The organism is Sinomicrobium oceani, from assembly GCF_900119185.1.
GTDB lineage: Bacteria > Bacteroidota > Bacteroidia > Flavobacteriales > Flavobacteriaceae > Sinomicrobium > Sinomicrobium oceani.
Genome location: NZ_FPJE01000033.1, coordinates 1 through 45,812, shown reverse-complemented (window position 1 = coordinate 45,812; position 45,812 = coordinate 1). Strand labels below are relative to the sequence as shown.

Below are 45,812 nucleotides of genomic sequence, written 5' to 3'. Positions count from 1 at the left end.
CAGGATGTACTGATCCTTGACGATTTTGGATTAAAAGGCTTAGATCATATCAATAGGCAAACGTTGATGGAAATTATCGAAGACAGGCACGGAAAACGCTCCACCATTATGGCTTCCCAGCTTCCTATAGAGGCCTGGCATCAAACCATCGGGGAACAGACTATTGCGGACGCTATTTTAGATCGCCTGGTACATACCGCACACCGGATTAATATTAAGGGAGAATCTATGCGGAAAAAACTAAGAAATAAAAGCTAACTTTACACCAAGAATGAATCGATTTTAAACACTTCATTTACACTGCTCACTTTTATCCGTTTTAGGTGGCTCACTTTGTCCGTTCTTTCCATTTTAAGACGTTTATGCATATAAAACTCATACATAGGAACTTTAAAAAAACGCTTGAAGATCCTGCGGAGTTTTTCCCTGTTAATCCCGAATTTCTTCGCGATCCTATCGGTAGAAGGGAGATCTTCATCCAGGTGTCCTTCGATATAATCTATGATTTCCCGGATTTTTTCCTTTTCACTATCCGGAGAATAATTGGCGGGAGATATTATCTCGTCGCGCTTTTCATAAATTTTTCCGGGCGGTGTCCGCTGTACGATAAATTCTTCTATAAAATAAGGTTTGAAATTCCTGGCCGTATATTCGGTCGGATATTCCTGTTCGGAGCGTATCCGGAAATGACAATATGCCGGATACCCGGTATGATTTTTGATATAAAATGTAAGTCCTGCAGCGAAAGGAAATATGTTGTTTTGTATCATATATTTCCGGGTGATCTCCCAGGTGTGTACAGAGGAGGAAGTGAGTAGCTTTTCGAAAGAGAGTCCGGGAAGATCGGCCTGCTCGATCTGAAGGAGACGGAGGGCCATATCATTGGCAGTGGTAATTCCGTAATCCTGATCCAACACGAATTCCAATCTTGTTAAAAAGCAGGGAGCTTCGTTAAGTCCGTGTTCCGTAAGGAAACTTTCCGCCTGGCCGGCAGCAGAATGAAAATACATCGCAATGTCGTTATAAGCTACGGAGCGGTTAGGGTACCCCATGCCATAAGAGAGGTCACAGGAGACCCTTTCGTCGATAAGGTAAGAAATACATTCTATGTGTTTGTCAGTTGGATGCATAGGGTAGATGTTAAGGGGTGGTTGTTCAGAGCATACATTTGTTCCCGGGTTAAACCAAATATCAAACCTGTAAGTTCAAAGGAAAGTGTAGGGCTAACCGGTAGGTTTTTGTCATAGATAAAAGATTAAATGAAATTCTGTATCATCCTGTTTAATGAAAAAGAAGTCCTGTTAAGGAATTCTTTTACTGCACATTTCCCGATCTTCATATTGTTAATACGGTATCTAAACGTTTTTCTAATCCTTGTAAATGTAAAAGTTATTCTTAGCGGGAGCTTATCTGAGAGGGATTTAAACTTATCCGGGAGGGATTTTTTCTGCGTTAATGCAGCTGGTATCTCATATTTAAAAATTTTCCAGGTGCGATAATTCCGGTTTTCGGAACAAAGTAAAATAATAGAGGGAGGTCCCGGCCGTGTATGGTTCACCTTATATTGTTAATGATACGTTTCGGATCGAATTTGTTCGAATCGAACTATTGTACTTAAAATTATAAATGTTTTTTGTACATTTAAAAAATATATGTTTCGTTATATCCGAAGGAACAGAAGTGCAAACTTTTTTCCGGAATACAAAAAAACAGATTATGAGATTCAAAAATTACCTGCCGGTTTTGATATGGGTTCTGCTGTCTTCGTGGAGCGGGGCACAATCACTCGAAAGTTTTGCCTTGTCGGAAGTAGAGCTTCTTCCCGGGCCTTTTTACCGTGCACAGCAAACAGATATGAAGTACATCCTTGAAATGGATACAGACCGGTTGTTGGCTCCTTTCCTGATCGATGCCGGACTGGAACCTCGTGCCGAACGGTATGGCAATTGGGAACATACGGGACTGGACGGTCATATCGGGGGACATTACCTGTCCGCCCTGGCCATGATGTACGCGGCTACCGGTCGTGCAGAACTCCGGGACCGGCTGGAGTATATGCTCGGTGAACTGAAACGTTGCCAGGAGGCAAACGGTGACGGGTATATCGGAGGCATTCCGGGGGGACACGACATGTGGAAAGAAATCGCTGCAGGGCATATCGAAGCTGCAGGTTTTTCCCTCAACGGAAAATGGGTTCCGCTCTACAACATTCACAAGTTGTTCGCGGGCTTGCGTGACGCCTTTCAGATCGCAGGAATTCCTGAAGCAAAGGAGCTGCTGGAAGAGCTTTCTTCCTGGCTTGCCGATACGGTTTCCGGGCTTTCCGATGCTCAGATACAACAAATGCTCATCAGTGAGCACGGGGGAATGAATGAAGTTCTTGCCGATGTCTATGCGATGACAGGCGATAAAAAATACCTGCTCCTCGCCGAAAAGTTTTCCCATCAGCAAATACTGCAGCTATTGCTTGAACAGCGGGATGAACTCACCGGACTTCATGCCAATACACAAATTCCGAAAGTTATAGGTTTTGAACGTATTGCAGGACTCAAAGAAGATAAGGAATGGGAAGAGGCCTCCCGGTTTTTCTGGAAGAACGTCGTAGAAGAGCGCAGTGTATCCATAGGAGGAAACAGCGTGCGCGAACATTTTCATCCCGTACAGGATTTTTCTGCCATGCTGGAATCTACCCAGGGACCGGAAACCTGCAATACCTACAATATGTTACGGCTTACGAAAATGCTGTTTCTCTCCCGTCCGGACAGTAAGTACATCGATTACTTCGAAAGGGCTCTGTTCAACCATATCCTTTCCTCCCAGCATCCCGATGGCGGATTTGTTTATTTTACCCCGATGCGTCCCCGCCACTACCGGGTGTATTCGCAACCTCAGGAGGGTTTCTGGTGTTGTGTAGGCTCGGGACTGGAGAATCACGGAAAATACGGCTCGCTGATCTATGCACATGATCAAACCGATGTGTATGTCAACCTCTTTATAGCTTCCGGACTCCACTGGAAAGAAAAAGGGCTGCGACTCGTGCAGGAGACCACTTTTCCGGAAGAAGAACAGACGCGGATTACCATACATCCGGAGAATCCCTCCCGTTTTAAAATCCATATCCGTAAACCGGGTTGGGCCGATCGGGGCGTATTCCGTGTAGCGGTAAACGGAAAACCCCAACGTACATCGGTTTCCGAATCCGGATATATAACGGTAGAACGCAAATGGAAGAAAGGAGATCAGCTCACCGTGAGTCTCCCGATGCACACCTCGGCTTCATATCTTTCGGCAGCGGGTACGGGAACTTCCCGATGGATTTCTTTTGTTCATGGCCCTATAGTACTTGCAGCTGTTACGGATACGACAGAACTCAGCGGATTGTTGGCAGACGACAGTAGAATGGGACACGTAGCCAACGGTAGACTTTATCCTATGGACGAAGCGCCTATGATCGTATCAGAAGCCGGGGAAGATCCTTCCGAGAACATAAAGCCGGTCGCCGGAAACCCGATGACCTTCACGGCTCCGGAGCTTATCTACCCCGAAAAATATAAAAAACTGCAACTGGTACCTTTTTATACCATACACGATGCCAGGTATATGATATACTGGCCTGTAACCCCTGAAAACGAACTCAAAGACAAACTCACCGCGATCCGGGAGAAAGAAGAAAAGTTCCTTGCACTGGAAGCGAGGACTACCGACCAGGTCGCCACAGGAGAGCAGCAACCCGAAACGGAACACCATTTTAAGGGAGAAAAGACAGATACCGGTCTTCATGACGGGCATTTCTGGAGAGATGCCGCAGGTTGGTTCAGTTATGAACTGAATCACGGAGAGAAAACAGGGAAGACGTTACGCATTACCTACGCGGGTAAAGACAAGGACCGTAACTTCAGTATTTTTGTCAATAACCGTTTGCTGGCACAGGTGCGACAAGACGGAACGCACGGAGACGACTTTTATGAAAAAGACTACGATATTCCCGAGGATATACTCAGGGATACGGAAACTCCTGAAATAGAAGTAAAGTTTTCCGCGCTCAATGGTACACGTACCGGAAGGATCTACCACGTCCGGTTAATGACAGAATAATATCCCGCAATCGCCAAAGGTACCTTTCCGAAAGTAAAGTGCAATTTCGGGAAGTGAACATTGTTCAATATTGTCATTTTTACTATATTGTTCCCGTGTAATTGTGGATTATGCAATTTCAGTATATGATTATTACGCTTTATATATGGTTTTCCTTCTGTAACAAAAAATAGAAAGGGGGTTCTAAGGAAAACGCCCCCGATACATTAAACCAATCTGTATGAAAAACACCAGGAGAGATTTTATCAGAGCATCTGCTGCATTTACTGCCGCGGTAGGCATAGGAAGTACGATGCCATCTGCATTTTCTATGATAACGGATAAACCTAAGAAAAAAATCAGAGTCGGAGCTATAGGAATTAACGGTATGGGCTGGGCCGATCTCAATGCCTTACTCAACCACCCGGATGTGGAATGTACGGCATTGTGTGATGTGGACAAGAATGTGTTGGACAGACGTACCCAAGAACTTGCCAAAAGAGGCATACAAGTTAAAGGTTACGGAGATTATAAAGACCTTCTTGCCGCCAAAGATGTGGATGCGGTGGTTATAGGCACACCAGACCACTGGCATTGCCTGCAAATGATCGATGCCTGTAAGGCGGGAAAAGATGTCTATGTAGAAAAGCCGCTGGGAAATTCTATTGCCGAATGCGAGGCTATGGTCCGGGCTGCAAAGAAATACGATCGTGTGGTACAGGTAGGGCAATGGCAGCGTAGCCAGAAACACTTCAGGGATGCGGTCGACTTTGTGCATTCCGGGAAGCTCGGGGAAATACGTCTTGTTAAAGCCTGGGCATATCAGGGCTGGATGAAGAGTATTCCGGTAAAACCCGATGGTCCCGTACCACAGGGAGTAGATTACAAAGGTTGGCTTGGACCCGCGGAGACACGTCCTTTTAACCCCAATCGTTTTCACTTCGAATTCCGTTGGTTCTGGGACTACGCGGGCGGACTGATGACCGATTGGGGTGTACATATGCTCGATTATGCGTTGCTCGGAATGAAAGCCACCAGGCCAAAATCTGTCATGGCATCCGGAGGAAAATTCGCATACCCTAACGATGCTGCGGAAACCCCGGATACCCTGACCACCGTATTTGAATTTGACGATTTTAATGTGCAGTGGGAACACGCCAACGGTATTGACGGAGGACCTTATGGCAGAAACCATGGTGTAGCCTATATCGGAAATAAAGGAACACTGGTCGTCAACCGGGAAGGCTGGGAAGTGATCCCGGAAAAAGGACGAATGGAAGCCGTTCCTTTTCAGAGCAAGGTCGATGACGGACTGGCTCTTCATGCAGTGAACTTTGTGGAAGCAATCCAGAAAAAAGATAAATCATTGCTCCATTGTCCCATTGAAGCCGGTGCCCATATTACCGTTTTTTCCCAGATGGGGAATATCGCATATCGTACTGGTAAAAAGATCTATTGGGACGATGCGAAAAAGCGTTTTAATGACCGCGAAGCCGATCAGCTGATTACCGCCGCATATCACAACGGATACGCCATTCCGGAAGTATAAATAAAAAAACAGGAATAGTAGTATTAAAAAAAAATAGTCATGAAGTACATCGCCCTGTTTGTATGCCTCTTTTCCGGGCTGTTGTTTTCCCAGGATGCCCGTCGGTTTGAGACCGATATAGAAGCCTTTCGGAGACAGGCCGATACCCTGGACAGCAATAGCTATGACGCCCTGATCGTGGGAAGTTCTTCCGTGAGAATGTGGACGGATATAAACCGTTATTTTCCCGGTAATGATTTTCTCAATCGCGGGTTCGGAGGATCACAGATGAGCGATGTACTTTATTATGCCGACGATCTTATTTTTGATATTCCTGCAAAAAAACTGTTTCTGTACGAAGGAGATAATGATATTGCCTCGGGGAAAAGTGTAGGGAAGGTACGGCGCGACTTCAAAAAATTACTGCGTGAAATACACCGGCGAATTCCCGGTACCGAGGTATATCTTATTTCGGTGAAGCCTTCACTCGATCAGGAACGTATGGACCGGAAGAAGAAATACCTTGCCTTTAATCGCTGGCTGGAGCGCTATTGCAGGAAAAAAGAACAATTTCATTTTATAAATGTCTGGCCCCATATGCTCTCGGAAAACGATGAGCCCCGTCCCGAACTCTTCATCGCAGACGGAATACACATGACTGACGCAGGCTATGATATCTGGGCCGAACAAATTGCTCCCTTTCTGGAATAAGAACAGAAAACCCGATTTTCCCATAACGATACTCACATATTTTTAACCGGCAATGTGCATTCCGATATATGACGGAATAATACATGAACTGATGTATGGTGGTCAACACCGGAATCAGATGGCGATTGCTCCGGGAGAACTCCTCTTTTATGATAAAAATTCCCATGGTATAGGAATAACAACCGGTCGGAAATAAACGAAAATCCGCTTAAAACATTATCTTTGGCATAATTGTCCCCGACAGATTGCGTGGTTCGAAACAGGAAGGTATATTTTTTGAGAAAACAATACATATAGCTTGCTAAATCGTTTTACCCGGGTATATTCGGCCCTCCGGTAGTATAGAAGCCGGATTGTGGTATGCAGAGGTTAATGAGGTCAGGACAAGGAATACTGTGGTAACGGGGGGAAAAGTTTTTCGGGAAAAAAGAAAAGTAATTCCAATTCATCAATAAACACTATAAACTAAAAATGCAAAGAAGAAATTTTATCCGGAATACGGCGCTTGTGGGAGGCCTGGCATTGGTAGACCCCTTTCATCTGGCTGCCGGAACGTTAAACAAGGGACAATTTCCCGAAGTAAGGACGCCGAAGGGTAAGCGGCACTTTGAGAGCAAAGCCATTGAGAAAGCTATAAAAGAGTTCGGAAAAAATGTAAAGGACGAAGAGCTGACATGGCTGTTCAATAACTGTTTTCCCAATACGCTCGATACCACGGTGACCTATACCGAAAAAGACGGGAAACCCGATACGTATGTCATTACGGGAGATATCGACGCGATGTGGCTTCGGGACAGTTCGGCCCAGGTATGGCCTTATATGGCATTTGTGGATAAAGATGATAAACTGAAAAAACTGATAGCCGGGGTTATCAACCGGCAGACACAATACATCCTCAAGGACCCTTATGCGAATGCTTTTTATGATGATCCGCAGAAAAAGGGAGAATGGACAAGCGATTTTACCGATATGAAGCCGGGGGTTCACGAACGGAAATATGAAATAGATTCGCTCTGTTATCCCATCAGACTCGGGTATAATTATTGGAAAACCACCGGAGATACCGCTCCGTTTGACGACCAGTGGAAAAAAGCGGTCGGAGAGATCCTCAAAGTCTTCCGGGACCAGCAGCAAAAAGATGGCCCCGGTCCGTACTCGTTCCAGAGAGAAACGGCCAATGCCACCGACACCAGATCACTCAAAGGTTTCGGATATCCCGTAAAACCCGTAGGTCTGATATGTTCCGCTTTCCGTCCGAGTGATGATGCTACCGTATTCTCTTTCCTGATACCGTCCAACTTTTTTGCCGTAGTAAGTCTGAAACAGGCTGCGGAAATGGTGGAAGCACTTGCCGGAGACCTGGCTCTTGCGACAGAATTGAAAGCACTTGCCGGGGAAGTGGAAAAGGCACTGAAACAATACGCTGTGGTCAATCATCCGCAACATGGAGATATTTATGCTTTTGAAGTGGATGGTTACGGAAATCACCTGCTTATGGATGATGCCAATGTTCCCAGCCTTCTGGCATTGCCTTATCTGGATGCCGTAGATATCGATGATCCTATATACCAGAATACAAGAAAGTTTGTGTGGTCACCGGATAACCCTTTCTTCTTTAAAGGAAAAGCGGCCGAAGGTATCGGAGGGCCCCATATCGGAATGGATATGGTCTGGCCGATGTCTATTATTATGCGTGCCCTTACCAGTACTGACGGAAAGGAAATCAGGGAGTGTATTGCCATGCTTAAGGCTACGCACGGAGATACCGGGTTTATGCATGAGTCGTTCCATAAGGATGATCCCAAAAACTTTACGAGATCGTGGTTTGCCTGGACGAATACCCTGTTCGGAGAACTCCTCTGGGATACGTACAAGAAACAACCCGGGTTACTCGGTTAAACCGAAATACACCAATCAAAAGCCACCACAATGAAAATCTTACTGAAAAGCTGGATAATCCTGTCATGTGTAGCACTTTTGTGCTGGAATTGTAAAGACAAGGAAGACACACAGGAAAATATCCCGGATCTTAAGAGCGATGCCGCGCTTACTTCTTACGTAAACCCGTTTATCGGCACGGCACCGCTTACCGATCCGGAACAGATCGGCTATACACCACCGGAGAACTGGAGGGTATGGGCAGGACTTGTTTACCCGGGCTCCTCCCTTCCTAATGCCATGGTACAGTTGAGCCCCGTGACCCGGTACGGTAGCGGTGCGGGATATGAGTACGAAGACGACGAAATTATAGGATTTGCTCATACCAATAAAGGACACTGGAATCTTTGCAATATACCCGTACTACCTGTTTCCGGAAAAGCAACCCATCCGTTCCGGTCTTCTTTCGATCACCAGGAAGAAAAAGCGTCCCCGGCCTATTATGAGGTGCTTCTCAAGGATTACGGAGTGCATGTGCGACTGAGTTCAACCCTGCGGTGCGGAATTCACGAATATACCTTTAAAGATACTACAGGCCGTAAGGTGCTCTTCGATCTTGGCAGTGCCAATAACCGCGTTTCCGACTGGAAGTTAACACGTATCGGCGACAACAGGATCGAAGGATTTCAGCAAATAGGTCAGGAGAACATTTATTTTTCGGCCCGGTTCGATACGCCGGTCGAAAATATCGAAAAGAAGGATGAAGGAAAAAGTGGCGGGTATGCCCTGGTCAAACTGAAAGACGGCACAGAACCTGTAATATTGAGAATAGGACTCTCTTTTGTGAGTACGATAAACGCCGATGAAAACCTGGAAAAGGAAATCGGGGGCCGCGATCTGGATGAGGTCCATGAGAAGGGAGCCGGTATCTGGGAAAAACTTCTAACAGCCATTCGCGTTTCCGGTGGGACGGAAAGGGAGAAGGAACTGTTTTATACCTCGTTGTACCGCGCTTTTTTATGGCCCGCCCTTCGCAGTGACAACAACGGGGAATTCACCGATGAAGCAGGGACCCGCCGAAAAGAGGAGTTTAACTATTATACCATCCCATCCCTATGGGATACCTATCGCAACAAACTGGTGTTACTGACAATGTTGTCCCCTGAAGTTACCGGCGATGTTATAGCATCCCTTATCGACCGGGGTCAGGTAAGCGGCTTTATGCCTACTTTTTTTCACGGCGATCACGCAGCTCCTTTTGTGACCGGCGCTTATCTTCGGGGTATCAGAAACTTCGATATCGCCAATGCGTATAAGTTATTGCTGAATAATGCCTATAAAGAAGGAGGTACAAGACCTTTTATCTCCGAATATATCCGGAAAGGATATATTTCCGATCCGGCTGTGGCAGATCCGCATGTAGAGAGTAAGGGAAAGGCCGGGGTTTCGAAAACCCTGGAATACGCTTATGATGATTATGCACTCGCTCAGCTGGCGAAAGAAATGGAAGACACCGATCGTTACAAGGACCTTTTCAAGAGATCCGGGAACTATGCGAATGTTTTTGATCCTACGGTGAATTTTATGCGGGGAAGACTCGAAAACGGACAGTGGATTACACCATTTAATCCGCAATATCCCTATTATGAGTATATGTTCAGGGAAGCCAATGCGTGGCAGGTTTCATTCTATGTGCCGCACGATATGCCGGGACTGGTTGAACGCTACGGAGGGGAGGAAAATTTCGAACACAAGCTGGACAGCCTCTTTACGACGCCATGGAACCCGCAATATATCGCGAGAAACGTCTCCGGGTTTATCGGACAGTACTGCCACGGCAACCAGCCCGATCACGAAGCACCGTTTGCCTATTATTTTGCAGACAAACCCTACAAGTCTCAAAAAGTGATCGATAATATCCTGGAAAATTATTACGGAGTCGGAGAAGATGGCCTCGCCCTGGTAGGAATGGACGATGCCGGAGAAATGTCTTCCTGGTACGTCTTTGCCGCGATGGGAATATATCCCTTATCTCCAGCCGATCCGGAATACCTGGTCACGGTACCTGTTTTTGATCGTGTGGAGCTACAAGTCAAAGGAGGGCAGAAGGTATCCCTGACAAAGACCTCGGAAGGTAGAAAATTGCGGGGAATACGAGTTAACGGAAAAATAATAAACTCTTTTTTCGTTCCCCATGAGCTGTTCATACAAGGAGGGCGCATAGAAATACAAACGGCCGAATAGAATGGTGGTTGTGTATTTTGTGAATTTTTGAAGTGTTAAAAGACGAAATTGCGAAAAAAACAAATAAAATTTTGTTAAAACAGTAATTGTTGCTAAGTTTATACCCATAGATAAACGTATAGCACTGCCCCGGTGAACAGTACCAAAGAGCATATTATAAGCGAATCACTGCTAAAAGGTTTTAGCAAAGGAGACCGTAAAGCCTTCAAAACCATATTCGATATTATGGAGCGAAGGCTCTACGGTTTTGTTTTTTCTTATACGAAATCCGAATATATAGCAGAAGAGATTGTTCAGGAAGTATTTATCAGAATCTGGGAGCGAAGAGCAGACATCGGGCTGAAGGGGTCGTTCAGCGCCCTGTTGTACACCATGGCAAAGAACCTTACGCTGAACTATCTCAGAAATGCTTCACAAAGAGCAGTGATCCGGGATGAACTCTGGAATAATATGTCCGAACTTCGGGAAGAAACCGAATCGGAGGTGATTTTTGCGGAATACAGGGACATTCTCGATAATATTATAGATCATCTGCCCCAGAAAAAACGTTCCATTTATATCATGTCCAGAGAAGAAGGGCGAAGCAATGCCGAAATAGCCGATATTATGGGAATATCCCAGAAAACGGTGAAGAACCATCTCTGGAAGATCATAGAAACCATCAGGGTACAGCTACAACCCCATCTTGAAAATACGATCAAGTTGCTCTTGCTTTTTTCCGCTTTTTGTTTTCTTTAAGTTTTGTCTTTGCGTGTTTAATGCTGCTCGGATAATCCGGCGACAACCCTTTCAGACTGCAAAAACAAAACCTTTTGGGACTTTTAGGGCTTTGAAGTGTGTTGTTAGGAGGAAAACATATACTTCATGAAAAAATTAATGACCTGCCTCGGGATCCTATCCCTGTTGTACTGTTCTTGTAAGGACAACCCGGAACCACAACAAGATAATGAGGAAGCGCATATAAGCGAGGCAAATTATCTTCAGAACAGAGCCCCCTTACGCGAAAATCCTTACCTCGAACTTCCCCTCGGAAGCATACGTGCAGAAGGATGGCTGAAAGAGCAGTTGCGGCGTATGGCCGATGGTCTGACGGGGAAAATGGATTCGGTTTACCCCGAAGTCGCTGGACAGAGAAACGGTTGGCTCGGGGGAGATGGCGATGGCTGGGAAAGAGGTCCTTACTGGATAGACGGTTTGCTGCCACTGGCTTATATACTCGATGATGACAGCCTGAAGAAAAAAGTAGAACCCTGGATAACATGGACCTTGGAACATCAGTCCGAAGATGGTTATCTCGGTCCTGTGCCCTTTGATAAAGAACCCGAACCGGAACCCGGTCTGCAAAAGGGAGCACGACGGGACTGGTGGCCGAAAATGATCATGCTCAAAATACTCAAGCAGCATTATGAAGCTACCGGAGACAAAAGGGTTATCACCGCACTGACCCGTTATTTCAGATATCAGCAAAAAGAATTGCCGGAAACTCCTCTCGATTTTTTATCGTTCTGGGGGAACCGGAGGGGGGGAGATAATCTGCAGGTCGTATACTGGTTATACAATATTACCGGGGACAAGTTCCTGCTGGAACTGGCAGATCTTATTCACGAACAGACATTTCCGTGGACTACTGTATTCCTCAACCAGGTCAAAGATGATGACCCCGGATATCCCTGGTCTTACGGGAGTACCAAAAGATATCCTTTTGACACCCTGGAAATTGCAAAGATCACACTGTCCCGCCACGGAGGGATACACACGGTAAACCTTGCACAGGGAATAAAAGAACCCGTTATACGGTACCAGCAACAGCCGGACGATAAATATCTCTATGCCGTAAAGAAAGCACTTCGCGATGTCAGGCGCTTTCACGGTCAACCACAGGGAATGTATGGAGGGGATGAACCCCTGCACGGAAATAACCCTGTCAGAGGCATAGAGTTCTGTTCGGTATCCGAGATGATGTTTTCCCTGGAGAGTATGATACGGATTACCGGTGATATGGAGTTTGCCGATCTCCTTGAAAAGATCACATACAATGCCCTCCCTGTACAGGCTTCGGACGATTATATGACAAAACAATATTTTCAGGCGGCCAATCAGGTAGAAATCAGCGACCGGCTTGATGCCGCATTCGAAACCCATAATCATCACTTTACGGATTTTGTATATGGTACGCTTACCGGGTACACCTGCTGTTTAACCAATATGCATCAGTCCTGGCCCAAGTTTGTACAAAACCTGTTTTACGGAACACGGGACGGAGGTGTTGCAGCACTGCAATATGCCCCCGGCCGGGTAAAGCTGAAGGTCGCGGACGGCGCAGAACTCCGCCTCGAAGAACGTACCGCTTACCCCTTCCGGGATATGGTGAACTTTAAAATGACCTTGTCCGAAACGGTTGCCTTTCCCTTTCATCTGCGTGTCCCGGGATGGACGGAGCATCCGGAAATACGGGTAAACGGTAAAAGAGTTGACGTCCGGATCGAAGATAACATCGCCGTGATCCGGAGAACCTGGAATTCCGGAGATGAGGTTACCCTCCGGTTGCCCATGAAAATAAAAACATCCCGGTGGTTCGAATTTGCTACGGCTGTAGAACGCGGCCCCCTCGTTTATGCCCTGAAAATACCACATACCGAAAAGCGAAAAGACCGCGGGGATTTTTATGGCGAATTCCGGGAATTCTATCCGGCTTCGGAATGGAAGTACGGTTTGCCCGAACAGACTGTGCGCAACCCGGAAGAAAAAATCCGGGTGGTGGAAAACGATTGGAACCAGGAGTATCCCTGGAACCTCGATAATGTTCCCGTAGAACTCCGCTTAGAGGGTGTAAAAGCAGAAGAATGGAAAGAAATCAGGGGAGTACCTGTTATGCCGGGCTACTGGAACAAGTTGAAAAGTAAGGAAGAACTGGAGGATATCATTCTTGTTCCTTATGGTTGTACGACGTTGAGAATAACGGAATTCCCTACGTATAATATTGCTGAATAAAAGTATTCCGGTACCCGGGAAATAAAAAATACAAAACAGGTTGGGACTTTCGGGTAAGTTAGGTGTGATGTATATATTGATGGTGTCAGGAGAAGAGGGCATCGGGACCTAAAACCCCCATGAAATTATCAGAATAGATGAATAGGGAGCAGGAAATAGAACAATTATTTAAGGCATTCAGGGAAAATACCATTGGTGAAGAGGATTATCACCGGCTGATGAACTGGATGAAAGAGCACGGTTCTGAAGAAAAAGTCAGGTCCTGGATGGACGAGCATTGGGAAGTGTTAAAAAAAAACGAGGACCCCGCGAAAAATGACCGCGAACTTCGCTTTAACCGGATGATAGAAAAAGCAGATAAAAAACACCGGATTCGCAGACCTGAAAAAAGTAAAATCAAACCGTGGTATTATCAGGCAGCTGCGGTACTCGCAGTATTGCTGTCGGTCTCATGGATATGGTATGGCACGGACCGTGAAGAGGTACCCCGTCCCTTTATCTTGATCAGCAAGCACATCGCTCCCGGTGAAAAAGCGACGATAACCCTTCCGGATGGCACGGTAGTCCGGTTGAATTCCGATTCCGAACTGGTTTTCCCCGATCGCTTTTCAGGTAATACAAGAACGGTAGTCCTCAAAGGAGAAGCTTTTTTTGAAGTGACCAAAGATAAAGAACATCCTTTCCTGGTAAAAACCGGGGAGCTCACCACACAGGTATTGGGAACCTCCTTTAACGTAAAGGCTTACCGGGAAGAGGTGGAGGTTTCTGTAGCCACCGGGTTGGTGGAAGTACGTAAGGGAGCCGGCGATCATCAACGGGAGGAAAAGAACCATGTCTTGCTGCACCCCAGCCAGCAAGCCATATATCGTAAAGGAGGTCCGGGTTTTACTACAAGAAAAGTAGATCTGGACAGCATAGGGGTGTGGAAGGAAGGTATTCTTTCTTTCAGGCAGACCCCTCTGGATGAAGCTGCCGGAATGCTCGAACGCTGGTATGGTGTCAAAGTTGTACTCAAGAATCCCGAGCTCAAAGCATGTGTCATTACGGGTGATCATAAGAACCAGGGATTGGCAAGCGTATTACACAGCTTTAAATACACCCTTGGTATCTCTTATGAGATTAAAGACGGGATAGTAACTATAAACGGAAAAAAATGTTCCTGATAAAAAATCTTGTGTATGGATAAAACCGAGAAATAATCACAGTTAAAAACCAAAAAAATCGGCCCTCTTACCACTGTTAGCGCAATTGATAGAAGGCCGGAAACCAAACAAAACCGAAGTTTCATTTAATCTTCACAAAATTATGAAAAATAATCTTGCTAAGGCTTGTATTACCATGACTTTACGCACCATTCTACTGAGCATCTGGACATTTTCCGGACTGGCTTTTGCCTCAAAAGCTACTTCGCAAAGCATCCGCGACGTCTATATTGATGTTGTGGCAAAGGACTTATCGGTTGGAGAGCTTCTGAAGACTATAGAACAGAAGACCGATTTTGTCTTTTTTTATGAAGAAGGATTGGTGAATAATATAAAGGAGAGGATTACGCTCGATGCCCGGAATCGAAGTGTGGCAGAAATCCTGAAGCGCATTTCCAAAGGAGCCCATATTTCCTTTCTGCAAAAAAATAATACCATAGCGGTCAAAAAGACCAGGATGCCCGTTCCGGTAAAAAAGCCGGAAGAAAAACCACAGGAAAAGACGGTAACGGGGGCGGTTATAGATAATCAGGGAGCCCCCTTGCCGGGCGTCAATATCCTGATAAAAGGGAAACCGAAAGGAACAACCACCGATTTCGACGGAAATTACGAATTGAAAGTCACCGAAGAGGATGTGCTGACCTTTTCGTATGTCGGATTTATCTCCCAGGAGGTTTCGGTAGCCGGGAAATCCCGTATCGATGTAACGATGCAGGAAGATTCGCAGCAACTTGATGAAGTCGTCATCACCGGGTATTCCTCTCAGGAGAAAAAATCGCTCACGGGTGCCATTTCTACCATAACCAGTGAGGAGATGGAAAATGTGCACGGAGGGGCTACGGTGAGTTCCGGTCTGGCCGGAAAAATTCCGGGAGTGACGTTTCGTATGGCTGACGGACGTCCCGGAGCCAGTGCAGCAGTACAGATCCGTAATATGGGAACGCCGCTATTTATTATAGATGGCGTACCGCAGGATGAAGGACAATTTAATAATCTCGCCCCGAATGATATCGAAAGCCTTACGGTTTTGAAAGATGCATCTGCGGCTATTTACGGGGTACGGGCCGCAAACGGAGTGGTTGTGGTAACGACCAAAAAAGGTAAAAAAGGTTCCCGGAATACCGTGAGTATCAACGCTTACACCGGATGGCAGAGCTGGTCTCGTTTTCCCGAACCTGTAAATGATTCCTACCAATGGATGCGGCTCAAGGCCGAAGCCGATGTCAATCAGTTCGGACAGACCAACATCACTCCCGAGGAACTTGAAAAATACAGGTTAGGCACGGAATACGGATATCAATCTTTTAATTGGAAGGATTTTATCATTAAGAAAAATGCACCGCTGACCAATCTTAATGTCAATGCTTCCGGAGGCTCCGAAAAGATCAATTACTACCTTTCGGCTACCAGGTTAAAGCAGGAGGCCGTTCTGGGAGATGAGTTTACCTTTGAGCGGACCAACATTCAGAGTAACGTAGACGCCAGTATTTCCGATCGTCTAAGGGTCGGGGTACAGATCAACGGGCGTATCGAGGTACGTGATAACCCCGGCATTCCTTACGAAGATGATTATTGGTTACCCCGTTTTGCTATTCTTCGCAACAGGCCTTTCGAACGGCCATACGCCAATGATAACCCGGATTATCTCAATGATATAGGGCATAATGAGACAAATTGGGCATTGCACAACAAAAAAACAGGAGGATATGCCCTGGATACCTGGAGGGTTATCCAGAGTAATTTTACCGGGGAATATGATATTCCGTTTGTAGACGGACTGACGCTAAAAGGGATGTACTCCTATTACTTTGCAGACCGTGTGCTGGACGGCCACGAATATACGTACGATGCTTATACCTATTATCCCGAGACCGACACTTACGAAGTCACCGGGGGAAGTACCAACCCGTGGCGTGAGCGCGCCAATGAAAAGGTAATTCGCCAGCTTTATCAGGGGCAGTTGCACTATAAAAATTCGTTCGGAGATCACAATATAGAATCCTTTTTTGTTATCGAACGTAAGGAAGATCGGTATATCCGGCAGTGGGTACATGCCGTACCGGATAACAACGACCTTCCCCTGATCTATTTTAAAGATATGGACACCTTTGATGACAGTGATAACGAAGAAGCCCGTATAGGCTATGTCGGAAGGATAAGTTATAATTACAAAAACAGGTACTACCTGGAGCTCTCGGGTAGACGCGATGCTTCCTGGATGTTTGCTCCCGGAAAACGGACGGGCTTTTTCCCTTCTATTTCCGGAGGATGGCGCATTACGGACGAAGCCTTTATGCAGAAGTTTCTCGGTGAAAACACAGTGCTTAACGATTTGAAATTCAGGGCTTCTTATGGAGTTCTCGGAGATGATAACAGGGATGTTACAGGCCTCGGTGCCTATGATTACCTCAGCGGATACAATTATAATGTTTCCCAGGTCATCCTCGACGGCAATGTCGTGGTAGGATCCCGTAACCGCGGTGTCCCGATCACAAATTTCAGCTGGTTTAAAAGCAAGATCACCAACATTGGGGCAGATTTTTACCTGTTCGACAGTAAACTCAGCGGATCTCTGGAATATTTCTATCGTAAACGTACCGGACTCCGGGGAAGAAAATACGATATCCTTATTCCGAGTGAAGTCGGGTACGGACTTCCCGATGAAAACGTAAACAGTGATGCCCGTTACGGTATTGAAGGTGCCCTGGCCTATTCCGGAAATTTCGGAGAACTTACCTTTACCGTCAGCGGTAATGCTTCGGTATCCAGGAGTAAATTTCTGGACAGTTACAAACCCCGTTACGCGAATTCCTGGCAGGAGTACCGGAACCGTCCGGAAGGACGTTACGACAATATTTTCTGGGGATTGACAGCCGTCGGGCAGTTCAAAACCCAGGAGGAAATCGACAATTACCCGGTTAATATAGACGGACAGGGAAATTCAACCCTGTTACCCGGCGATATTATATACAAGGATTTCAACGGTGACGGATATATAGACGGCTATGATGAAAGACCCATAGGATACACCTCTTTCAATCCCAATATCAATTTCGGCTTTAGTTTGCGAATGGCTTACAAAGGATTTGACCTGACTGCAGATTTTTCCGGAGCCTCCGGATATTCCTGGAACCAGGAGCACGAAACCCGTGTGCCGTATCAGAATGAAGGGGCACTAAACAGCATCTTTCTCGATCGCTGGCACCGTGCAGACCCCTTTGATGCGCAAAGCGAATGGATACCCGGGAAGTATCCGGCCCTGCGATATAATCACGGAGGACACAGTAGTTACCGGAATTCCACCTTCTGGCTGCATAACGTAACGTATATCAGGGCAAGGACACTCGAAGTGGGATATTCCCTTCCGAAAGTATTTCTCGACAAATTCGGAATTCAGAAAATGCGTTTTTATGTAAATGGATATAACCTGTTCTCCATCGATAATCTTTCCAAGTTTGGTGTTGACCCGGAAATTGCGGATACCAACGGGTTACAATATCCGCCGAATAAGTTTGTCAACTTAGGTGTAAACATTTCACTATAACACAAAAGCAATACTACGATGAAAAGATATATATATACCTTTATACTATTGACCTTCTGGCTTGGCAGTTGTAATGATGATGATTTCCTCACCCGGGAACCCACCCAGATCATTCCTTCCGATAAAGCCTATAACAGTCCGGAACTGACCCTCTCGATCCTTGCGGATCTGTACAATCGCTACAATGATTTCGGAACTGTGGAGAACTGGCAATCCCTTTCCGGGTTCAACCTGGCTTTCTGGTCGGATAGCGGGAGCTACGGAGCTTTCCAGAACAACAGCTGGGGTTACGGCGATTGGAGAACATGGGATTACGGTTACATCCGCGACCTCAACATATTTATAGAAGGAGTTACGGCTTCAGAAGGCCTGGACGAAGCCTATAAGACCCGGTTTATTGCCGAAGCTCGTTTTTTAAGGGCATCGTATTATTTCACGCTGGTTAAGCGTATGGGAGGCGTACCCTTGATCCTGGAACCCATGGAATACGACTATAGTGGTGATCCCGCTTACCTGCAGCATGCCAGGGAAACCGAAGCGGCTATATATGATTTTGTGATCTCCGAGGCAGAAGAGATCATGGAGATGCTACCCAATGATGCCAATTCCAAATCGAGAGCCAGTACGGGTGCTGCCCTGGCTATGCAATGCCGTGCCGCCTTGTATGCCGGGTCTATAGCCCGGTACGGAGCTACAACTCCCCAGGTATCGCTTCCGGGAGGAGAAGTAGGTATCCCGGCAGAACGGGATGAGGAATACTATACCAAAGCATTGAATGCTGCCCGGCAACTTATAAACGGGGAGGCCGGAGCGTATGCACTATATGAGAAAAAACCCGATCTGGCGGAAAATTTCGCGAGCATATTTTACGATAAAGCCAGCAATCCGGAAGTCATTTTTGTAGAAGATTACAAACTGCAGACCGGAAAAAGGCACGGATTCACGATTTCCAATCAGCCCCGGTACGGTGCAGAGGAAGAAGAAGGCGGACGTATCAATCCCTCGTTGAATCTCGTACAGGCTTTTGAGACCCTTGAAGGGGAACTGGCACCCTTGCCCAATACGGATGATTCCGGAAATTATATAGCCTATGATGAGGTTACGGACATATTTGCCAATCGCGATGCCCGGTTGCAGGGCACGGTTATCGTACCGGGATCTTCGTTTAAAGGCAGAACCGTAGATATCTTCGCAGGCCTGCAAATGCCCGACGGATCGGTGATCAGCGGTGATGCCCGCGGACAGAGTAAAGTCGTAGACGGCACATCCATGCAGGTCGTGGGATTTGACGGCCCCATAGACGGATTGGAACACGTGGCACAATCCGGGTTTTACATCCGGAAATACCAGGACCCTAAAGACGGCTCCGGGCAGCGGGGTGTGATGAGCGACGTATGGTTCGTAAGGTATCGCTTTGCAGAAGTCCTGCTGAATGCCGCAGAAGCCGCTTTTGAACTCGGACAACCCGATCTGGCTGCGGAATATATGAATGAAGTGCGGGAACGTGCGGGAATTACCGTACCCCTTACTCCCGGAGATATCACATTTGACAGGATAGCGCATGAGCGTTACGTGGAACTCGCTTTCGAAGGACTTTACTTCTTTGATCTCAAACGCTGGAGGATCGCTCATCTCGTGATGGACGGTACCGAAATTACATCCTCAGGTATTACACAGGATATCGGAAGTGCTACCAAGAGACAGACACAACCCTATGGTATGTGGCCCTATAAGATTTACAATCCGGGGAATGCAGATCACGGAAAGTATATTTATAAGATCATAAGGCCTACACGTGTAACGGCTTCCGACCGTTTCCGGTTTGGCAATTATTATTCCGAGATCGAGCAGAGTGTACTCAACAACAATCCGAAACTTGTAAAAAATCCTAACCACTAAACCCGTAATCATGAAAACATTTCACATCAAGTATATACTGTTTTATCTTGGAATGGCCATCGCACCGGTATCCTGTGGTATAGACAATTTTGATGAGCCGGACACCTCATTCAGCGGCCGTATAGTTTACGAAGAGCAGCCGGTTCAGGTAAGACACGGCGAGGTGCGGTTTCAGCTATGGCAACCCGGTTTCGGAAATCCCGGGCCGATAGAAGTTCCGGTAAACCAGGATGGATCGTTCAGTACCTTGCTGTTCAAAGGCGAATACAAACTCGTATTTGTTAATAATGCAGGGCCTTTCAGAACGGAAATTGTCAATGAAGCACAAAGAGATACCATCTATGTCAATCTGGATGGGAAAAAAACACTCGATGTGAGTGTTATCCCCTATTTCACGGTCGAGAACGCACAGTTTTCCCTATCCGGAAATACCGTTAATGCCGGGTGTAACATCAGACAGGTGGTCAACGGGGAAGAAAGCAGGCAGGTCGAACGTGTCACCCTTTACCTGAACAGCACGGCATTTGTCTCGGACAATGATCTCGAAAACTATGCCCGCGCAGATGCGGATATCCAGGACCCATCGGTCATTACGGTCTCGGCCGATATTCCGGAAGATAACACGAGATCGTATGTCTTTGCGAGGATCGGTGTAAAGATCAGTGGAGTGGAAAGTCTTATTTTCTCTCCGGTGCAAAAACTGGAACTCTGAGTGCTGAGTTCCGTAGACGACGATGTTGCCGGAGATTATGGGACTCCAAGTGTCAATGACATTCCAACATATAAAATGATAGTACAACCTGAGATGAAGACGTTTTAAGCGGATTCATTTTCATAAAGCCAAAAAAGAATATATGAAAAAAGTATACGGAGTAGCTCTGGCAATGTGTATGGGACTGATATTTACAGTTAAGGCTCAGCAACAAGGCGAAAGATGGACTGTGGAAAAAGCCTGGGCATGGTATAACGATCATGCATGGATCAATGGCGCCAACTTCATACCCAGTACGGCGATCAACCAGTTGGAGATGTGGCAGGAAGATACGTTTGATCCGGAAACTATAGACCGGGAGCTCGGATATGCTGCCGGGATAGGGATGAATACGATGCGGGTCTACCTGCACAGTCTTGCATATAAGACCGATCCGGAAGGGTTTAAGAAGCGGGTCGATCAATATCTCGGACTGGCAGACAAAAACGGTATCCGTACCATGTTTGTTATTTTTGACGATGTATGGCACAAAATACCGGAAGCAGGAAAACAACCCGCACCGAAAACAGGAACCCATAATTCCGGATGGGTCCAGGACCCCGGGGACCCCGCTTCGAAGCAGGAAAAGAATTTTCCCGCACTTGAAAACTATGTCAAAGATATTGTCGGGACCTTTAAAGATGACGACAGGATATTGCTTTGGGATCTGTACAACGAACCAGGGAATGAAGGAAAAGGAAATGCGACCATGCCTTTGCTCAGGCGTGTTTTTGAGTGGGCGCGATCTGCAGGCCCGTCCCAGCCCCTGTCTGCCGGACTTTGGTCCTGGGGACTTACCGATCTCGGTGCTTTTCAGGCCCTGAATTCCGATATTATTACCTATCATAATTACGGGGACCCGGACGATCACAGGAGCGTCCTGGAGTTGTTAAAAAGCCACGGGCGCCCGATGATCTGCACCGAGTATATGGCGCGGACACGGAACAGCAGATTTTCGAATATCATGCCCATGCTGAAAGAAGAAAACGTCGGGGCGATCAACTGGGGGCTGGTCAACGGGAAGACAAATACCATTTACGCATGGAATACACCTATTGACAGCGGGGAAGAACCCGTAGAGTGGTTCCACGATGTCTTTCGTAAAGATGGTACACCTTACCGGGAAGACGAGGCAGCACTGATCAAAAAACTCAATGAAGTAAAAAAATAATACCATGCGTTTCCCGTTATTTCCGGTACTACTCGTAGTTGTTGTTCTTGTTACGGCTTGTAAGCATAAGAAGGAAACCAGGCAAGAAGCTGGCACAGAAGATCGTCGTCCCAATATCGTGCTCATTATGGCCGATGACCTCGGGTTTTCCGACCTGGGATGTTACGGGGGAGAGATCGAGACGCCCAATATCAATTGGCTGGCGGAAAACGGAGTGCGTTTTGCGGAGTTTTACAATACCTCCAGGTGTTGTCCTACGAGAGCTTCCCTGTTGACGGGGCTTTATAATCATCAGGCGGGAATAGGACACATGACGACCGATGAAAACCGCGAAGGGTATATCGGCCGCCTTTCGGACCATGCTGTAACCCTGGCCGAAGTGTTAAAACCGGCAGGATATCAGACCGGGATGTCAGGGAAGTGGCATGTGTCCAATACTATCGAGCAGGAGACCCCGGAAGCACAGATGAGATGGCTGAGCCACCAGGAAGAACATCCGTTGTTTTCGCCGGTTGAGCAGTATCCTACGAACAGGGGATTCGATAAGTATTTTGGAAATATATGGGGTGTCGTCAATTTTTTTGATCCTTTCAGCCTGGTCAATGGTACGGAGCCTATAAAAACAGTACCGGAAAACTACTATCATACCGATGCTATCAACGATACGGCATCGGCCTATATCCGCGAATTCAGTCGGGAGGAAAAACCGTTTTTTCTCTATGTAGCTCATACGGCCCCCCACTGGCCGCTACACGCCTTTCCGGAAGATATTGCAAAATATGAAGACGTGTACAAAGCGGGTTGGGATACGATACGGCAACGGCGATATGAAAGACTGATAGCGACTGGGATTATAGACAGAGAGCGTTACCCGCTTCCACCGAGGTGGAAGAACGATCTGAAGTGGGAGGATAACCCGGATGCGGAATGGGATGCCCGGGCCATGGCCGTACATGCCGCCATGATCGACCGTATGGACCGTGGAATAGGACGTATTCTTGAAACACTCCGGGAAACCGGAGAGATAGACCGCACCCTGATCGTATTTCTGAGCGATAACGGGGCGAGTCCGGAAAACAGTATGCGTTACGGTCCGGGATTCGACAGGCCGGGAAGCACCAGGAAAGGCGAGAAGATTGTTTATGCCGTCGATAAAAAAGTGCTGCCGGGACCCGAAACCACTTTCGGATCTATAGGAACGCGCTGGGCCAATGTATCCAATACGCCGTTCAGCTATTGGAAATCCGAATCTTTCGAAGGAGGTATACACACGCCGATGATAGCGTTCTGGCCCGAAGGAATACGTATGGAAAAAGGAGGGATTGCCCGGGAGTCCGGACATGTTATGGATTTTATGGCCACTTTCGCAGATGTGGCCGGAGCTGCGTATCCGGAAACCTACAATGGTCGCGACATCCACCCGTTACAGGGCAGAAGTTTAAAGCCCGTTTTAGAAGGAAAAAAAGCAACAGGACATCCGGCTTTATTCAACGAACACGAAGGGGGACGAATGGTTCGAACCAAAAAGTGGAAGCTCGTGGCTCCTGATGCCAAAAGCTCCTGGGAGCTTTACAATATGGACACCGATCGTACGGAAACCAAGGATGTGGCTTCTGCCAGACCGGAGGTCGTAAAACGCCTGGATAGCTTATGGACAGACTGGGCCAGGCAAAACCACGTGATGCGAGAATGATTTCCCGGACGAGTTCGTCAGGCTACCGGAAAACCTGTAACATTAATATATAACCTAAAGAAAATGAAAAAAATCAATCTGTATGCAGTTTTAGTCCTGCTGACTGTTTTCACAGCATGCAAACAAACTCCCGAAAAGCAGACCAAACAACATCATACTCCGGACGTGACCGAACCTGCCGAATTGAGTGCAAAGGCTTTCGATACGATTCTGAACGGAGAGCAAACAGGGCTGTACTGGATAAAGAATGGTAACATCAAGGCCGCATTTACCAATTATGGAGGGCGCCTGGTAGGGTTGTGGGTACCTGCAAAAGACAGCACGATGACAGATGTGGTAGTGGGATTTGACAATGTCGGTGATTTTGTTACCTCTACCGAACCCTATTTCGGAGCGACCATAGGTCGGGTAGGAAACCGCATAGCCAAAGGGCAATTCGTTCTGAATGACAGAGTGTACCACATTCCGGTGAACAACGGGGAAAATACGTTGCACGGTGGTAAAAAAGGATTCCAGGATGTTGTCTGGAAAGCCTCACAGCCGGATGAACATACCCTGGTATTACAATATACTTCCCCTGATCTGGAAGAAGGTTTTCCCGGGGAACTCGTCGTTAAAGTGACCTATTCGCTGACAGCAGATGATGCATTGAAAATGGAATATGAGGCCACCACGGATAAACCGACCCCGGTAAACCTGACCAATCATGCCTTTTTTAACCTGAACGGAGAAGGAAGCGGCACCGTTCTGGAACACCGGGTGAAATTTTATGCCGATGCATTTACCCCGGTCGACAAGGGATTGATCCCTACCGGTGAGATCCGGAAAGTAAAAGGGACACCTTTCGATTTTACCGCGTTTCATACCATAGGAGAGCGTATCGGGACGGACAACGAACAATTGGATAACGGAGACGGTTATGACCATAATTTTGTCCTGAACGGAACCGGTGGTATGGGGATGAACCATGCGGCAACGATAGTAGGAGACCGCACTGGGATCACCATGGATGTATTTACCGAAGAGCCGGGCATACAGTTTTACAGCGGAAATTTCATGCAGGGCCAAAATACCTTCAAAAGCGGGGTTAAAGATGAATACCGTACGGCATTTGCACTGGAAACCCAGCATTTTCCGGATGCACCGAATCAACCGGATTTTCCATCCGTTATTTTAAATCCCGGAGAAAAATATCACACCGTTTCCGTGTACCGGTTCTCGGTATCGGAGCAGTAAAAAACAGCATATCGTATTTAGCAGCAACGATTAAACCAACAGTATAATTTCATCATTGTACCCGGTTTTACAATACCGGGATATAACAAAGAGATCCCCTGAGATCGATAAAAATCAAGACCAATGAAAAAGACACTACAGCTTCTATGCAGCGTAATATTATTCCAGGTTTCGTTCGGACAAGAGCGGCAGGCACCGGCCTATCCGCTCATTACACACGATCCCTATTTCAGTATCTGGTCTTTCACGGACGAGATCAATGCATCACCCACGACACACTGGACAGGTACCGACCAGACCTTGCTGGGATTGATTAAAGTAGACGGAAAGACCTATCGCTTTCTCGGTAAAGAAGGCGTGAAGTATAGCGATATCGTCCCGGCTTCAGATAGCGAAGACTACCGGGCCAGAAGTACGGAATCAGATCCGGGTAAAGGCTGGGAGCAACCGGGCTATGACGATTCGGGATGGGAATCATCCGCGGCTCCTTTCGGGGATAACGAACAGGCCGGTACTTCGTGGAAGAGCGAAGACCTCTGGTACAGGCGTACCTTTGATATTCCGGAGAAAATAACCGGAAACATGTTACTGAAACTCCGGCACGATGATAACGTGAAGGTATATATCAACGGCAAACCGGTTTACCAATGCGAGTGCTGGAATAACGAATATAAATATTATGAGATCCCGGAAAGGGTACAGAAAAGCCTGAAAAGCCAGGGAAATGTGCTCGCCATACACGTGCGTAATACAGCAGGAGGACAGTGGCTCGATGCCGGGATCGTACAAAAAACAGAACCCGAAGAGAAAGCCCTGGAAGCCAAACAGAAAAGTGTGGATATTTCTGCTACACAGACTTCTTACACCCTCGAATGCGGCCCCGTCAATGTAGACCTCACCTTTACGTCCCCCTTGCTTATGGACGATCTGGAGCTCTTTGCCCGCCCCGTTTCCTATATATCCGTAAAGACGACACCTACCGATGGAAAACCGCATAACGTACAGGTGTATTTCGGTGCGTCCTCTACTATAGCGGCAAATGTTCCGGGACAATTGATGACCACGGAAGAACAGGCTACGGATCACCTTTCACTACTCAGAGCAGGTACGGTAGAACAGCCGGTGCTGGAGAAAAAAGGCGATGATCTCCGTATAGACTGGGGGTATATGTATGTAGCAGCGCCGAAAAGTGCCGGAACCGTACAGTATGTTTTACCTGAAACAGAAGCCACTGAAAACTTTATGACAGGAAGCAAGACTTCCGGAATTATAAAAGAAGGAAAGCAACTGATGTTGAACACGGTTTTTCCCGAAGAAAAAATCAGCACTACAAAAGAACACCTTATTATGCTGGGGTATGACGATATCTATTCTATTCAGTACTTCGGAAAAAACCTGCGCCCGTGGTGGAATAAAGACGGAAACAGTACGATTGGGAAAGAACTGGAAAAGGCCTATGTACAATACCAGGAAGTAGTTGAAAAATGTAAAATGTTCGATACCGGTTTGCGCGGTAAAGCCAGGGCAGCCGGGGGGGAAGCGTATGCCAAGATTTGTGAGATCGGTTACCGTCAGAGTATAGCTGCCCATAAGCTGGTGGAAAGCCCCGACGGGGAACTTCTTTTTCTCTCCAAGGAAAACTACAGTAACGGTTGCATCAACACCGTAGATGTGACCTATCCGTCCGCACCTTTATATCTCCTTTACAACCCAAGGCTTATGGAAGGAATGCTTACCGGGATCTTTTACTACTCCGAAAGCGGCAGATATAAAGAACCCTTTCCTGCGCACGACATAGGTACCTATCCGAAGGCCAACGGGGTGGTGTACGGCGAACCCATGCCAGTGGAAGAATCCGGAAATATGATCATCCTCACGGCGGCCATAGCGCGGGCAGAAGGCAATGCCGAATATGCCAAAAAGCACTGGGAGTCCCTGACTACCTGGGCAGGTTACCTGGCAGATAAAGGTTTCGATCCGGGAAACCAGTTATGTACCGACGATTTCGCAGGTCACCTGGCACGCAACGCAAACCTTTCGGTAAAAGCTATTGTTGCGCTGGGATGTTACGGGTACCTGGCCGGGGAGCTCGGCCATGAGGATATAGCCCGGAAGTATACTGCCATGGCCAGGGAAATGACCGGAAAATGGCAGGAACTCGCGGATGCGGGAGATCATTATGCGCTTACTTTCGATGATTCCGCTACGTGGAGCCAGAAATACAACCTGGTCTGGGATAAAGTCATGGACCTTCGCCTTTTTCCCGAAGAAGTGTATCGCAAGGAAATAGCCTTTTATCTGAAAAATCAGAATAAATATGGCCTGCCGCTCGATAGCAGATCCGATTACACCAAGTCCGACTGGATTCTCTGGACAGCAACACTGACCGAGTCCGAAACCGAATTCAGAAAGCTGGTCGACCCGGTATACCTGTTTGCAAAAGAAAGCAAAGACCGTGTGCCGATGAGTGACTGGCATTTCACTTCCTCGGGTGATGTTCGCGGATTCCAGGCGCGAAGTGTTGTGGGAGGTTACTTTATAAAACTGCTGGAAGAGGCGTGGAAAAAATAATACCGATGAAGAAGGGGATGTTATTCTGCCGGAAGGATAATTACCGGAAACCTTGTCCCTTTTTGCCCCGGATGAGAACATACCATGAGCATTTGAGCTGCGGTATACCGGCCGGAATTATTCCCTGATTCATCCCTTTTAGCCGATATATCCTGATATTATAAAGACAGGACGTTATCAGCTTTAAAAAATAAGGGACCGATGTGTCCCTTAAACCCGAGTCTTCATGCTGAACTGCCTTCCTGATCCCCAAGGGGTGATAGAAGGCAGTTTTTTTATGGTCAGGAATATTGCCTTTTGTTTTTCCGGGCAAACAACAGGGCAATGATCATCCCTGTTGCAGCCATGACAACCCCTACCCATTCGGGGGAAGTATAACCATATCCCATAGCAATAGGAAGGCCGCCGAGAAATGCGCCCAGTGCATTCGCAATATTAAAACACGCCGGGCCGAGTGATGCCACCAGCATTTCAGCTTCGCTTTTTACCGAGTGGAGCAGTAGCACGGTAAGGGGCGGGACGATGGCAAAAGTAGCCAGGCCTGTCAGGAAGGTCAGACCCAGAGAGGCCCAGGGGTTAAAAGAGGTATAATAGATCAGTATCATACAGATGATCTGAAAACCGAGTATAACCATCACCGTAGCTGCAGGGGAGAACGTATCGGACAGTTTTCCCCCGATAAGGTTTCCTGCAAACATACCCAGCCCCGCGAGGATCATAATATAAGGGAGGTGCTTTTCGGAAATACCGGAAACCTCCGTCATCAGCGGGGCGATATAACTTATCCAGGCAAACAGGGCTCCCGGAGCCACGGAAAACAACAAGATCATAAACCAGACATTACCCTGTTTGAATATTTCGAGGTCTTTCAAGGGCGATCTCCTGTTTTTTCTTGGCGGCATTTCGGGCATCCATAGCTTCAGGGCCAGGATCGTTACCAGTCCGATCAGAGCAATCAGCAAAAAAGTGTATCGCCACGAATAATGATGCCCGATGTATGTGCCCAGCGGTACGCCGAGCAGGTTAGCGACAGTGAGGCCGGAGAACATTATGGCGACGGCCCGGGCTTCCCTGCCTTCGTCCGCAAGCCTGCTCGCAACTACCGATCCCACTCCGAAAAAAGCACCGTGAGGAAGCCCGGAGACAAACCTCGATACCAAAAGCAGTTCGTAATCCGGAGCGATAATGGAAAATCCATTAAATACGGTAAACAAAACCATAAGTACGATGAGCGTTTTTACCGGAGACAGCTTGTCCATACCGATAACCAGGAACGGAGCTCCTATAACAACGCCCAGCGCATAAGCCGAAATAAGATAACCCGCAGCAGGAATAGTGACATTCAGGTCCCGGGCAACATCGGGAAGCATACCCATGATCGTAAATTCGGTGACCCCTATACCAAGCCCTCCGAGTGCAAGGGCTAATAAACTTTTTTTCATAGTAATCCTGAGTTTTTTTCGATGACAGGAAAGGGCTTTATACGTACGTGCCTTCCTGTGTAGCAAATATGTGTTCCAGGTGTGCCCTGTAATCGGTCATATCCCGTTCTGCATTTCCGTTTTTGACGATATCGTGAAAATGGATGCCCTGTAGCGGTTCAAGACCTAAAAAAGCATTCATCCGGTGAAAACCGAAAAGTACACCCTCGTCCACGCTTTTCTGTCTGAAAAACTCACCGGGCAGGGTAAAAGCTTCTTTTGGAGCGTTCCAGCTTGTGGTAACCATGTATTTTTTGCCTTTCAACAGCCCGCCCGTACCGTAGTTGATAGCCGGGTTGGCCGAAGAGCGTCCGTCTCCGTCGTACACCTCTCCATGTTCGAAAACATGATCTATGTAGGCCTTGAACTTATGCGGAAGTTGAAACCACCAGATGGGGGTGTGATAAATAATAACATCGGCCCATACAAATTTCAGCGCTTCCTCATGAGGATCATAACTGTCATTAATGTTCGTCGTTTTTACTTTAAAACCTTTTGCCTTCCCGAAAAAATCTACGGTGATCTTGGTAAGGGTTTCATTATACCTCCCTTCGGACTGTGCAAATTTCTGTCCGCCGTTAATAACAAATATCTTTTTCATAAAAGTTCTTTTAAGATTACAGGGCAAAATTACCGGGATATAATGTATTATTAAAATAATATAATTAATACATTTGTATCATAATTATAATGATTAAACTATGGTCAATCTCGAGTGGTACAGGACATTTAAGGCGGTATATGAAACCGGCACGCTTACCGGGGCCGCACAGGTGCTTTATGCTTCACAACCCGGGGTAAGTCTTCATCTGGGCTCGCTGGAGTCTTACACGGGGTATAAACTGTTCGATCGTTCTTCGCGTAAAATGGTGCCTACGGAACGCGGAAAAGTACTTTACAATCATATCAAAGATGCTATAGCCAAGCTTGAGGATGCCGAGCAGTGTTTCCGGAAGAGTACGGAAAAGGATAAGCCAACCATAGGGGTGGGGATGTGCATGGAAACCTTTCAATATACCCTGGAACCTTATATAGCTACATTGCCTTTTGATGTGATCATCAAGTTTGTGGAATATAGAGAAGCCCTGGCAGACCTGGATAAAGGAATCCTTGATCTGGTGATAAGTGCCCGTAAGGGACAGAACAAGAATATCGATTACAGGGCATTTTCCAAAGAAAAAATAGTGCTCGTGGCAGGAAGGGATACGGATATAACCGGTTTTGAAAGTTTAGCAGAAGGTGACGCAGAAAGTCTGCAGGACTGGTTAAAACAGCAAACGTGGTACGGTACTACAGGTGATATGGAAAACCTGAAAATGTTCTGGAATGTAAATTTCAATCGTCATCCGGATTTCAAATGCAATTATATCGTTCCGAATAAATCTTCTATTGTCCGTTGTCTGAGTAATGCGCAGGGTGTGGCCGTACTTCCCGATTTTCTCTGTCTCGACGAGATGGAAAAGGGAAATTTAAAGCTGCTGTGGGAAGGTAAAAACCCGATAGAGCAGACGCTTTACTTTGCCATGCGTAAGAAGACGATTTATGCGGAAGAAATAAAATGTATCTCGGATATTTTCGAAAAGAAAATGCCCGCACACCAATCTTCAGTAAAACAACATATCATCGGATAGGGAGACTAACGCACCATCAGGGCGGCTATTCTCCCGGCAGGGATGTCCGGATTGGCCCCTTCACTTTCTGCGACCAGAGCTCCCATGGCACAGGCAAAATGTATGGCTTCCTGGGGACCGGAACGGAGATGGAACAGGTGGGTCAGCAAGGTGGCAAGGAAGGAATCACCGGCGCCTACGGTATCCTTGACTGTAATGTTATAACCGCTGTTGTAATACCATTTTCCTTCGTGCAGGAGAACAGCACCATGCCTGCCTTTGGTTACACAGACTGAGGAAATAGCATGCTTCTCTGCGATATACTCCATATTTTGTTCCAGCGATCTGTAGGGAGACCCGAGAGCTTCGGCGATCTCGTAAAGTTCATCGTCATTGAATTTTATAAAATCGGCTTTTCCGATCAGGGCCTTCAGCGTCGCCATGGTATAATGCGGACTCCTGAGATTTACATCAAAAACTTTCCGGACAGTTTTGGAAAGTAATTGGTGGAGGGTGTCGGCGGAGACCTTGTCACGGCAGGCCAGGCTTCCGTAGATCAGTACATCTGATTCGTCGACAAGATCTTCCATAATCTCAGTGGCAGGGATCTTGTCCCAGGCCGACGGATAGGTGATCTCGTAGGATGCCGATCCGCGATCGTCCAGGGTAACCTGTACCGTTCCGGTATCATATCCCTCGATTTGAACAATTCCGGAGGTATTTATTCCGTGCTTCTCCAGGTATTCTTTTATACGCTTTCCGTTATGGTCATTGCCGATACCACTGATCATGCTTACCTGGCATCCGAGCGATTGCATCCGCAGGGCTACATTGAGCGGAGCCCCGCCTATTTTTTTATGATCGGGAAAACAATCCCATAGTACTTCTCCGTAAGATATCACCCTGAGTGTATTCGATTTCTCCATAATGTGTTTTTATCATTGACCATCTGACGTCACGGAGACATCAGCAGGTGTATAAAGCTATCCATTTACCGCATGGCCGCCTGTGCAAATTTAAAAGGAAATATCAAACAGAAAGTGTACATGACCGGATTTCACAGTACGGTCGCCCGACGAACAATTGGGGGGCGATCACAGGAGTAGTTTTTAAATAGGGCGGTAGAGCCAATTACCTGAATTTTTTTCTCTTGTTTTTACGGTATAACTCTATGCCGATAACCACACAGAACAACAGTACAAAGGTGCACAGTATGGTAGTTCGTGAAGCATAGGGAAGTTTTTCCTGTTCTATATGGCCATAGTACACAAATCCGGCCCAGTAATAGGGTGATTTCCGGGCGAGTGGTATTTTCGGATTTTCCAGGTAGTCTATCCCGGCCTGCTGACTGGCACTACAGGCGGAAGCGTATTTCTCATAATTTTTATAGAACATATCCATCAGCGTTGCCGTAGCCCGGTCATTCACTTTCCAAAGGGAAAACAATAATCTTTCGGTACCTGCATACTGAAATCCGCGTGCTATGCTCATGGCACCTTCTCCGTGCTGTAGTTTTCCGATGCCGGTTTCGCAGGCACTGAGCACCACAAGCCCGGGGTTGAGGTGCATGCCGTATAATTCCTGTAACAGGAGTATATCGTCCCGGAACTGTATATGGGCAGGAACCACAAAGCTTCCTCCGCTGGCATGGGTAGACAGGTGGATAATATCGTAATTTCCCGCCTTTTTTATAAAATTGGCTTTTGTGGCTTCGCTTTTACACAGCATATCTCCCTTCATGATATGGCGGATGTTCCCGGCTTCTTCTTCGGAATAACGCAGTTCCGAAGCACTATTCTCAAAAACAGGGAATATGCCGAGCAGTCTTTCATTTTTAGGGTGTTCTCTTTTGTGGAAATAAAGGTCCGCTGAAGTCTGATATACCAGTTTTTGTCGCCTGGTAAGAAAATCCATGTGCATATAGTTATCGTTCCGGGCGGGGGTAGTAAGCAGGGCCCCAAAAGGAACAAAATGCAGCAGCCCGTCCGGAACAATAACAAGATATGGCGTATATGGGATATCGTCTGGCAGCAGGGAGCGAAAGAGTTCGTATGCACTTTTTGAATAGGTGGCGACATCATTATTAATACGGTCGGGGCTATCAAAAAAGGAGAGAAACTGTTTCAGTTTTTTTTTATAATCCGGGGTTTTGGTCTTTCGGTAAAGTGCTATGTCTGTATGCGTAAAAACAAAGGTATAGAGGTAGTTTACTCCAGAAAAATATACAATCATATTCGCTTTGTCTTCCGCGAGTTTCTCCTGGAGCAGGGTTGTCGAAATTCCGTTAAACGCGTTTTCCGGATACCTGGTCACGATCTGTTGTTTCAGGGATTTGAGACTGAGGTTCAGTTCATTCAGGGTTTCGGTATAAAAAGGAACGGAGTCCTGTTTCTGCCCTGTCAGTTGTGCGCGTATCAGGCTGTTTACGGTATGTTCCCGCAAAGCAGATAATTTTTGTTCCTGCCGGATCAGGCTGTCTCCGGGAAATTTTTCTGCAAGCGATTTTAGTGCAATAGCATCTTTCAGTACAGCAGCTTTACTGCGTTCCGCATACGTAAAAGCTCGTTCGAGGTACCGGCTGTTACCGGTGTTTTTATATGCGTTGTAGAGCAGGGAGATACATTTTTCACTGCGGGTGCGATTGGTGGCACTGTGTAGTATTTTTGTTTCCTGGGAAGTCATTTGTTGCTGTAGCAGCGCGGTGACATAAAATGCCAGTTCATAATAATCCAGGGCTGTTTCCATATCTTCTTCCAGTGCTGCCAGGGCGTCGAAGACCGGGATCAGGGCACTTTCGGCATAGATATTGTCTTCGTAAGGCAATGTTCCGGGGTTACGGTCGGGAAGCAAAAAATCGAGCGCTTTGTAAAGTAGTTTCCGGGTAGTTATGGTGTCTCTGCGTGCTTTGGACAGGTCGGCTTTTTCGACATACAACAAGGCGAGATCCCTGGCCGAAAAAGGAGTTGTTTTTAGGGCCTGTTCGGCATGGTCGAGATAGACAGCGGCCTGCTCCCATTGTGCTTTGCCACGGGCCATTTGAGCCATGTTGCGATACATGGGTGCCGTAACTTGCGGAGATATGCGTGCAGCATCTCCGAGTGCAGTATCGGCTTCATGATAAGATCCGATGGCAAAATAATTCGTTGCCAAGTTGTTCAGAAGAAGGGCCTTTTGTTCTGGATCTGGTCTTCCGTATCGGAGATTGTCTTCCAGGAGCCGTATGGCAGTTCTGAAATTTCCCGTATTGTGATATACTACGGAGAGGTTGAGTACCGCTGCAATCTTCTGAGGTTGGTTATCCTGTTCTTCGGCGAGAAACAGATAAGACTTTATCGTATTTTCGGCCTGGGTGAAATTCCCGGATTTCGTATAGAGATTGCCCAGGGGCTTCAGACCGTATTCGATGATATCATAGTCGGGCAGATGGTGTTCCCTGTAGTTTTTCCAGGCTTTTTCATAACTGCCGATAGCCTTTATAGGCATTCCGGTATTCCGGTAATAATATCCCATATTACAACGCAGGATGAGCAGGGCCATATATTCTTCGGTGGAAGAAGCCCGTTGCTCGAAGAGAGAAGCCTGCTTTTCCAGTTGTTCCGGGAAGATCCCTTGACGGGCCTGAGCGATACGATCTATGGTACGGTAAATGCTATCCGTGATCTGGGCTTGTAAACAAACTCCGGACAGGAAGCAAACCAGCAAAAAGATATACTTTTTCATACCTGGTATTTTTTAAATTGAAATCGTTCTGAAACAAATCGGTTCGTATCAGAATTTCCAAATAGCATAGAGTTGTACCTGGTTATTGGGGGCGTTGAAATTATATATATAGCGGGCCCCGACACTGGGGCCTATACGTGCAAAACCGACATTAAAACCTACAAAAAGACCGCTCTGAAAATTGCTGAATGACCCGGTACTTTCGGTCTGCCTGATAAAATCTTTGGTGTCATCCCTGAAGTCGACTCCTTCGGAGGGAATTTTAAGCGTATATGCACCCGTGTCAGTTACACAATGTTTACTGCTCAGGTCCGTTTTCAGTTGTAAACCGGTACCGAGTGCAAGATAATTGTTCAGGTTATACCTGTAGGATACCGGAACGAGGTACAACGATATATTGCGGTATTCGTTAAGGGATTCCATATCGTAAGATTCAGTGTATCCATTGGTATTTACAGTTTCTTCCGTAAACTTTTTTATCTGGTCGAAGGAAGCGGCGGAGACCATGAGTTCGGCCTGCAGGTATCCTCTGTATGATTTGTAGGGGGATAGGGTAACTCCTGCAAAGTATTCCCGGTTATTGTTACGGTCGGGAGTAAAGATATATCCCGCTTTGGCCCCGAGGGATATGCCGGGTAAAAAACGGGTGGTGGCATAATTGGTAATCACGGGTTCGTTTTTGTCGAAGTAAATGGCCGTACGGCTTTTTGTTTTCTTTTTGTGAAAATCGTCAGCCAGTTTTATCCGGTATTTTACGAAGCCCTGGGTTGAGTCATATTCTTTTACATTGTTCTGGGCACTACCCGGTAAATAGATATTTTTGAATGTAAATATGGCCTTGTCTTTTGTAAAAACGGTGTCGATGCAACTGTATGTAACATCGGGTTCTTTGGGACATACGGGGCATTCGGGATACAGATCCTCGATCGCTATACTGTTCTTGTCAAACATTTCCGGAATGTCCGTTTCCAGCCGTATCGTATTTGCGGGTCCTTCCCCGTTATTCTGGAACCTGATTTTATAGCGAAAAGTTTTGAAACGTACCAGCCGGTAATTCATAATCGTGGCATTCGAAGACATTTTATTGGGGTCGTGGGAGGTAACAATTTCCATCTCCATTTCTCTCACCTTATGATTGTCGTAATTCTCATCGGGTACATAGATGCTTCTTACTTTGACAATGGCGCTGGTATCTTTGAGCATCTCCGGAGTCGTACGAAGAGTGAAGAATACATTGCGCTCTTCATTGGGAGCCATCCGGTCGAATTCCAACAGGTCCCAGTCTTTATAGTAAGCTTTGGACGCTTCCAGGGTCAGTGGGAAATTGACCCGTTCCGTGCTGTCCTGTAACCCGTGGAAACGATATGCAACAGGATCTTCCGCATTGGCGAGCAGTACATCATTGTCGAGGATATCTCCAGTATATGCGAAGTCTTTGCTTCGGTGAACCTTTTCATTGTGATAGGCACGCACTTCGGTGCGTTCGAAATTGTCTGCTTTGTACTGACGTTCGTTGTAGAACAGGTAGAGTTTTCCTGAAGTTACATATTCCCTGGGATTTTTATAACGGAGTACCACTACGATATCTTCGTCGGGTATCGGTTCCCGGTTCCTTAGCAACATAAGGTCGCTATCCATGGTAGCCTGGTCTGCATAGTTTTCCGTAACCTGGTTTATTTTGACCTGATGCGGGCGGGTAGCAGGTGTTTTTCCGTTGTCGTAATGATTGGTCACCCAGAGATCTACCCGGTATTCCCCCTCTTTTTTATAGCGGTGTTCCGGTTCTTTTTCCCTGCTGAAATTACCATCTCCGAATTCCCAAAAGTAAGAGTAATAGGCTTTCGGAGCCCCGGCCATTTGTATCAGGGCGGGAGGCTGGGGACTAAGCATAACAGTATTGCCCCGCACCTCATACTTAAAATCGGCCGTACGGGGCTGAAGAGAGTCAGCTACCTGTGTTTCCTGGGCAAAGGAAGCGAAGCAGGTGATCATAAAAAACAAAGCGTTAAAAATCCGCATATAGTTACTTATATTATTCATAAAAACAGTAAAGGTCAGAGGAGAAGATATCCGTTCATAAGATCGGTATCGTCATCTCTCATACTTATATCCGCGAGACCTTCATATTGTTACCTGTTATTTTCTTTTTTTAATGCGGAAAAGTGGGAAAGGGTCAGGGGAGTTGTTGGATTGCAGACCACAGTGCTGACCGGTTTGCTCTTGTCGTTTCGCTATGAGCTACAGTATATATTTTACCGGTTTGCGCCTTTACATTTTTAATAGCATAACGCCATTGACCATTGTCCGGGGAAACAAACAGCAGGTGCATATCGGTATCGGAAAAATATTGGTGTTCGGGGGTTCTGAACATGGATGTTTCTTCATCGAAATAGAGCTGTGCCAAAGTGTGCTTTCGTCCTTCAAAGGCTACATATACCGATGCATTCTGCTCGTTATATCCTTCGGTGGCCAGCACATTTATGGTTATTCCCGATACGGCATCCGTATCGGTATGGGCAATACCTTTCCAGCCGTTGCCTGAGACATAGGCGATGTAATAGTCGTTCTCATTGAAAAGTTCTCCTTCGGTATACGGAAACCAGGAAAAATGGTTTTCTTCGTTTTCGGCACCGGTCCATAGTAGCATGTCTTCCGGGGTATCACTTGTCAGCGATACCGGAACCTGTATGCGGATCTCACAACTATTCCGAAGACTTTGCCCGTTGTATTCCAGATTGAGGTAAAAAAAGCCTCCGCCGGCAATCAGGGTTCTGAGGTTGGCGGATACCCGCGCTATAGAGGGCTTTGCCGTAAAGAGCATATCCCCGATATCGTAAAGTTCTATAAACTTCAGGGTAACTTCTCCTTCCAGCGGATTGCCTTCCGGTGTAATAAGGCAGTCGGAGGGAATCGTAATCGTAGTACCGTTTCGGGAAATATATTCCAGGCCTTCTGTTGCAGGAAATGAAATGTTAACGGCCAGCGAATCTCTCGTGCTTTCAAGCAAATCCGTAAACTCCTGTGCACTGGGTGCAGTGAATGCTTCAGGGGTAGGAGGATCATCACAGCAGGTGTCTTTACCACAGCTCCATATGATGCATAGCAAAAACAGGCAAATGCGCGGTAATGGAACAGTTTTCATAGTCTCAAAGGTTTTGGCTGGTCTATCAAATGTAGCAAAAAAGTTTTACTTATGGTTTCAAAATACGAATAATGAAATTACGGGCTATAGAATATATGATATCCGAAACCCCCGCCCTTTACAAGGAGAGCGGGGGTATACCGGTAAAATCCGGATCAACGATGTGTTCTCAGGGAAGTTGTGCTATGATCTGGATGACTTCTTCTTCACTTGCCGTTGCGGTTTCTTCAAGATCAAAGGAATAAATATCACCTGCAGCTACGGTAACACCCTGGATGGCATATCGCCATTCGTCGTTTTCTTCGGTGACAAAAATGATATGCATTTCCAGTCCCACCGGAATTTGACCGTAATGTTCGGAAAATCTTCCGGTGTTCTCATCGTATGTGTCCAGTTGAGCCAGGGCATTTTCTTCGCCGTCGTAGGAGAGGTAGACCGCACAGTTTTGTGCATCGAATCCTTCCGGGACTTCTACCTGAAGTGTCGTTTTGGGTCTTGCATCACTGAAAAACCGGTCGACATTGGTCCAGCCAAACTGATTGCTTATTACAAAATACTGGTTATGGTCTATAAACACACCGCCTTCGTCGTCGTTGCGTTCTTTTTGGTTCCACGCGAGATTTCCGTCATCATCAATGGCACCTGTCCAGAAAGTCATGTCTTCATCTATTCCTCCTGTAAGATCCGGTGGAACTGTCATCTGAATGGCACAGTAGCTTTGAAGTTCTTCACCGTCTTGTGTGACCATGACGTAAAACTCACCGCCGGAAACAAGCAGGGCTTTGTCACCTTCCGGGGTTACGCCCATGGTAGGTTTGTTGGTGACCATCATATTTCCCTTTTCGAAGATTTCCATATAATCGAGTTGTACTTCTCCGGTTACGGGATCCCCGTTAGTATCCATAATGCATCCTCCGGAAATGGTGAGCAGCACTCCTTTTTCCGAAGTAAAAACCACGCCGTCTTCGGCATTGAAACTGGTGGTTTGCAACCTGTTTTCCATAGCTACGGCCCTCAGCCCTGCAAAAGCTTCTGCCGTTGGAGGCACAAAAGGTATTTCTTCCGGGATAATACCTTCGTCACTGTCTGTACATCCGGTAAGTGCAAATGCAGCCATGGCCATAATAATCAGAGGTTTTTTTACATTTTTCATAATTTTCGTTTTTTAGATAATTATTCATTTGATCCTTAATGGAAGCCGATTTTTTTAGCGGTCGGCACTATTGATAGTATATGTTCATATCAAATAGGTTTATAATTTGTTACCCCTGTGCGAAAACTTTTTTATTTTAGTTTGATAATTCTGTTGATATGGCGGAACGTAAAATACATGAAGATCAGAAGTACATAGACGGCCTTGCGCAGAACAATGCCCTGGTTATACGGGCGGTTTATGACAAGTTTGCTTCCAAGGTCATACATTATATATGTAATAACAGCGGAGATAGGGACGATGCCGAAGATATCATACAGGAGGTCCTGGTTATTATCTACGAGCAGGCCCGGGATAAAAACCTGAAACTCACCTGTCCTTTTGATGCCTATTTTTTTCTGTTGTGTAAACGAAAATGGCTTAACGAACTGAAAAAATCTTCGCGAAAGGCGGTAACAACCGAAGACGAAAATGTATATAGGAATGAAGAAGCAGAAATTCTGGTTACGGAAACTGATGTTTCCGTGGCAAAGGAAAAGTTGTTTGAAGTAATGTTCGATCGTTTGGGCAAGGCTTGCAAGGAGCTTTTACAGGCCTCTTTTCGGATGAAATCGATGGAAGAAGTAGCCGATACCCTTGGAATTACGTATGCCTATGCCCGGAAAAAGAAATCGCTATGTATAGGAAAACTCACGGATATGGTGCGCCGGTCGCCCGAATATGAAAAAATTAAATCCTCCTGAAGATGGAAAAACAAGATTATATTTTATTTGAGGACTATCTTTCCGGGGCCCTTTCCACATCGGACAGGCAGAAACTGGAAGCGCGTTTGCAGTCCGATAAGGAATTGAATGCGTGGTTCGAAACCTACCGGGAGGCATCGGCCTACCTGGAGCGTACTTTCGGGAAGGCGGAAGATACGGCGGCTTTCCGCGATAAAGTATCCGGTATTTCGGAGGAATACTTCAGAAAACAGGAGCGAAAGCCACGAGTTCGGAAATTGTTGCGATGGCAGATTGCTGTGGCAGCCAGTGTGTTGATCCTGTTAGGGATCTTCCTGTCGCGGAGGATGACCGTACCTTCGTATGAAGATTATGCGATATATCCCGAAATAAGTCTGGTGGTACGGGGAGAGGAAAATGCGGAGCTTTATCGTGCGGAAACTGCATTTAACCATAAAAATTACGAAGAAGCGGCAAGGTTGTTCGGGGAGATTCTCCGTGAAGATCCGGCTCATGCCGAAATTTCACTGTATTATGCCATTGCGCTGGTAGAACAAAACAGGTTCGGGGAAGCCGATATGGTTTTTGCAGGACTCATCGGTTCCAGGTCGGTATTCCGTACCGAAGCCCTATGGTACGGGGCATTGAGCAAGCTCAAACAAAAGGATTATGAAGCATGCCGGGAACTTCTCCGGAAAATACCGGATAGTTCCGCGAACCATACAGCGGCACAGAAACTTTTAAAAAGGTTACCCGAATAAAAGGAGATCAGTCAAAACGAATGAACATGTCCTCGAAATTGAAAGTTACTTTTTCAAATTTGGCCATGAGGTCCTGACCTATGTTACCGAGATAAGGATTGTCTTTTTTAAGTGCTTCCCTGAGGACAATAACAGAATCCATGGATATTTGTTTCTGCCCGATTTCGGGGGTAAATGTAATGTACATTCCCTTTTTGGATATTAATCCTCCTGCGCCCCCTATGGTAACTTCTTCTTCCCGATAGGTGTCGTCCAGTTCTTTTTTGTTTTTCCGGTAATACGTATCGTAAAGCATCGTGCTCATGGCTCCCGTATCGAATGTATAAGTACCTGTCCCGGTTTTGTCTTTCAGGTAGATAAGGGGAGTGAGGAAATCTATAGCCAGGTTTCGTTCGCTGAAAGTACTGCGTTTGTCGGGGACGATAAAACGATCATCCCGGGTAATCTCGATCTCTTTCATACCTTCGATGACCGGAAAACCTATAATGCCGTGTATCTGGTAGTCGATCTCCGGAAAGGCAAGGGCTTCATCCGGGAAGACCAGGAAAACGGCATTGCGTACGGTAAGGCTACCCAGGTGCAGCCTGGGAGCTATGGCAATCCGGGACCGGATCTCGTTTCCGGTGATGGCATCGACTTCCACGGTTCCAGGCAGATATTTCAGCCCGAAACGTCTGGCGGCTGTTTCGGTAATCGTCGACAGGTTGGCACCGGTATCGAAGACAAAGTACTGTTCTTCTCCTTCCAGGGATACCAGGAGGTTCTGGAGTTTGGCCTTGTCCCTGGCGATCTTCAGGTTTACCGTGCTGTTAAGTTCTATTTGCTGTCCGGGCTGGTTTTCCAGGGCGGTCCATATCGCCAGTGTGTTTTTATAATCCTGTTCTTCCGCATCGGAAAGCCAGTGTTCGTATTCGGATAATAGTAAAGCCAGCGTTTCTTTGGCTTTTCTGTAATTATATATTTTGGAGTAATTGACATGACCGATGGAAAGTAAGCGGAATTTAAGACTGTCAGAAATTTCATTTCCGTGCTTGTCCAGGAGCATATTCATCTTATGGATACAGGAATCGGGACGGTTAAATACATTATTCAGAAAAAAACCGCTTTTAAGACGATGCAGTTCCGTGAGCCGGTCTTCATTTTTCCGGTAGAGGTCTCTGGCCCGGAAAAAGTCCTTACCCTCGATCAGAGCGTCAATTTCTTTATAAGCATCTTCACCGTAACCATCAGGTATTTGTCCGTAGACATTCATTCCGGAAAGGTACAGGCACAGTGCAAAGACACTGGACAAAAATATCGGAGCTGTTTTCTTCATTTTCCGAGGTCGTATCAGGGGTTAGAATAATCAATTATCATATATGCCTTTCCGGTTATAAAGCTCAGGAGTTTTATTCCTCTTTCTCCGACGTGAATATAACTGCCCGATGTAAGTTCGTGCTGTAGTTCGTCTTTTTTGTGCTGTTTCAGCCTGTCATGGAAAAGCGGTACAACCTGTCCGCTTTTAAGAACTACAGAAAAAGTATTTTGCCAGAAGGTCTTGTCGTAACGTCCACGTGTAAAAAAGCCTCTTAATGTGTACACATCCTCATGGACGTATTCCAGAACCATATAACGGATATCGGAAAAAGATATTTTTTCCGCTCCCGTACTTTTCTGAACTTCGATGAGCTGTTCCTTCCTGTTGATGTATAAAGAGATATGCAGATCCCGGTTTATAATACTCAGGTCTGCCGGGCTGGATAATACTTTATTGTTCAATAGCGAAAACCTTTCGGAAAGAGGCGTGGGCTCGGGGACAGGTTGAAGGGTGTAATCTTGAAACTTTTGTTTGCGTTTACGCAAATATCGGGTTATACCTCTAATTTCTATAATTCCCCATAGCAGTAGTCCTAAAACAATTGGTAAAAGAAAATCATCTTTTTTCCATTCGTTCCATACCGGTTCTTTAAGCCGGGTTTTCAGAGAAATCAGCAACAGAATCAGTCCCGGGAGCAGGGTGAAGAAAAGACGGTTTAATAAGAGCAGGTAAAATTTTGATCTCATCAGGGATAGCTGATACCGGTTTTATCAAAGATACGAAAGCAGGGCTCCGGGAGAAAATAAAATATCAGACAAACTCCGCACGAAAATTTACAGATCAGGATCAGGATAGCGGGATACAACGTATCTCCATCACCTTCAACAGGGATATGATTTTTGAGGTATCAACATAATCTGCTTCCACACGTAAAATTCTGTCACAATCCTCCAGGTCGAAATTGATCGTTGCACCGGGAAAGGTAACGAGCAGTCTGGAAACCACTTCGGAAGCCGTAATTTCGTCGTGTACATCGGTCCGGAAAATTTCCACGGTTGTATATGAATTATATACGGGCATGGCGATGGTTTTTGGGATGTTGTATTACAGGTCTGCGTATATCATAAAAAGTTACAGTTTATTCCAGGTTATTTGATGAGGTTCTCGCAGTATTTTTTCAGACGTAACAGGAACAGGGCCCAGTTGTAATTACACCATCGGTAAAACGGAGTTATTGCATTCCAGTCCGTATGCTTCAGTATCACCTGGGTCAGTCCGTCTTTTTCCGAGAGTTCGAAAATAATGGAAGTGTCAACCCATTCCGGGTCGGAAGTCACGCATTTCCATTCGATTCTTTCGTTTTCAGTAAGTTGAATTACTTTCATCCTGGTAATTTCTTTTTCGTCAAAATCAAATTCATTGATGTGGCCTTCCTCGGGTTTAACCTTGAGTTTCGGCGTCCATATTGCGGAAAGTCCTGTTTCGGAAACCAAGGCACGATACACTTCCGATACGGGGGCTTTTATAAAATTAACATGTTCTATGCTGTTCATGAACCAAAAATTTTAAAGGCTTTTTTACTGTAGCTAAAATACAATGATCTTTTGGGCTTTACCGTGTTTATAAGGCCAATCTGAAGGGGGATTCGGGACAAAATCGTATCTTTAAAAGCTTTTCCCGGGCGATTTGTGTTTGTTTTGCGGGAGAAGCCGAGTAAGGCTGGGTTTTCCACAGGTAAAAAACAAGATATATTATGGAGTTATCAATATTACTTACTTCACACCATCGTATGCTGAGCGTAGCGGCTATACTGGACGTTTTTCAGTCCGTAAACCGGTATTTTTCAGATTTGGGAAAGGAGCCTTTTTTCCGGATACGCCTGATTTACGGCGAGGGAGAAGTGAAGAATATGGGATACGATGCGGTCGGTGTGCACATGAGTGAAGTGCAACGGACTGACCTGGTACTTGTTCCTGCATTTGCTTCGGAAGATATAAGAACACTTGTGGAAGCTAATCTTGATCTCACCCGATGGCTCTGTATACAACATGGTCAGGGTGTGGAGATCGCAAGTTTTTGTACCGGATCGTTTCTACTGGCTGCTTCCGGCGTGTTGAACGGTAAAAAAGCAACCACACATATTAATGCGACCACGGCATTTGCCAACAGTTTTCCGAACGTACTGTTGCAGTCCCGGGAAATCCTTACGGAAGATGGCGGCGTGTATACCAGCGGAGGTGCAACCAATAGCTTTCACCTGATGCTCCATATCATCAAAAAATATTGTGGTGTGGATGCTGCAATTTATATTTCTAAAATGTTTGCCATAGATATGGACCGTGAGCAACAGGCCTGTTACGGTACTTTCACACCCAACCGGGACCACGGCGATGAGCTGGTTAAAGGTATAGAGCAATACATCCGTGAGATGTATCCGCAGATACAGACTATAGAAGAGATTGTGAATGAAGTGCCTGCAAGCCGAAGGAATATGGTCCGTCGCTTTAAAAAGGCAACAGGGGTAACCCCTATTGTGTATCTTCAGAAAGTCCGGCTTGAAGCGGCTAAGAAAATGCTGGAGCAAACCAATAAAAGCGTAATGGAAATTATGCTGGATATCGGGTACCGGGACGAAAAATCTTTTCGTAAGTTGTTCAGGAAAAATACAGGAACGACCCCCGTATCCTATCGCGAAAAATTCCGGGGAGTGATCTGGAATGCCTGATTTTTTTCTGTTTTCGTACAATGCAGACTTATTTAGTGTAAAGACAGTGTTATTTTAAGGATAAAACTCACGTATCCGGAAGGGTTTAAGGATATTATTAGTAGTTTTGATCATGTTAAAAAAATACTAAATATGATGAAACTCTACGCTGCCAAATTTTCTATCCTGCTTGTAACCTTTCTGTGCCATACATTTTTAGTATCTGCACAGGTACCCGCTTACTACAACGGGACAGATATGAACAAAACAGGGAACAGCCTCAAAACAGAGCTTGCCACCCTGATTACACAAACTCATACTACGGAGCTCAGTTATACCCCGGGAGTGTGGGAAGCATTAAAACAAACCGATCTCGATCCGGATAACCCGGATAATGTACTGTTGCTTTACGGGTATAATGACAATGACGGAAATATCAAAACCGACAGATCACGCGATAAAGACAATAACGGTGGTAATACGGGCGACTGGAACCGGGAGCACGTATTTGCCAAATCGTTAGGAAATCCGAATCTCGGTACCTCAGGGCCCGGGTCCGATGCCCATCACCTGAGGGCCTCTGATGTAGGTTTTAACGCCGACCGGGGTAACCTGCCTTTTGCCGATGCCAGTGGTAATGCGAGAAAAGTGAGTAATTCCTGGTACCCCGGCGATGAGTGGAAAGGAGATGTAGCACGTATGGTGATGTACATGTACCTTCGTTACGGAAACCGATGTCTCCCTTCCGCGGTAGGGACAGGTACACAGACGTACAGTAACGAAATGATGGATATTTTTCTGCAATGGAATGCCGAAGACCCGGTATCTCTTTACGAGATCAACAGGAATGATATCCTTGAAAACATGCAGGGAAACAGGAATCCGTTTATAGATAATCCTGCTTTTGCTACTTCGATCTGGGGCGGGCCTCAGGCAGAAGATCGTTTCGGAAATACATCGACACCCATGCCTGTAGCGGATATTCTTATCAATGAGATCGATTCGGATACTCCGGGGGTAGACTCCATGGAATTCATAGAACTCTACGATGGAGGAACAGGAAATACTGCCCTGGATGGTATGGTCGTAGTCCTCTACAACGGATCGGGTGATCAGAGCTATGCAGCTTTCGATCTTACGGGATATACCACCAATGCCGAAGGGTATTTTGTATTGGGGAATGAAGATGTACCGAACGTATCTGTAGTATTCCCCGGTAATACATTACAAAACGGAGCCGATGCCGTAGCCCTTTATACCGGTAGTGCTACCGATTTCCCGAACGGGACCCCCGTGACGACAACCAATCTTATGGACGCTATCGTATATGATACCGATGATTCGGATGATGAAGGTCTACTTGTCTTACTGAATCCGGGCCAGCCTCAGGTAAATGAGGCCGGTGGTGGCGATAAGGACAATCATTCCCTGCAACGTATGCCCAACGGTTCGGGTGGAGCCCGGAATACCACCGCGTACACTACGGCGGCGCCTACCCCGGGAACAGCAAACGGGGGAATGACAGACGATCGTACAGGAATTCTGATCAATGAGATCGACTCCGACACTCCCGGTGTGGATACCATGGAATTTGTGGAACTGTATGACGGCGGGGCGGGGAATACCGTTCTCGACGGATTGGTTGTCGTGTTCTATAACGGGTCTAATGACCTGAGCTACGCAGCCTTTGATCTTACGGGATATAGCACTGATACCGAAGGGTATTTTG

33 protein-coding genes are annotated in these 45,812 nt (G+C 46.4%); 21 read left to right on the top strand and 12 right to left on the bottom strand.

Annotation, left to right across the window (positions count from 1 at the left end):
• Positions 1 to 258: ATP-binding protein (locus BT112_RS19670; protein WP_175545831.1), on the top strand; the 258-nt coding region annotated here is incomplete at its 5' end.
• A 2-nt stretch (positions 259 to 260) separates the two neighbouring features.
• Here BT112_RS19670 and BT112_RS19665 read toward each other — a convergent pair.
• Positions 261 to 1,130 (bottom strand): AraC family transcriptional regulator, encoded by an 870-nt coding sequence (locus BT112_RS19665; RefSeq protein WP_072319176.1) that lies wholly within the window; start codon positions 1,128 to 1,130, stop codon positions 261 to 263.
• 586 nt (positions 1,131 to 1,716) lie between these two features.
• Here BT112_RS19665 and BT112_RS19660 point away from each other — a divergent pair.
• The 15 genes from BT112_RS19660 to BT112_RS19585 all read left to right on the top strand — a co-directional run bounded on the left by BT112_RS19660 (position 1,717) and on the right by BT112_RS19585 (position 27,493).
• Positions 1,717 to 4,095, top strand: coding sequence for a glycoside hydrolase family 127 protein (locus BT112_RS19660; protein ID WP_072319178.1), 2,379 nt, complete (start codon positions 1,717 to 1,719; stop codon positions 4,093 to 4,095).
• A 220-nt stretch (positions 4,096 to 4,315) separates the two neighbouring features.
• A complete protein-coding gene (locus tag BT112_RS19655; protein ID WP_072319175.1) occupies positions 4,316 to 5,623 on the top strand; it encodes a Gfo/Idh/MocA family protein in 1,308 nt (435 codons plus the stop codon).
• Between the two features lie 39 nt (positions 5,624 to 5,662).
• Positions 5,663 to 6,313, top strand: a complete 651-nt coding sequence (locus tag BT112_RS19650) for a GDSL-type esterase/lipase family protein (RefSeq protein WP_072319174.1) — start codon at positions 5,663 to 5,665, stop codon at positions 6,311 to 6,313.
• A 471-nt stretch (positions 6,314 to 6,784) separates the two neighbouring features.
• Positions 6,785 to 8,212 (top strand): glycoside hydrolase family 125 protein, encoded by a 1,428-nt coding sequence (locus BT112_RS19640; protein WP_072319172.1) that lies wholly within the window; start codon positions 6,785 to 6,787, stop codon positions 8,210 to 8,212.
• A gap of 30 nt (positions 8,213 to 8,242) precedes the next feature.
• Complete coding sequence (locus BT112_RS19635; RefSeq protein ID WP_072319171.1) at positions 8,243 to 10,435, top strand: GH92 family glycosyl hydrolase; 2,193 nt, start codon at positions 8,243 to 8,245, stop codon at positions 10,433 to 10,435.
• A gap of 132 nt (positions 10,436 to 10,567) precedes the next feature.
• Entirely contained in the window at positions 10,568 to 11,173 is a 606-nt protein-coding gene (locus tag BT112_RS19630) for an RNA polymerase sigma factor (protein ID WP_072319170.1), read from the top strand.
• 126 nt (positions 11,174 to 11,299) lie between these two features.
• Positions 11,300 to 13,426, top strand: a complete 2,127-nt coding sequence (locus BT112_RS19625) for a beta-L-arabinofuranosidase domain-containing protein (protein WP_072319169.1) — start codon at positions 11,300 to 11,302, stop codon at positions 13,424 to 13,426.
• A 137-nt stretch (positions 13,427 to 13,563) separates the two neighbouring features.
• Positions 13,564 to 14,589 (top strand): FecR family protein, encoded by a 1,026-nt coding sequence (locus BT112_RS19620; RefSeq protein ID WP_072319168.1) that lies wholly within the window; start codon positions 13,564 to 13,566, stop codon positions 14,587 to 14,589.
• A 142-nt stretch (positions 14,590 to 14,731) separates the two neighbouring features.
• Positions 14,732 to 18,172 carry a SusC/RagA family TonB-linked outer membrane protein gene (locus tag BT112_RS19615; RefSeq protein ID WP_245777076.1) on the top strand — a complete coding sequence of 1,147 codons (3,441 nt, stop codon included), beginning with the start codon at positions 14,732 to 14,734 and terminating at the stop codon, positions 18,170 to 18,172.
• A gap of 18 nt (positions 18,173 to 18,190) precedes the next feature.
• A complete protein-coding gene (locus BT112_RS19610) occupies positions 18,191 to 20,071 on the top strand; it encodes a RagB/SusD family nutrient uptake outer membrane protein (protein WP_072319167.1) in 1,881 nt (626 codons plus the stop codon).
• Between the two features lie 10 nt (positions 20,072 to 20,081).
• Positions 20,082 to 20,783, top strand: a complete 702-nt coding sequence (locus tag BT112_RS19605; protein WP_072319166.1) for a DUF3823 domain-containing protein — start codon at positions 20,082 to 20,084, stop codon at positions 20,781 to 20,783.
• Between the two features lie 142 nt (positions 20,784 to 20,925).
• Positions 20,926 to 21,993, top strand: a complete 1,068-nt coding sequence (locus BT112_RS19600) for a cellulase family glycosylhydrolase (RefSeq protein WP_072319165.1) — start codon at positions 20,926 to 20,928, stop codon at positions 21,991 to 21,993.
• 4 nt (positions 21,994 to 21,997) lie between these two features.
• On the top strand, positions 21,998 to 23,686 hold the full coding sequence (locus tag BT112_RS19595) for an arylsulfatase (RefSeq protein ID WP_072319164.1): 1,689 nt from the start codon (positions 21,998 to 22,000) through the stop codon (positions 23,684 to 23,686).
• A gap of 63 nt (positions 23,687 to 23,749) precedes the next feature.
• Positions 23,750 to 24,922 (top strand): aldose epimerase family protein, encoded by a 1,173-nt coding sequence (locus BT112_RS19590; RefSeq protein WP_072319163.1) that lies wholly within the window; start codon positions 23,750 to 23,752, stop codon positions 24,920 to 24,922.
• A 123-nt stretch (positions 24,923 to 25,045) separates the two neighbouring features.
• The gene (locus BT112_RS19585; RefSeq protein WP_072319162.1) at positions 25,046 to 27,493 is read left to right on the top strand and encodes a glutaminase family protein; all 2,448 of its coding nucleotides are present in this window, start codon (positions 25,046 to 25,048) and stop codon (positions 27,491 to 27,493) included.
• 281 nt (positions 27,494 to 27,774) lie between these two features.
• Here BT112_RS19585 and BT112_RS19575 read toward each other — a convergent pair whose 3' ends face one another.
• Positions 27,775 to 28,935: an MFS transporter gene (locus tag BT112_RS19575; protein WP_072319160.1), complete on the bottom strand. Its 1,161-nt coding sequence runs from the start codon at positions 28,933 to 28,935 to the stop codon at positions 27,775 to 27,777.
• Positions 28,936 to 28,972: 37 nt separating this feature from the next.
• Positions 28,973 to 29,575, bottom strand: coding sequence for an NAD(P)H-dependent oxidoreductase (locus tag BT112_RS19570; RefSeq protein WP_072319159.1), 603 nt, complete (start codon positions 29,573 to 29,575; stop codon positions 28,973 to 28,975).
• A gap of 100 nt (positions 29,576 to 29,675) precedes the next feature.
• On the opposite strand from BT112_RS19570, the gene BT112_RS19565 reads away from it, so the two are divergent.
• A complete protein-coding gene (locus BT112_RS19565; protein ID WP_072319158.1) occupies positions 29,676 to 30,605 on the top strand; it encodes a LysR family transcriptional regulator in 930 nt (309 codons plus the stop codon).
• 5 nt (positions 30,606 to 30,610) lie between these two features.
• On the opposite strand, the gene BT112_RS19560 is transcribed toward BT112_RS19565, so the two are convergent.
• The 5 genes from BT112_RS19560 to BT112_RS19540 form a co-directional block, all read right to left on the bottom strand.
• Complete coding sequence (locus BT112_RS19560; protein WP_072319157.1) at positions 30,611 to 31,510, bottom strand: carbohydrate kinase family protein; 900 nt, start codon at positions 31,508 to 31,510, stop codon at positions 30,611 to 30,613.
• Between the two features lie 205 nt (positions 31,511 to 31,715).
• Positions 31,716 to 34,304, bottom strand: coding sequence for a CHAT domain-containing protein (locus BT112_RS19555; RefSeq protein ID WP_072319156.1), 2,589 nt, complete (start codon positions 34,302 to 34,304; stop codon positions 31,716 to 31,718).
• A gap of 48 nt (positions 34,305 to 34,352) precedes the next feature.
• The gene (locus BT112_RS19550) at positions 34,353 to 36,323 is read right to left on the bottom strand and encodes a PKD domain-containing protein (protein ID WP_072319155.1); all 1,971 of its coding nucleotides are present in this window, start codon (positions 36,321 to 36,323) and stop codon (positions 34,353 to 34,355) included.
• Between the two features lie 154 nt (positions 36,324 to 36,477).
• On the bottom strand, positions 36,478 to 37,446 hold the full coding sequence (locus tag BT112_RS19545) for a hypothetical protein (RefSeq protein WP_139276314.1): 969 nt from the start codon (positions 37,444 to 37,446) through the stop codon (positions 36,478 to 36,480).
• 169 nt (positions 37,447 to 37,615) lie between these two features.
• On the bottom strand, positions 37,616 to 38,599 hold the full coding sequence (locus BT112_RS19540) for a hypothetical protein (RefSeq protein ID WP_072319153.1): 984 nt from the start codon (positions 38,597 to 38,599) through the stop codon (positions 37,616 to 37,618).
• 158 nt (positions 38,600 to 38,757) lie between these two features.
• Between BT112_RS19540 and BT112_RS19535 the strand changes: the two genes are divergently transcribed.
• Entirely contained in the window at positions 38,758 to 39,342 is a 585-nt protein-coding gene (locus BT112_RS19535; protein ID WP_072319152.1) for an RNA polymerase sigma factor, read from the top strand.
• Positions 39,343 to 39,344: 2 nt separating this feature from the next.
• Positions 39,345 to 40,082: a tetratricopeptide repeat protein gene (locus tag BT112_RS19530; RefSeq protein WP_072319151.1), complete on the top strand. Its 738-nt coding sequence runs from the start codon at positions 39,345 to 39,347 to the stop codon at positions 40,080 to 40,082.
• 7 nt (positions 40,083 to 40,089) lie between these two features.
• Here BT112_RS19530 and BT112_RS19525 read toward each other — a convergent pair whose 3' ends face one another.
• The 4 genes from BT112_RS19525 to BT112_RS19510 all read right to left on the bottom strand — a co-directional run bounded on the left by BT112_RS19525 (position 40,090) and on the right by BT112_RS19510 (position 42,932).
• Entirely contained in the window at positions 40,090 to 41,397 is a 1,308-nt protein-coding gene (locus tag BT112_RS19525; protein WP_083564998.1) for a retropepsin-like aspartic protease, read from the bottom strand.
• Positions 41,398 to 41,411: 14 nt separating this feature from the next.
• Positions 41,412 to 42,125, bottom strand: a complete 714-nt coding sequence (locus tag BT112_RS19520) for a hypothetical protein (protein ID WP_072319149.1) — start codon at positions 42,123 to 42,125, stop codon at positions 41,412 to 41,414.
• A gap of 100 nt (positions 42,126 to 42,225) precedes the next feature.
• On the bottom strand, positions 42,226 to 42,459 hold the full coding sequence (locus BT112_RS19515) for a hypothetical protein (protein ID WP_072319148.1): 234 nt from the start codon (positions 42,457 to 42,459) through the stop codon (positions 42,226 to 42,228).
• 68 nt (positions 42,460 to 42,527) lie between these two features.
• On the bottom strand, positions 42,528 to 42,932 hold the full coding sequence (locus BT112_RS19510; RefSeq protein WP_072319147.1) for an SRPBCC family protein: 405 nt from the start codon (positions 42,930 to 42,932) through the stop codon (positions 42,528 to 42,530).
• Between the two features lie 200 nt (positions 42,933 to 43,132).
• On the opposite strand from BT112_RS19510, the gene BT112_RS19505 reads away from it, so the two are divergent.
• Together BT112_RS19505 and BT112_RS19500 are read left to right on the top strand one after the other, a co-directional pair.
• Positions 43,133 to 44,104, top strand: coding sequence for a GlxA family transcriptional regulator (locus tag BT112_RS19505; RefSeq protein ID WP_072319146.1), 972 nt, complete (start codon positions 43,133 to 43,135; stop codon positions 44,102 to 44,104).
• Positions 44,105 to 44,236: 132 nt separating this feature from the next.
• Positions 44,237 to 45,812 (top strand): endonuclease (locus BT112_RS19500; protein ID WP_175545830.1); only part of this gene is annotated, 1,576 nt, incomplete at its 3' end.

What these genes read in the sequence shown, in the direction of transcription:
- BT112_RS19665 (WP_072319176.1), bottom strand. Translation starts at nt 1,130, where the DNA reads ATGCATCCAACTGACAAACACATAGAATGTATTTCTTACCTTATCGAC.
- BT112_RS19660 (WP_072319178.1), top strand. Translation starts at nt 1,717, where the DNA reads ATGAGATTCAAAAATTACCTGCCGGTTTTGATATGGGTTCTGCTGTCT.
- BT112_RS19655 (WP_072319175.1), top strand. Translation starts at nt 4,316, where the DNA reads ATGAAAAACACCAGGAGAGATTTTATCAGAGCATCTGCTGCATTTACT.
- BT112_RS19650 (WP_072319174.1), top strand. Translation starts at nt 5,663, where the DNA reads ATGAAGTACATCGCCCTGTTTGTATGCCTCTTTTCCGGGCTGTTGTTT.
- BT112_RS19640 (WP_072319172.1), top strand. Translation starts at nt 6,785, where the DNA reads ATGCAAAGAAGAAATTTTATCCGGAATACGGCGCTTGTGGGAGGCCTG.
- BT112_RS19635 (WP_072319171.1), top strand. Translation starts at nt 8,243, where the DNA reads ATGAAAATCTTACTGAAAAGCTGGATAATCCTGTCATGTGTAGCACTT.
- BT112_RS19625 (WP_072319169.1), top strand. Translation starts at nt 11,300, where the DNA reads ATGAAAAAATTAATGACCTGCCTCGGGATCCTATCCCTGTTGTACTGT.
- BT112_RS19620 (WP_072319168.1), top strand. Translation starts at nt 13,564, where the DNA reads ATGAATAGGGAGCAGGAAATAGAACAATTATTTAAGGCATTCAGGGAA.
- BT112_RS19615 (WP_245777076.1), top strand. Translation starts at nt 14,732, where the DNA reads ATGAAAAATAATCTTGCTAAGGCTTGTATTACCATGACTTTACGCACC.
- BT112_RS19610 (WP_072319167.1), top strand. Translation starts at nt 18,191, where the DNA reads ATGAAAAGATATATATATACCTTTATACTATTGACCTTCTGGCTTGGC.
- BT112_RS19605 (WP_072319166.1), top strand. Translation starts at nt 20,082, where the DNA reads ATGAAAACATTTCACATCAAGTATATACTGTTTTATCTTGGAATGGCC.
- BT112_RS19600 (WP_072319165.1), top strand. Translation starts at nt 20,926, where the DNA reads ATGAAAAAAGTATACGGAGTAGCTCTGGCAATGTGTATGGGACTGATA.
- BT112_RS19595 (WP_072319164.1), top strand. Translation starts at nt 21,998, where the DNA reads ATGCGTTTCCCGTTATTTCCGGTACTACTCGTAGTTGTTGTTCTTGTT.
- BT112_RS19590 (WP_072319163.1), top strand. Translation starts at nt 23,750, where the DNA reads ATGAAAAAAATCAATCTGTATGCAGTTTTAGTCCTGCTGACTGTTTTC.
- BT112_RS19585 (WP_072319162.1), top strand. Translation starts at nt 25,046, where the DNA reads ATGAAAAAGACACTACAGCTTCTATGCAGCGTAATATTATTCCAGGTT.
- BT112_RS19575 (WP_072319160.1), bottom strand. Translation starts at nt 28,935, where the DNA reads ATGAAAAAAAGTTTATTAGCCCTTGCACTCGGAGGGCTTGGTATAGGG.
- BT112_RS19570 (WP_072319159.1), bottom strand. Translation starts at nt 29,575, where the DNA reads ATGAAAAAGATATTTGTTATTAACGGCGGACAGAAATTTGCACAGTCC.
- BT112_RS19565 (WP_072319158.1), top strand. Translation starts at nt 29,676, where the DNA reads ATGGTCAATCTCGAGTGGTACAGGACATTTAAGGCGGTATATGAAACC.
- BT112_RS19560 (WP_072319157.1), bottom strand. Translation starts at nt 31,510, where the DNA reads ATGGAGAAATCGAATACACTCAGGGTGATATCTTACGGAGAAGTACTA.
- BT112_RS19555 (WP_072319156.1), bottom strand. Translation starts at nt 34,304, where the DNA reads ATGAAAAAGTATATCTTTTTGCTGGTTTGCTTCCTGTCCGGAGTTTGT.
- BT112_RS19550 (WP_072319155.1), bottom strand. Translation starts at nt 36,323, where the DNA reads ATGCGGATTTTTAACGCTTTGTTTTTTATGATCACCTGCTTCGCTTCC.
- BT112_RS19545 (WP_139276314.1), bottom strand. Translation starts at nt 37,446, where the DNA reads ATGAAAACTGTTCCATTACCGCGCATTTGCCTGTTTTTGCTATGCATC.
- BT112_RS19540 (WP_072319153.1), bottom strand. Translation starts at nt 38,599, where the DNA reads ATGAAAAATGTAAAAAAACCTCTGATTATTATGGCCATGGCTGCATTT.
- BT112_RS19535 (WP_072319152.1), top strand. Translation starts at nt 38,758, where the DNA reads ATGGCGGAACGTAAAATACATGAAGATCAGAAGTACATAGACGGCCTT.
- BT112_RS19530 (WP_072319151.1), top strand. Translation starts at nt 39,345, where the DNA reads ATGGAAAAACAAGATTATATTTTATTTGAGGACTATCTTTCCGGGGCC.
- BT112_RS19525 (WP_083564998.1), bottom strand. Translation starts at nt 41,397, where the DNA reads ATGAAGAAAACAGCTCCGATATTTTTGTCCAGTGTCTTTGCACTGTGC.
- BT112_RS19520 (WP_072319149.1), bottom strand. Translation starts at nt 42,125, where the DNA reads ATGAGATCAAAATTTTACCTGCTCTTATTAAACCGTCTTTTCTTCACC.
- BT112_RS19515 (WP_072319148.1), bottom strand. Translation starts at nt 42,459, where the DNA reads ATGCCCGTATATAATTCATATACAACCGTGGAAATTTTCCGGACCGAT.
- BT112_RS19510 (WP_072319147.1), bottom strand. Translation starts at nt 42,932, where the DNA reads ATGAACAGCATAGAACATGTTAATTTTATAAAAGCCCCCGTATCGGAA.
- BT112_RS19505 (WP_072319146.1), top strand. Translation starts at nt 43,133, where the DNA reads ATGGAGTTATCAATATTACTTACTTCACACCATCGTATGCTGAGCGTA.